General features: G+C 40.3%; 60 protein-coding genes, 1 other RNA gene, 2 pseudogenes and 1 riboswitch (1 of these 64 cut by a window edge). Of the genes and pseudogenes, 15 read left to right on the top strand and 48 right to left on the bottom strand.

Features of this window, described 5'->3' with window-relative positions:
• From AC4EHK_RS16880 to AC4EHK_RS16805, 16 genes are all read right to left on the bottom strand, one after another.
• Positions 1-722, bottom strand: the 5' portion of a protein-coding gene (locus AC4EHK_RS16880) for a cysteine desulfurase (protein ID WP_490979929.1). Its footprint begins 508 nt before the window's first position; 722 of the gene's 1,230 nt are visible here — the first part of the coding sequence; it begins with the start codon at positions 720-722; its stop codon lies beyond the left edge, outside the window.
• Positions 722-2,026, bottom strand: a complete 1,305-nt coding sequence (sufD, locus tag AC4EHK_RS16875; protein ID WP_490979928.1) for a Fe-S cluster assembly protein SufD — start codon at positions 2,024-2,026, stop codon at positions 722-724. Before sufD ends, AC4EHK_RS16880 begins: the two co-directional genes overlap by 1 nt.
• A gap of 18 nt (positions 2,027-2,044) precedes the next feature.
• Positions 2,045-2,827, bottom strand: coding sequence for a Fe-S cluster assembly ATPase SufC (gene sufC, locus AC4EHK_RS16870; protein ID WP_185960089.1), 783 nt, complete (start codon positions 2,825-2,827; stop codon positions 2,045-2,047).
• A 265-nt stretch (positions 2,828-3,092) separates the two neighbouring features.
• Positions 3,093-3,248: a YuzK family famiily protein gene (locus AC4EHK_RS16865; RefSeq protein ID WP_185960086.1), complete on the bottom strand. Its 156-nt coding sequence runs from the start codon at positions 3,246-3,248 to the stop codon at positions 3,093-3,095.
• 256 nt (positions 3,249-3,504) lie between these two features.
• A complete protein-coding gene (locus AC4EHK_RS16860; RefSeq protein ID WP_490979927.1) occupies positions 3,505-4,035 on the bottom strand; it encodes a hypothetical protein in 531 nt (176 codons plus the stop codon).
• A gap of 100 nt (positions 4,036-4,135) precedes the next feature.
• The gene (locus tag AC4EHK_RS16855) at positions 4,136-5,308 is read right to left on the bottom strand and encodes a dicarboxylate/amino acid:cation symporter (protein ID WP_490979926.1); all 1,173 of its coding nucleotides are present in this window, start codon (positions 5,306-5,308) and stop codon (positions 4,136-4,138) included.
• 155 nt (positions 5,309-5,463) lie between these two features.
• On the bottom strand, positions 5,464-6,279 hold the full coding sequence (locus tag AC4EHK_RS16850) for a MetQ/NlpA family ABC transporter substrate-binding protein (RefSeq protein WP_490979925.1): 816 nt from the start codon (positions 6,277-6,279) through the stop codon (positions 5,464-5,466).
• 50 nt (positions 6,280-6,329) lie between these two features.
• Complete coding sequence (locus AC4EHK_RS16845; RefSeq protein WP_490979924.1) at positions 6,330-6,998, bottom strand: methionine ABC transporter permease; 669 nt, start codon at positions 6,996-6,998, stop codon at positions 6,330-6,332.
• Positions 6,991-8,016 carry a methionine ABC transporter ATP-binding protein gene (locus AC4EHK_RS16840; protein WP_490979923.1) on the bottom strand — a complete coding sequence of 342 codons (1,026 nt, stop codon included), beginning with the start codon at positions 8,014-8,016 and terminating at the stop codon, positions 6,991-6,993. Before AC4EHK_RS16840 ends, AC4EHK_RS16845 begins: the two co-directional genes overlap by 8 nt.
• An 88-nt stretch (positions 8,017-8,104) precedes the next feature.
• Positions 8,105-8,209: riboswitch (SAM riboswitch) on the bottom strand.
• 34 nt (positions 8,210-8,243) lie between these two features.
• Positions 8,244-8,570: a thioredoxin family protein gene (locus AC4EHK_RS16835; RefSeq protein WP_490979922.1), complete on the bottom strand. Its 327-nt coding sequence runs from the start codon at positions 8,568-8,570 to the stop codon at positions 8,244-8,246.
• Positions 8,571-8,575: 5 nt separating this feature from the next.
• Positions 8,576-8,914 (bottom strand): toprim domain-containing protein, encoded by a 339-nt coding sequence (locus AC4EHK_RS16830; protein WP_490979921.1) that lies wholly within the window; start codon positions 8,912-8,914, stop codon positions 8,576-8,578.
• A 195-nt stretch (positions 8,915-9,109) separates the two neighbouring features.
• Entirely contained in the window at positions 9,110-9,490 is a 381-nt protein-coding gene (gene gcvH, locus AC4EHK_RS16825; protein WP_490979920.1) for a glycine cleavage system protein GcvH, read from the bottom strand.
• Between the two features lie 78 nt (positions 9,491-9,568).
• The gene (locus tag AC4EHK_RS16820) at positions 9,569-9,922 is read right to left on the bottom strand and encodes an arsenate reductase family protein (protein ID WP_490979919.1); all 354 of its coding nucleotides are present in this window, start codon (positions 9,920-9,922) and stop codon (positions 9,569-9,571) included.
• A 105-nt stretch (positions 9,923-10,027) separates the two neighbouring features.
• Entirely contained in the window at positions 10,028-11,809 is a 1,782-nt protein-coding gene (locus tag AC4EHK_RS16815) for an acyl-CoA dehydrogenase FadE (protein ID WP_490979918.1), read from the bottom strand.
• Positions 11,810-12,099: 290 nt separating this feature from the next.
• On the bottom strand, positions 12,100-13,275 hold the full coding sequence (locus AC4EHK_RS16810; RefSeq protein WP_490979917.1) for an acetyl-CoA C-acetyltransferase: 1,176 nt from the start codon (positions 13,273-13,275) through the stop codon (positions 12,100-12,102).
• A 28-nt stretch (positions 13,276-13,303) separates the two neighbouring features.
• Entirely contained in the window at positions 13,304-15,688 is a 2,385-nt protein-coding gene (locus AC4EHK_RS16805) for a 3-hydroxyacyl-CoA dehydrogenase/enoyl-CoA hydratase family protein (RefSeq protein WP_490979916.1), read from the bottom strand.
• Positions 15,689-15,898: 210 nt separating this feature from the next.
• Between AC4EHK_RS16805 and AC4EHK_RS16800 the strand changes: the two genes are divergently transcribed.
• The 3 genes from AC4EHK_RS16800 to AC4EHK_RS16790 all read left to right on the top strand — a co-directional run bounded on the left by AC4EHK_RS16800 (position 15,899) and on the right by AC4EHK_RS16790 (position 17,360).
• Positions 15,899-16,219 (top strand): thioredoxin family protein, encoded by a 321-nt coding sequence (locus AC4EHK_RS16800; RefSeq protein ID WP_490979915.1) that lies wholly within the window; start codon positions 15,899-15,901, stop codon positions 16,217-16,219.
• Positions 16,220-16,352: 133 nt separating this feature from the next.
• Positions 16,353-16,817 carry an STAS domain-containing protein gene (locus tag AC4EHK_RS16795; RefSeq protein ID WP_490979914.1) on the top strand — a complete coding sequence of 155 codons (465 nt, stop codon included), beginning with the start codon at positions 16,353-16,355 and terminating at the stop codon, positions 16,815-16,817.
• A gap of 27 nt (positions 16,818-16,844) precedes the next feature.
• The gene (locus AC4EHK_RS16790) at positions 16,845-17,360 is read left to right on the top strand and encodes a C39 family peptidase (RefSeq protein ID WP_490979913.1); all 516 of its coding nucleotides are present in this window, start codon (positions 16,845-16,847) and stop codon (positions 17,358-17,360) included.
• Here the strand turns inward: AC4EHK_RS16790 and AC4EHK_RS16785 are convergent.
• The 8 genes and pseudogenes from AC4EHK_RS16785 to AC4EHK_RS16750 all read right to left on the bottom strand — a co-directional run bounded on the left by AC4EHK_RS16785 (position 17,338) and on the right by AC4EHK_RS16750 (position 25,083).
• Entirely contained in the window at positions 17,338-18,237 is a 900-nt protein-coding gene (locus AC4EHK_RS16785; protein WP_490979912.1) for a 5'-3' exonuclease, read from the bottom strand. The genes AC4EHK_RS16790 and AC4EHK_RS16785 overlap by 23 nt on opposite strands.
• Positions 18,238-18,315: 78 nt before the next feature.
• Positions 18,316-19,812 (bottom strand): glycine betaine uptake BCCT transporter, encoded by a 1,497-nt coding sequence (locus tag AC4EHK_RS16780; RefSeq protein ID WP_490979911.1) that lies wholly within the window; start codon positions 19,810-19,812, stop codon positions 18,316-18,318.
• Positions 19,813-20,395: 583 nt separating this feature from the next.
• Entirely contained in the window at positions 20,396-21,178 is a 783-nt protein-coding gene (locus tag AC4EHK_RS16775) for a SurA N-terminal domain-containing protein (RefSeq protein ID WP_490979910.1), read from the bottom strand.
• 419 nt (positions 21,179-21,597) lie between these two features.
• Positions 21,598-22,074, bottom strand: a complete 477-nt coding sequence (locus AC4EHK_RS16770; protein WP_490979909.1) for a GNAT family N-acetyltransferase — start codon at positions 22,072-22,074, stop codon at positions 21,598-21,600.
• Positions 22,046-22,606 (bottom strand): annotated as a pseudogene (locus AC4EHK_RS16765) (GNAT family N-acetyltransferase). Before AC4EHK_RS16765 ends, AC4EHK_RS16770 begins: the two are co-directional and overlap by 29 nt.
• Positions 22,587-23,135 (bottom strand): nucleoside/nucleotide kinase family protein, encoded by a 549-nt coding sequence (locus tag AC4EHK_RS16760; RefSeq protein WP_490979908.1) that lies wholly within the window; start codon positions 23,133-23,135, stop codon positions 22,587-22,589. The pseudogene AC4EHK_RS16765 and the gene AC4EHK_RS16760 overlap by 20 nt, the downstream one beginning before the upstream one ends.
• A 58-nt stretch (positions 23,136-23,193) precedes the next feature.
• Positions 23,194-23,556: an NUDIX hydrolase gene (locus AC4EHK_RS16755; protein WP_490979907.1), complete on the bottom strand. Its 363-nt coding sequence runs from the start codon at positions 23,554-23,556 to the stop codon at positions 23,194-23,196.
• A 564-nt stretch (positions 23,557-24,120) separates the two neighbouring features.
• On the bottom strand, positions 24,121-25,083 hold the full coding sequence (locus AC4EHK_RS16750; protein ID WP_490979906.1) for an MBL fold metallo-hydrolase: 963 nt from the start codon (positions 25,081-25,083) through the stop codon (positions 24,121-24,123).
• A 297-nt stretch (positions 25,084-25,380) separates the two neighbouring features.
• Between AC4EHK_RS16750 and AC4EHK_RS16745 the strand changes: the two are divergent.
• Positions 25,381-25,845, top strand: a pseudogene (locus AC4EHK_RS16745) (VOC family protein).
• Between the two features lie 688 nt (positions 25,846-26,533).
• Here the strand turns inward: AC4EHK_RS16745 and AC4EHK_RS16740 are convergent.
• Both AC4EHK_RS16740 and AC4EHK_RS16735 read right to left on the bottom strand, forming a co-directional pair.
• The gene (locus tag AC4EHK_RS16740; RefSeq protein ID WP_490979905.1) at positions 26,534-26,710 is read right to left on the bottom strand and encodes a hypothetical protein; all 177 of its coding nucleotides are present in this window, start codon (positions 26,708-26,710) and stop codon (positions 26,534-26,536) included.
• 521 nt (positions 26,711-27,231) lie between these two features.
• Entirely contained in the window at positions 27,232-27,462 is a 231-nt protein-coding gene (locus AC4EHK_RS16735; protein WP_490979904.1) for a hypothetical protein, read from the bottom strand.
• A 328-nt stretch (positions 27,463-27,790) separates the two neighbouring features.
• Between AC4EHK_RS16735 and AC4EHK_RS16730 the strand changes: the two genes are divergently transcribed.
• Positions 27,791-28,375 (top strand): hypothetical protein, encoded by a 585-nt coding sequence (locus AC4EHK_RS16730; RefSeq protein ID WP_490979903.1) that lies wholly within the window; start codon positions 27,791-27,793, stop codon positions 28,373-28,375.
• Positions 28,376-28,481: 106 nt separating this feature from the next.
• Here the strand turns inward: AC4EHK_RS16730 and AC4EHK_RS16725 are convergent, their stop codons facing one another.
• The 3 genes from AC4EHK_RS16725 to AC4EHK_RS16715 form a co-directional block, all read right to left on the bottom strand.
• Positions 28,482-28,859, bottom strand: a complete 378-nt coding sequence (locus tag AC4EHK_RS16725; protein WP_490979902.1) for a hypothetical protein — start codon at positions 28,857-28,859, stop codon at positions 28,482-28,484.
• A 54-nt stretch (positions 28,860-28,913) separates the two neighbouring features.
• Positions 28,914-29,378, bottom strand: a complete 465-nt coding sequence (locus AC4EHK_RS16720) for a hypothetical protein (RefSeq protein WP_490979901.1) — start codon at positions 29,376-29,378, stop codon at positions 28,914-28,916.
• 276 nt (positions 29,379-29,654) lie between these two features.
• A complete protein-coding gene (locus AC4EHK_RS16715) occupies positions 29,655-30,017 on the bottom strand; it encodes a hypothetical protein (RefSeq protein ID WP_490979900.1) in 363 nt (120 codons plus the stop codon).
• A 387-nt stretch (positions 30,018-30,404) separates the two neighbouring features.
• On the opposite strand from AC4EHK_RS16715, the gene AC4EHK_RS16710 reads away from it, so the two are divergent.
• Positions 30,405-31,061 carry a Type 1 glutamine amidotransferase-like domain-containing protein gene (locus AC4EHK_RS16710; protein ID WP_490979899.1) on the top strand — a complete coding sequence of 219 codons (657 nt, stop codon included), beginning with the start codon at positions 30,405-30,407 and terminating at the stop codon, positions 31,059-31,061.
• A 98-nt stretch (positions 31,062-31,159) separates the two neighbouring features.
• Positions 31,160-31,447 carry a hypothetical protein gene (locus AC4EHK_RS16705; protein WP_490979898.1) on the top strand — a complete coding sequence of 96 codons (288 nt, stop codon included), beginning with the start codon at positions 31,160-31,162 and terminating at the stop codon, positions 31,445-31,447.
• A 311-nt stretch (positions 31,448-31,758) separates the two neighbouring features.
• Here the strand turns inward: AC4EHK_RS16705 and AC4EHK_RS16700 are convergent, their stop codons facing one another.
• Both AC4EHK_RS16700 and AC4EHK_RS16695 read right to left on the bottom strand, forming a co-directional pair.
• On the bottom strand, positions 31,759-31,908 hold the full coding sequence (locus tag AC4EHK_RS16700) for a hypothetical protein (RefSeq protein WP_490979897.1): 150 nt from the start codon (positions 31,906-31,908) through the stop codon (positions 31,759-31,761).
• Between the two features lie 391 nt (positions 31,909-32,299).
• Positions 32,300-32,818 (bottom strand): tubby C-terminal domain-like protein, encoded by a 519-nt coding sequence (locus tag AC4EHK_RS16695; RefSeq protein ID WP_490979896.1) that lies wholly within the window; start codon positions 32,816-32,818, stop codon positions 32,300-32,302.
• 320 nt (positions 32,819-33,138) lie between these two features.
• On the opposite strand from AC4EHK_RS16695, the gene AC4EHK_RS16690 reads away from it, so the two are divergent.
• Complete coding sequence (locus AC4EHK_RS16690) at positions 33,139-33,492, top strand: hypothetical protein (RefSeq protein ID WP_490979895.1); 354 nt, start codon at positions 33,139-33,141, stop codon at positions 33,490-33,492.
• A 155-nt stretch (positions 33,493-33,647) separates the two neighbouring features.
• On the opposite strand, the gene AC4EHK_RS16685 is transcribed toward AC4EHK_RS16690, so the two are convergent.
• The 5 genes from AC4EHK_RS16685 to AC4EHK_RS16665 form a co-directional block, all read right to left on the bottom strand.
• Positions 33,648-33,887, bottom strand: a complete 240-nt coding sequence (locus AC4EHK_RS16685) for a hypothetical protein (protein WP_490979894.1) — start codon at positions 33,885-33,887, stop codon at positions 33,648-33,650.
• Between the two features lie 140 nt (positions 33,888-34,027).
• Positions 34,028-34,384, bottom strand: a complete 357-nt coding sequence (locus AC4EHK_RS16680) for a DUF5412 family protein (RefSeq protein WP_490979893.1) — start codon at positions 34,382-34,384, stop codon at positions 34,028-34,030.
• Positions 34,385-34,688: 304 nt separating this feature from the next.
• Positions 34,689-34,847, bottom strand: a complete 159-nt coding sequence (locus AC4EHK_RS16675; protein ID WP_490979892.1) for a hypothetical protein — start codon at positions 34,845-34,847, stop codon at positions 34,689-34,691.
• Positions 34,848-35,427: 580 nt separating this feature from the next.
• Positions 35,428-36,465 carry a hypothetical protein gene (locus AC4EHK_RS16670; RefSeq protein ID WP_490979891.1) on the bottom strand — a complete coding sequence of 346 codons (1,038 nt, stop codon included), beginning with the start codon at positions 36,463-36,465 and terminating at the stop codon, positions 35,428-35,430.
• A 414-nt stretch (positions 36,466-36,879) separates the two neighbouring features.
• Positions 36,880-37,317 carry an NUDIX hydrolase gene (locus AC4EHK_RS16665; protein ID WP_490979890.1) on the bottom strand — a complete coding sequence of 146 codons (438 nt, stop codon included), beginning with the start codon at positions 37,315-37,317 and terminating at the stop codon, positions 36,880-36,882.
• 422 nt (positions 37,318-37,739) lie between these two features.
• On the opposite strand from AC4EHK_RS16665, the gene AC4EHK_RS16660 reads away from it, so the two are divergent.
• The 4 genes from AC4EHK_RS16660 (at position 37,740) to AC4EHK_RS16645 (ending at position 43,492) form a co-directional block, all read left to right on the top strand.
• Complete coding sequence (locus tag AC4EHK_RS16660; RefSeq protein ID WP_490979889.1) at positions 37,740-39,557, top strand: M3 family oligoendopeptidase; 1,818 nt, start codon at positions 37,740-37,742, stop codon at positions 39,555-39,557.
• Positions 39,558-39,848: 291 nt separating this feature from the next.
• The gene (locus AC4EHK_RS16655) at positions 39,849-40,892 is read left to right on the top strand and encodes an ArsR/SmtB family transcription factor (RefSeq protein WP_490979888.1); all 1,044 of its coding nucleotides are present in this window, start codon (positions 39,849-39,851) and stop codon (positions 40,890-40,892) included.
• Positions 40,889-42,106 (top strand): MFS transporter, encoded by a 1,218-nt coding sequence (locus AC4EHK_RS16650; protein WP_490979887.1) that lies wholly within the window; start codon positions 40,889-40,891, stop codon positions 42,104-42,106. Before AC4EHK_RS16655 ends, AC4EHK_RS16650 begins: the two co-directional genes overlap by 4 nt.
• A 540-nt stretch (positions 42,107-42,646) precedes the next feature.
• Positions 42,647-43,492, top strand: a complete 846-nt coding sequence (locus AC4EHK_RS16645) for an MBL fold metallo-hydrolase (RefSeq protein WP_490979886.1) — start codon at positions 42,647-42,649, stop codon at positions 43,490-43,492.
• A gap of 114 nt (positions 43,493-43,606) precedes the next feature.
• Here the strand turns inward: AC4EHK_RS16645 and AC4EHK_RS16640 are convergent, their stop codons facing one another.
• From AC4EHK_RS16640 to AC4EHK_RS16625, 4 genes are all read right to left on the bottom strand, one after another.
• Positions 43,607-44,719: an aminopeptidase gene (locus AC4EHK_RS16640; RefSeq protein WP_490979885.1), complete on the bottom strand. Its 1,113-nt coding sequence runs from the start codon at positions 44,717-44,719 to the stop codon at positions 43,607-43,609.
• A gap of 78 nt (positions 44,720-44,797) precedes the next feature.
• Positions 44,798-45,379, bottom strand: coding sequence for a GNAT family N-acetyltransferase (locus AC4EHK_RS16635; protein WP_490979884.1), 582 nt, complete (start codon positions 45,377-45,379; stop codon positions 44,798-44,800).
• Between the two features lie 31 nt (positions 45,380-45,410).
• Entirely contained in the window at positions 45,411-45,878 is a 468-nt protein-coding gene (locus AC4EHK_RS16630; RefSeq protein WP_490979883.1) for a GNAT family N-acetyltransferase, read from the bottom strand.
• A 268-nt stretch (positions 45,879-46,146) separates the two neighbouring features.
• Positions 46,147-46,983, bottom strand: coding sequence for an alpha/beta fold hydrolase (locus AC4EHK_RS16625; protein WP_490979882.1), 837 nt, complete (start codon positions 46,981-46,983; stop codon positions 46,147-46,149).
• Between the two features lie 236 nt (positions 46,984-47,219).
• On the opposite strand from AC4EHK_RS16625, the gene AC4EHK_RS16620 reads away from it, so the two are divergent.
• Positions 47,220-48,419 (top strand): MFS transporter, encoded by a 1,200-nt coding sequence (locus tag AC4EHK_RS16620; RefSeq protein WP_490979881.1) that lies wholly within the window; start codon positions 47,220-47,222, stop codon positions 48,417-48,419.
• Between the two features lie 138 nt (positions 48,420-48,557).
• On the opposite strand, the gene AC4EHK_RS16615 is transcribed toward AC4EHK_RS16620, so the two are convergent.
• Complete coding sequence (locus AC4EHK_RS16615; protein WP_490979880.1) at positions 48,558-49,121, bottom strand: SGNH/GDSL hydrolase family protein; 564 nt, start codon at positions 49,119-49,121, stop codon at positions 48,558-48,560.
• Between the two features lie 330 nt (positions 49,122-49,451).
• Positions 49,452-50,045, bottom strand: coding sequence for a kinase (locus AC4EHK_RS16610; protein WP_490979879.1), 594 nt, complete (start codon positions 50,043-50,045; stop codon positions 49,452-49,454).
• 237 nt (positions 50,046-50,282) lie between these two features.
• Between AC4EHK_RS16610 and AC4EHK_RS16605 the strand changes: the two genes are divergently transcribed.
• A complete protein-coding gene (locus tag AC4EHK_RS16605; protein WP_490979878.1) occupies positions 50,283-50,807 on the top strand; it encodes a P-loop nucleotide/nucleoside kinase family protein in 525 nt (174 codons plus the stop codon).
• 425 nt (positions 50,808-51,232) lie between these two features.
• Complete coding sequence (locus AC4EHK_RS16600) at positions 51,233-52,003, top strand: endonuclease/exonuclease/phosphatase family protein (RefSeq protein WP_490979877.1); 771 nt, start codon at positions 51,233-51,235, stop codon at positions 52,001-52,003.
• 147 nt (positions 52,004-52,150) lie between these two features.
• Here the strand turns inward: AC4EHK_RS16600 and AC4EHK_RS16595 are convergent, their stop codons facing one another.
• The 6 genes from AC4EHK_RS16595 to secG all read right to left on the bottom strand — a co-directional run bounded on the left by AC4EHK_RS16595 (position 52,151) and on the right by secG (position 57,416).
• Positions 52,151-52,759 (bottom strand): nucleotidyltransferase domain-containing protein, encoded by a 609-nt coding sequence (locus AC4EHK_RS16595; protein WP_490979876.1) that lies wholly within the window; start codon positions 52,757-52,759, stop codon positions 52,151-52,153.
• Positions 52,760-53,068: 309 nt separating this feature from the next.
• Positions 53,069-53,422, bottom strand: a transfer-messenger RNA (tmRNA) gene (gene ssrA, locus AC4EHK_RS16590).
• 85 nt (positions 53,423-53,507) lie between these two features.
• Entirely contained in the window at positions 53,508-53,972 is a 465-nt protein-coding gene (gene smpB, locus AC4EHK_RS16585) for an SsrA-binding protein SmpB (RefSeq protein ID WP_142828885.1), read from the bottom strand.
• Positions 53,973-54,021: 49 nt separating this feature from the next.
• Positions 54,022-56,346, bottom strand: coding sequence for a ribonuclease R (rnr, locus tag AC4EHK_RS16580; protein ID WP_490979875.1), 2,325 nt, complete (start codon positions 56,344-56,346; stop codon positions 54,022-54,024).
• Positions 56,347-56,370: 24 nt separating this feature from the next.
• Entirely contained in the window at positions 56,371-57,117 is a 747-nt protein-coding gene (locus AC4EHK_RS16575; RefSeq protein ID WP_490979874.1) for an alpha/beta hydrolase, read from the bottom strand.
• Positions 57,118-57,188: 71 nt separating this feature from the next.
• Positions 57,189-57,416: a preprotein translocase subunit SecG gene (secG, locus tag AC4EHK_RS16570; RefSeq protein ID WP_049694326.1), complete on the bottom strand. Its 228-nt coding sequence runs from the start codon at positions 57,414-57,416 to the stop codon at positions 57,189-57,191.
• Positions 57,417-57,671: the final 255 nt, after the last annotated feature.

The raw sequence follows: 57,671 nt of genomic DNA, 5'->3' as shown, positions 1-57,671 counted from the left end.
AGCAATTCTTTTTTGCCATAAAGCACGCCAATTCCAGTAGGACCACACATTTTATGCCCCGAAAAGGCAAAGAAATCACAGTCCAATTGTTGAACATCTATTTTCAAGTGAGGCGCTGCCTGAGCACCGTCCACCACCATCACCGCTCCATTTTCATGGGCGATCTGTGCAACTTCTTTGACCGGATTCATCGTGCCAAGAACGTTCGAGACATAAACCATTGAAACAATTTTTGTCCGTTCCGTTACGGCTGCGCGAACCTGCTCCAAAGAAATTGTGCCGTCTTTTTCCAGCTCGACATATTTCAAAATGGCACCGCGTTCTTTTGCTAATTGCTGCCATGGAATAATGTTGGAATGGTGTTCCATATAAGTAATAACAATTTCATCGCCTTCATCTACATTGGCTCTGCCGTAGCTTTGCGCAACCAGGTTGATGGCTGTTGTCGTTCCCCGCAGGAAGATGGTTTCTTCTGTTGAATTGGCATTAATGAATTTACGGACTTTTTCACGTGCGCCTTCGTATTTTTCAGTCGCACGATTGCCGAGCGTATGAACGCCGCGATGCACATTGGAATTATCCAGCTTGTAATAATTCGATAACGCTTCAATTACTTGAACGGGTTTTTGTGAAGTGGCAGCACTATCCAGATAAACAAGTGGATGGCCATTTATTTCTTGATCCAGGATCGGAAAATAGCTTTTTATCTCTTGGTTGATCATTAGCGGACTTTCCTTTCGATAACCTCCGTCAATTGCTTTTTAACGCCTTCGATTGGCAATACACGAACAACCGGTGCCAAGAAACCGTGAATAACAAGACGTTCAGCTTCCTGTTTTGTGATGCCGCGGCTCATCAAGTAATACAATTGCAGCGGATCTACGCGTCCGACTGATGCAGCATGTCCTGCTGTTACATCGTCTTCGTCAATTAGGAGAATCGGGTTGGCGTCTCCACGCGCTCTTTCGCTTAACATTAAGACACGTGATTCCTGTACAGCATTTGATCTTGTAGCACCGTGTTCAATTTTGCCGATGCCGTTGAAAATAGCTGAGGCTGAATCTTTCATCACGCCGTGCTTCAAAATGAAACCTTCAGAATCTTTGCCCCAATGAACAACTTGAGTCGTAAAGTTTTGTTTTTGCGATCCGCGTCCAACTACTACACTCTTCGTATCGCCGTATGAATTATCGCCGATTAGGTTAGTGGTGTTTTCGGAAATCGTGTCGCTGTCGTTCATCATACCTAAGGCCCATTCAATGCGTGCATCACGAGCAGCTACACCGCGACGGTTTACATACGTAATGAAGCCTTCTGCTAATGTATCTACTGCGCCGTACGTAATTTGTGCATTATCTTCAGCAAACACTTCAGAAACAATATTCGCTAATCCATTTGCATGCGGTACAGTTGAGAAGTAGTTTTCGACATACGTTACTTTACTGCTTGTGTCTGCAACCACGATGACATGGTTGAACAAAGAAGCTTCGGCATCATCATGATAAAACACTACTTGTACAGGTTCTTCCACGACAACATTTTTAGGAACATATAAGAATGCTCCGCCGTTCATCAATGCTGCATTTAAGGCTGTCAATTTATGCTCATTTGTTTTCACGCCGTTGGTCATAAAGTATTTTTTGACCAAATCGCCATGTTCACGAAGCGCTGTGAAAATATCTGTCAAAATAACGCCTTGAGCTGCAAGTTCATCAGAAATCCGTGAAAATGCTGGCGTATTATTATGCTGGATATAAAGATTTTTTTGTTCTAAATCTACAATAGACTTAACATCTTCCGTCAAATCTTCAATAGAATCAAAAACTGAACTTTGTACTGTATGTGCTGGGAACTCCGTGAAGTTCCAGCTAAGAATTTTGGTTTTGTCTGGTTTTGGCAGCGGCAAAGTTTGCGCTTCACCAAACGAACGAAGACGAAGCTCAGTAAACCATGAAGGTTCACCATTCATTTCTGAAAAAGAGCGCACGTCCTGCTCGGTCATTTTTAAATTTGTTTCAACCGTCATGCTAGTCTCTCCCTTCAATTATGCTTGTCCTACCGTCTCGTCTTCAATGCCAAGTTCTACTTTGATCCAGTCATAGCCTTCAGATTCAAGTTTATGGGAAAGTTCTTCCCCGCCTGATTTCACAACGCGTCCTTGCATCATGACATGTACATGATCCGGTGTGATGTAGTTCAGCAAACGCTGGTAGTGAGTAATAATCAAGCAGCCAAAGTTTTCGCTTCTCATTTGGTTGATGCCTTCTGAAACAACTTTCAATGCATCAATATCCAACCCGGAGTCAATTTCATCCAAGATGGCGATTTTTGGTTGAATCATCATCAACTGAAGAATTTCATTGCGTTTCTTTTCCCCGCCTGAGAAACCTTCGTTCAAATAGCGCTGTGCCATTTCTTGTTCCATATCCAGAACTTCCATTTTTTTATCCAATTCGCGGATGAATTTCATCAATGAAATTTCGTCGCCTTCTTCACGTCGTGCGTTCATTGCAGAACGCATAAAGTCAGCATTGGTTACACCAGAAATTTCGCTTGGGTATTGCATGCCAAGGAAAAGGCCAGCGCGTGCGCGTTCGTCAACTTCCATTTCCAGAACGTCTTCGCCGTCCAATGTGATAGAACCTTGAGTGACTTCATATTTAGGATGGCCCATGATAGCTGATGCTAATGTAGATTTCCCAGTACCGTTAGGCCCCATGATTGCATGTATTTCACCTGTATTAATTGTTAAGTCTACACCCTTTAAAATCTCTTTGTCTTCGATTTTAACGTGTAAATCTTTAATGACTAAAGTTGACATGTAAATACCTCCATAAAGTTAATTGTTGAATGGCAAACCATTCTTAATTAGTATCATTCTAATCTTAACCGATATCCACCCTACTGGCAAATCATTAAACTGTCTGCAAAGCTGTGGGAAATCATTTCAGAATACTGGATTTCTCACTTGTTTATTAAAATGCGGTATGATAACTGTCATATATTTTTATTTTCAATAAAAGAAGCCTAATTGAGAATTTATATCAATAAAAAAACCAACATCTATAGATGCTGGTTTGCTTTTTATATGATTAGTCTCGGTGAATCTGCCGTTCGATTTGGCTGGCTACTTTTTGGCCTAGCTGATAATCCTGCTCACGGCGCTGTTCGACTTCCAGTATTTTGTCAGGGTCATTTTGATACTCGTCAATTCCGAAACCATGTGCGTTTCTGAATGCCTGTTCCATTTTCTCCGTCTTTTCAATACCTTGCGAATCGATAATGAACCATTCCTTTCAATCTGTTGGTTTTAAGAATACCTTTATTAGTATACCCCGAAAAATATCAAATAAACACTCCAATAGTCTAATTAATCTGAAAACAGAACTTTTGTCTTATATTCTGTCTTCATCGAAATTTCCTTTTTGCATGCTTCTACTAAACTTTTAAAAGTATAGTAAAAATTGAAAGCCCTGGCGATTTCTCGCCAGGGCTCCGCTTTATTTATTGTGAGACTTCATTGTAAATGCTTGATGCCGCTAAGTCTTGCTCAACAAGCAATTCATTTAACATATCGTCTGCTTCTAGGAATTTTTCGTTAGCTGCTTCAAATGATGCATCTTTCGTCAATTCTTCCGCTTTCATTTCGTAAGATTCATGCATTGCAGTAAATGCGGATTCGATCGATTCTTTGTGCTCCTCTAATGCTGCAGGAATTTCAATTGTTTCTACTGCACTAGCTGCTTCTTCAGCAGAAGCGATGGCTGCGTCTTTCATGGTCTGCAATTCGTCGCCTTCTGGCAATGTTTCTTCTGCCTGGCTCATTTCGAATGCATTCAAGTCACCATCTACAGCATTGATCGTATTCGGAATGGACATGTAAAATTTCATCAATTCCTGCTTTACATCTTGGTTGCCTTCCGAAGTTTCAGCACCTGCTGTTTCTTCTGCCGGTTCTGTTGTCGTCGCTTCTTCTTCTCCGCAAGCCGTCAATAAAACTGCTGCTGATAAACCAATTGCCCATAATTTCTTCATGATGTTTTCCCCCTACTGTGTAATATCTTTGCTATAGTAGCACAGAAATTACCAATAGAATAGACCTTTTGAAATAGTTGTAATTGGTCGAATCAATCAATTATTCCAAACTTTTCCGGCCATTTGTGAAACGGTCGACAATATGCGCTAAAGCTCCGTCACCCGTGACGTTTGCTGCAGTACCGAAGCTGTCCTGTGCCATGTAAAGGGCAATCATCAAGGCAACCATTGTGGCATCAAACCCAAGCATAACTTCCAGTAAACCAATCGCTGCCATAACCGCACCGCCTGGAACTCCGGGTGCAGCGATCATTGTTACACCCAGCATTAAAATGAACGGGAAGAAATCGCCAAAGGTCGGGACTCCGCCTGTCAACAATACTACACCTATCGCACATGATACCAGGGTGATGGTACTGCCGGATAGATGAATGGTTGCAAACAAAGGAACGGTAAAGTCTGCCACCCGTTCATTAACTCCCGATTTACGGGATTGGCGCAAAGTGACCGGAATGGTTGCTGCAGAAGACTGCGTACCAAGTGCCGTGAAATATGCCGGCATCATCGTTTTTAAGATTCCAAAAGGATTTTTCCCTTTTAATGCGCCAGCTGATGAATACTGAAGCAACAGCATGGTCCAGTGAAGGATCAAAATCATTAAAAAGACAATTGCGAACAACGATAAGATTTCAAATACTGCCCCGCCATAGGCCATATTGGCAAAAATACCAAAGATGTGGAACGGCAACAAAGGAATAATCACGTAAGAAATCGTCTTCTCAATAATTGCTTGGAATTCATCAAAAAATGAGGTCATGGTCTTGCTTCCTGTCGATGCCATGCCGATGCCGAGCAAGAACGCCAGGATCAATGCTGACATAACGCCAAAAACAGGTGGCATATCAAGGGCAATAAATGTCGCTGCTAATGCATGCTCCGGATCTTCCAAGCTGCTTAAAGAGCCTTCCCGCATAACATTGGGCAAAACCGTGGTTGCTGCAAAAAACGCTAAAATCCCCGCTGTTACGGTAGATGCATAGGCAACCCCGGTGGCTACACCCAAAAGCTTGCCTGAACCTTTGCCCAATTTTGCAATTCCCGGAGCAATAAAGCCGAGAATAATCAACGGTACAATAAAGTTTAGAAAGTTACCAAAAATCGTGGTAAACGTTGCGAATACCCGCACCATCCATTCTGGCGCAACCAATCCAATGAGAACCCCCAACACAATTGCCACGACAATACGTGGCAGCAAACTAAAATTGAATTTCATCAAAATGTCCTCCTCATATGAACAAATGCTTATTTTATATTATTCAAAAGTAGCACAGACCTTTTAAGAATGACAGCCATATAGGAAAACGCGAAATATTGTTATTATTTAAACAAAATAAAAAAGCATCCGCTGAAGGATGCTTTTTTACAGGATTATTCGACTGGTACGACTGAGCCGCCCCATTCTTCCAAAATGAAATCTTTAATTTCTTGTGAAGTTAACACTTCCACTAATGCTTCAATGTTTTCGTTTTCTTCATCGCCAGCGCGCACTGCAATAATGTTGGCATATGGAGAATCTGAAGACTCAAGTGCAATGGAATCTTCCATTGGGCTAATGCCTGCATCAATTGCATAGTTCGAGTTGATTAGAACTGCATCGCCTTCACCTGCTTCATACATTTGAACCAACAATGCCGCTTCGTAGTTGGCATCAAATTGAAGATCTTTCGGGTTTTCAACAACGTCGCTTACTTCAGCAGCTGTTTTTTCTACACCTTCAGCCAATGTAATCAAGCCTTCAGCTTCAAGCATAGAAAGAATGCGGCCGTGATCAGCAACCGAGTTGCTCATCAAAATCGTTCCACCTTCAGGCAGTTCATCAAGTGAAGCGTGATCCTGAGAGTAAACACCGATTGGCTCGATGTGAATGCTGCCTGCGTTTTCAAATTCGTAGCCATGATCCGCTACTTGCGACTCTAGGTAAGGAATGTGTTGGAAATAGTTGGCGTCGATTTCACCAGACTCTAAATCTTCATTTGGCAGGATGTAATCCTGGTATGTTTCAATTTCAAGTTCAATGCCCTGCTCTTCTAGAATCGGTTGTGCCTGTTCTAAAATTTCAGCGTGGGGCACGTTCGAAGCGCCAACGCGCAATGTGCTCGATTCTTCTTCTTCGCTTGCCCCGCCATTTCCGCATCCTGCGAGTACTAAAGCTGTTAGTGCTGTTCCTGCTACAAATTTCTTCATCTGACTCTCTCCCTTTTCATGTGTTTTTATATAGTACGGAAAATCCGCTGCTATCGTTTGTCTGACTTAGTTGTCACCCAATCACCTATAAATTGAATAACGAAGACGATGATCAAAATTAAGATCGTTGCCATTAACGTGACATCTTCCCGGCTGCGCTGGAACCCGTCCAAGAAAGCCAAAGTCCCAAGGCCGCCTGCGCCAATGATGCCAGCCATTGCCGTGTAACCGACTAATGCAATGGCCGTCACCGTGATTCCGGAAATTAAAGCCGGTTTCGATTCAGGCAACAGGACTTTCCAAATGATGGTGCCGGTTGTCGCGCCCATAGAACGGGCAGCTTCGATGACCCCTTTATCAATTTCTTTCAAGGCAATCAGCACCATGCGTGCATAAAATGGAGCTGATCCGATGATCAATGCCGGCAATGCAGCGTTGGGTCCACGAATAGAGCCCATCAAGAATAACGTAAACGGAATCAATAAGATAATCAGGATGATAAAGGGAATCGAGCGGAAAATATTCACGAATGCCCCTGTCAGCCAGTTGACGACTTTGTTTGCCCATAATTGCTTTGGCGCTGTCAAAAACAGCAAAATACCAAGAGCCAATCCAATAACAAATGTAAATACTGTGGACAATGCCGTCATGTAAAGTGTTTCAATAGTGGCTTCCCACATATTGTCCCAATCGACGTTCGGGAATAATGATTCAATCATTGTGCATCACCTCCGCTTGGACATCTTCTAACCGAAGGAATGCCAGTGCTTCTTCAATTTCTGCTGCTGAACCTTTCAATTGCAGGATCAACGTTCCATATGCCCCGCGCTGTGTGTGCGAGATATTGCCTTGAACAATGTTGACTTCCACTGCATGGCTGCGGATCAACTTTGTCAGAATCGGCTGTTCAGTTTGGTCTCCAACAAAGACCAATTTTACCAACTCGCCTGTCGGATACAATTCCCGAAGATTTTTGATGGTTTCGTGCGAATCACCGGAATCGGTAACCTGTGCCACAAAACGTTTCGTGATTTCTTCTTTCGGCGATTGGAAAACATTCAGAACATCGCCAAGTTCAACCACCCGGCCGCCTTCCATGACCGCCACACGATGGCAAATCTTGCGGATTACATGCATTTCATGAGTGATTAACACAATGGTCAAACCCAATCGTTTGTTGATGTCCACCAGCAGATCCAGGATGGCATCGGTTGTTTCTGGATCGAGTGCAGATGTTGCTTCGTCACACAACAAGACTTCCGGATCATTCGCCAGTGCCCGGGCAATGCCGACGCGCTGTTTCTGTCCGCCTGAAAGTTCCGATGGATACGCGTTTTCACGGCCAGTCAATCCAACCAGTTCGATCAACTCTTGAACTCGGTTGCCCCGCTGTGCTTTTGCCACTCCGGCAATCTCGAGCGGGAACTCGATATTCTCTCTTACTGTTCGAGACCATAACAAGTTGAAATGCTGGAAAATCATGCTGACTTTTTGGCGGGCCTTGCGCAATTCTCCACCTTTAATCGCTGTGATCGTCTGCCCGTTAATTTCGACTGTTCCTGAAGTTGGTTTTTCCAAACCGTTCAACAACCGGATCAACGTACTTTTACCAGCTCCGCTGTACCCGATAATGCCGAAGATTTCACCATCGGAAATGGATAAATCGACTCCGTCAACAGCTGTAAGAACTGCTTTGCCTGTATCGAATTTTTTCGTTACTTTTTTTAACTCAATCATCTCTTGAACACCCCTAGATTCTAAAAATAAAAAACCCTTCCGCGCAGAACTGAGCAGAAGGGCAAACGTATATTATACGGAAACCAATCTCTCATCTTCCAAAGCTTTCGCTTCGTGTGATTTGGCACCATTTCATTTTCATGACGGTTGCCGGGCTTCATAGGGCACTTCCCTCCACCACTCTTAATAAGAGTTTTGATATGAAATTATTTTATCAGAATCTCAATTTACCATGACGTGCTAAATTCGTCAACAGATTTCAACTTATCATATAAATATGGGACCGAATGGAAAGCATAAATCTTTTCCTCAATTTTGCCATTCTCCGTAATTAGCAGGCACGGCACACTTTCCACTTGGTATAAGCCTGCAATTTCTTGGACATAATTCAAGTTGGCTTTGCCGATTTCAAGATCCGGCAGCAGTTCTGTGACGACTGTCAACATCTTTGAAGCGACCTGGCAAGTCCCGCACATCGGCGTATATAAATAAAACGCAGTGGTCCGTTTTGTGTTTTTTTCTTTGATCCATTCTTTATGTGTCCATTCTTTCATCTTCTTCATCCCTCTATCAATAGCTTGTTGACCCGGACATTCGCTGCAATCAGCACATCCATCAAAATGCGAAGCGGTGTCGTTGAAACTTCCTTGTAGCTGCGATTCACATAGAAATGGCGGGCTTCCGGGAATTCACGTTTGACTAACTTCCGCAACTTTTCTCCTGAAGAATCGGCATCCACCAATATGATAATATCCTGATCTTCGTAAGGCAATAATAATTCTTCAAGCCGCGATGCACTTACTGTACCATTTGTGCAAAGAATCGTCACGGGTTCTGCAATGAGCGGCGCAATCCTCGACTTGTCGCTGATTCCCTCCACCACAATCACCTTTCCCATAAACATTCACCCCATCGAATATAGAATAAGAAAAGTCCTATTACTCAACTATACTAATTAATTCAATAGTTTCAAGAATATCACCTTGACGCCATAGAACCCTATTTCTTTCCTTGGGCCGTTTCAGCATTTTTTCCAATTCTATTCGGGGAGAAAAAAACAAAAAAGCGCCTAGGCATAGGCGCTTTCCAAAGTTTACTCGTTTGTCATTTCTTTGTATTGGTCTGCAGTCATCAGTTCGTTGACTTCTTCTTCAGAAGGGGCTTCGATAACCACCATCCAAGCTTGCTCGTAAGGAGATTCGTTGACGAATTCCGGGCTGTCTTCAAGCTCAGAGTTGACCTCAACTACTTTTCCGCTGATAGGTGCGTATAGTTCCGAAACCGTTTTAACAGATTCTACGCTGCCGAAGGGCTGATCTTTTTTCAGTTCTTCGCCAACTTGCGGAAGCTCAACAAAAACGATATCTCCCAATTCAGCCTGTGCGAAATGAGTAATTCCGATACGCGCATTGCCATCTTCGATTTTGACCCATTCGTGTTCTTTTGAATAACGAAGTTCTGCTGGTGTGCTCATCTTGACCCCTCCAAATTATGTAGTTCATTCATGTTCAGTTTGACATAAACAGCCGTGAAACACAAGATGACGCAGCCTTTATAACCAGCTCGTCCGGTAGTCCTCTTCTTTAAAGCCCAGTGTCACCTGTTTGCCGTCCCAAGCAAGCGGACGCTTGATCAGCATCCCGTCTGAAGCCAATAATTCCAGCTGCTGTTCTTCGGTCATGTCTGACAGCTTGTCTTTCAAGCTCAGTGAACGATAGACCAAGCCGCTCGTGTTGAAAAATTTCTTCAACTCCACCCCGCTTGCCTGGTAAATCTCTGTCAATTGTTCTTTTGTTGGCGGATTTTCTGCAATGTGAATTTCGTTATATTCGACACCGTTTTTTTCCAGCCAGCTTTTCGCTTTTCGGCACGTTGTGCATTTTGGATAAGCATAATAGGTAATCAAGTTAGAACCCCCTTTTTTCAAGCTTACCAAAAAGAACCCAAACGGTCGACGACAAAAAAACAGGCCAACCCAGATTTACTGAGTTAGCCTGTATTGAGAAAGCTATTACACAACGTATTTTTCGACATCGATCAGCTTGACAGCCGCTTCGCGTTTTTTCGCAATGACATTGTAAGGCGTTGAACGAGTCAATTTACGCAATGCAGAAAGCATCATACGTTGGTTGTCGCCTTCGATGGCTGCGATCAATGTTTCTTTCGCATCTCTTTCGATCTGGTCGAATGCTTCTTGGCAATAAATCTGCGTATACAATAGTTTCTGCTTGGCCTTTTCTTCGCCTGAAGCAGCGATTGCTTTTTCTGTACGCAATACGACCGACTCCATCGCAAAGACGCTGCTGACAATATCTGCGATGTTGACTAAAACTTCCTGCTCCGCTTCCAGTTTTGTCCCGTAAGTCTGAGCGGCAAGACCGGCCGCCAGCAAAGCGATCTTCTTAGCATTTTTCACCAAGTATTTTTCTTGGGCCAGCGCTTCTGTGCCGACTTCTTCTGGCATCATCATCAACAGCTCTTCTTGAAGCTGCTGTGCGTGCTGCAACAACGGCAATTCGCCTTTCATCGCTTTACGAAGCAATGTTCCTGGTACTAGCAAGCGGTTGATTTCATTGGTGCCTTCAAAAATACGGTTGATGCGTGAATCGCGGTAAATGCGCTCGATTTCGTATTCCTGCATAAAGCCGTATCCTCCGTGTAATTGAACACCTTCATCGACGATGTAATCCAAGGTTTCCGTGCCAAAGAATTTATTCAGTGAGCACTCCACTGCAAATTCAGCGATCGAGTCAGCCACTAATTTTCCGTCTGCCTGCTGCTCATCCGTAAATCCGCTCATGCGGTCTTCGAACAACCCAACTGTGCGGTACACAGAACTTTCAACAGCATACAATTTAGAAGCCATCGTTGCCAATTTCTCGCGCGTCAAATTGAAGGAAGAAATCGGCGTCTTGAACTGCTGACGCTGGTTTGTATAAGGAATTGTCAATTCCATGGCGCGTTTCGATGCACCAATTGTGCCGACACCCAATTTGTAACGACCAATGTTCAAGATGTTAAACGCAATAATGTGTCCGCGTCCCGCTTCGCCCAATAGGTTTTCCACAGGAACTTCTGCGTCCTGCAAAACCAAGGTGCGTGTAGAAGACGACTTAATGCCCATTTTCTTTTCTTCCGGTCCAACAGAAACACCTGGATATTCGCGTTCTACAATAAAGGCCGAGAATTTGTCGCCGTCAATTTTTGCATAAACTACGAAGACATCTGCAAACCCAGCATTGGTGATCCATTGCTTTTCGCCGTTCAAGACGTAATGCGTGCCTGCTTCGTTCAGTTTGGCTACCGTTTTCGCACCAAGTGCATCTGATCCTGAGCTTGGCTCAGTCAATGCATAAGCTGCGATCATTTCACCTGTTGCTAAGCGAGGCAAGTAGCTTTGCTTTTGTTCTTCGTTGCCGAACAGAACGATTGGCAATGATCCAATGCCGACATGTGCGCCGTGAGTGATTGAGAAGCCGCCTGCTTTAGACATTTTCTCAGCAATCAACGCTGAAGCGATTTTGTCCAAGCCTAAGCCGCCGTATTGTTCCGGTACATCTGCACCCAAAAGGCCAAGTTCTCCAGCTGTTTTCAATAGACGAACTGAGTGTTCAAACTCATGGTTCTCCAAGTTTTCAACGACTGGCATGACTTCGGTATTCACGTAGTCTTCCGTAGATTTTGCGATCATTTTTTGTTCTTCCGTGAAATCTTCCGGTGTGAACACACGTGACAGATCCGCGTCTTCGATTAAAAAACTACCGCCTTTTATCAATGTTTTTGATTGTTCCATTTTGTATTCCTCCTATTTTTTAATTGCTTTATGAATGTGTTTAAGTTGAGCTTAAATGATCACTTCTAATCCGCTTCGGTCGCTTTGGGCATGACTCCCGCAAGAAGCCAGGTAAAGTACACCTATCTCCTTGCTTCGCCTACCTGGACGCGCCGACGCTAATAAAACACATCTCTAACTAATTTCTATTTCTTCACTCTCTACTAGAGTGCAGTTCGAAACTAACAAGAATGTATAGAAAGCTGCGACTTTTCCAGATCTGACTTAAAATTTAATTATCAAATTCATTTCTACAACATTTCAAAGACGCCTGCTGCACCCATTCCGCCACCGATACACATCGTGACCACGCCGAACTGTTTGCCTTGGCGTTTTAATTCACTCATCATGCGGATTGTCAGGATGGAGCCTGTCGCACCCAGCGGATGGCCCAGTGCAATGGCTCCTCCGTTAAAGTTGACTTTGTCGATATCCAAGCCCAGTTCTCGGATGACACCCAGCGATTGCGAGGCGAAGGCTTCGTTTAATTCCCAGACATCAATGTCTTCAATTGTTAATCCAGCCAGTTTTAAGGCTTTTGGAATAGCGACGACAGGACCAATTCCCATAACTTCCGGCGGTACGCCGCCTGTTGCGAATGAACGGAATTTAGCGATGGGCTTTAACCCGAGTGCTTCCGCTTTTTCACGGTCCATCACCAGCAACGCACCGGCACCATCTGAAGTCTGCGAAGAGTTTCCGGCTGTAACTGTTCCGCGTGCTGAGAAGGCCGAGCGCAATTTATTCAAAGTTTGAATGCTGGTGCCGTGGCGGACGCCTTCATCCATTTCGAACATAAAGGATTTCTCCTGGTATTTATTGTGGTCGTCTACATATCGTTTGGTTACTTCGACTGGAACGACTTCTTCGTCAAAGTTGCCGGCTGCAATAGCCGCTGCCGCTTTTTCGTGCGAACGGACTGAAAATGCATCCTGGTCTTCACGGCTGATGCCGTATTGTGTCGCCACCTGCTCTGCCGTGTGACCCATGCTCATATAGTATTGAGGTGCTGTTTCCGCTAATTTTGCATTGGGGCGAATGACGTTGCCCATCATCGGCACCATGCTCATTGATTCCACACCGCCTGCAATGATCGCTTCGGCTGAACCAACCATGATGCGTTCTGCTGCATAAGCGATCGACTGCAATCCTGAAGAACAAAAGCGGTTGACGGTAACGGCTGATACCGTATCCGGCAATCCTGCAAGTGCTCCGATATTGCGGGCGATGTTCATGCCTTGCTCTGCTTCCGGCATGGCACAGCCCATAATTAAATCATCTATTGGCCCATCGTATCCGCCTGCCCGCTGTAGCGTTTCTCTGACAACCAATGCGCCGAAATCATCCGGACGTACAGTCGCCAACGAACCTCTTGTCGCTTTTCCGACCGGTGTTCGAGCACTGGCCACGATTACTGCTTCACGCATGTAAATTTCCTCCTTTTATCATCAACGATTAATTGCGTAACGGTTTTCCTTTGACCAGCATATGCTGCATGCGCTGCTGTGTTTTCGGTTCAGCCACAAGGCTTAAGAATGCCTGGCGCTCCAGGTCCAGTAGGTATTGCTCATCCACTTTCGTGCCGTACGGAACTTTTCCTCCAGACAAAACAAATGCCAACTTTTTAGCGATTTTTAAATCGTATTCGCTGATATAGCCGGAACTGAACATGCCTTCTGCTCCCAGTAATAAAGTCGCGTAGCCCGGTTCTCCGGTAACGGGAACTTTTTCACGCAAAGGCGCTTGGTAGCCATTTTCATAAAGTGACAAAGCTGCCTGTTTGGCGTCGTAAATCAAGTGATCGCTGTTGACGCTGATGCCGTCCACAAAATTCAGGAAGTTGTTTTCACGCGCTTCTTCAGCTGAAGTGGATACTTTGGCCATCGCAATCGATTCGAACACTTTGCTGGCGATGTTTTGGTAGTCAACGGTTACACCGTGCGGCAAGCCTTTCAGCTGTTTCATGTACAATTCTTTGTTTCCGCCGCCGCCAGGAATCAGCCCAACACCTGCTTCTACAAGTCCCATATACGTTTCCATCGAAGCTTGAATATGCGCTGCCGGCAGCGCGACTTCTGCGCCGCCGCCAAGAGACATGCCAAATGGCGCTGCGACAACTGGTTTGTTGCTGTATTTGATCTTCATCATGGCATTTTGGAAAGTCTTGATCGTGAAATCCAGTTCAAAAATATTGTCGTCTTGTGCTTCCATCAAAATCATGCCCAGGTTTGCGCCCACGCAGAAGTTCTTGCCTTGGTTGCCGATGACAAGCCCTTTGAAGTTTTTCTCGACTTCGTCGACTGCAAAATTGATCATTTGCATGATGTCCAAGCCAATTGCATTGGAGCGGGAATGAAATTCCAGCAAAGCAATGCCATCGCCCAAATCAATCAGGCTTGCACCGGAATTTGATTTGATCACGCCGTGTTTTTTCTTATAGCGCTTTAAGTCGATAACTTTTTCATTCACCGGAACGGGCTGGTAGCTCGTCCCATCAAAGAAATGCAAATCGCCATTTTCTTCTTTATAGAAGGTTTCGTTTCCGCTGTCGAGCAAAGCCTGTACAAATGCTGGAACCGAATGGCCTTCCTGCTTCATTTTTTCGACTGATTTGGCTACGCCGATGGCATCCCATGTTTCAAATGGCCCTTGTTCCCAGCCAAAGCCCCATTTCATGGCGTTGTCGATTGCCACAATGTCGTCTGCGATTTCTCCAGTCAGTTCGGCTGAATAGCGCAATGTCGGAGCAAGGATGCTCCAAAGCAGCTCGCCTGTCCGGTCTTCTGCATAGACAAGCGTTTTCATTTTAGCAGCCAAACCTTTTTGCTGCTTGGCCATTTCCTGTGAAGGCGTTTTCAATTTACCAGCAGCACGGTATTCCAGGGTATCTGGATCAAGTTCTAAAATCTCTTTGTCTTTTTTCAAGAAGAATCCTTGTCCTGATTTGGCTCCGAGCCAACCATTTTGAACCATTTTCGCCATGAATTCCGGTGTTTTAAACACTTGCTGTTCTTCACCTGAAGTTTGGTCATAGACATTTTTCGCTACGTGCATAAACGTATCCAGCCCAACCACGTCCAAAGTACGGAAAGTTGCTGATTTTGGACGCCCAATCAATGGACCAGTTACCGAGTCTACTTCTCCGATTGAATAGCCGCGTCCGATCATTTCACGCAATGTCACCAATAATCCATACGTGCCGATTCGGTTAGCAATAAAGTTCGGTGTATCTTTCGCAATAACGACCCCTTTGCCCAACCGGTCTTCTCCAAATGCCGTCATAAACTCTACTACTTCTGGAGCTGTTGTATTTGCAGGAATTACTTCCAGCAGTTTCAAATAGCGTGGCGGATTGAAAAAATGAGTTCCCAGGAAATGCTTGCCAAAATCTTCTGAGCGCCCTTCCACCATTGCGTTTATGCTGATGCCTGATGTATTGGAAGAAACGATGGAGCCGTCTTTTCTGACGCCATCAATTTTATCGTATAGCGATTTCTTTATATCAAGATTTTCAACAATTACTTCAATAATCCAGTCGACGTCTTTTAATTTTTCCAGATCGTCTTCCAGATTTCCTGGAGTGATTAACTGAAGGTTCTTTTTCGCTGTTAATGGAGCTGGTTTTTGTTTGAGCAGTTTTTGGATAGATCCACTTGAAATTCGATTGCGCACTGCTTTGTCTTCAAGAGACAAGCCTTTTGCCTGTTCTTCTTTTGACAACTCGCGCGGAACAATATCAAGCAATAATACAGGAATTCCTATATTTGCAAGGTGCGCTGCAATTCCAGAACCCATAACACCTGAACCGATTACAGCCGCTTTTCTTATTTGGTAAGCCACTAGCAAACCCTCCTTGAATTTTTGAATGAATCCTCATTCATTTTTTAATTAAAAAAATAGAACGTTCTCTATGTCTTTTAGTGTAAGGTATTTTTTCTTTTTTCGCAATATTTAATCGCTAAAATTCTCCCAAATTTTTCAGGAACAAATTCTTTGCGATTTTGCCAAAGCACGGTAAACTGAAAGAGAACCTATAAGGAGGCAATACAAATGAAATCAATCGTTACAAACGAACAATTCAATGAAATGATAAATGGTACACAACCGGTCATCGTAAAATTCCAGGCTGGCTGGTGCCCAGATTGTACGCGCATGGACATGTTCATCGATCCAATCGTTGAAGAATACAACCAATATCAGTGGGTCGACGTCAACCGCGACGAACTGCCGGACCTTGCTGAGAAATATGACGTTATGGGCATTCCGAGCTTGCTGATCTTTAAAAACGGCGAAAAAACAGCTCATCTGCACAGCGCAAATGCCAAGTCACCCGAATCCGTTACTGAGTTTTTGAACAACCAAAACGAGTAGGCTCCTGCCTACTCCTTTTTTTCGCTATAAGTGAATTGAGTTTTTCTGGTTAAGCTGTTGAAATTTTGAAATGTGCATCTTTATCCTCACTCAACGCAGCTAACCAATTATTAACTACCCCGGAGGTATATGAATGGATTCTCAAGAGGAAATAAAAGAGTTAAAAGAACAAGTGGTGTATTACGAAAAACTGATCAAAAATATGTCAGCACCTATTATTCCATCAATTGTTCCAAGAACCATTTTGGTGCCAATCGCCGGTTTTATTTTTCAGGACCGCTTTGATATGATCCGCAGCAAAGTTTTGAACTATGCGGAAAAACACCGCGACACCGAACGGGTTGTTTTTGATTTTACGGGCGTGACAACTGACGACATTGCCGAATTTGATTACAACGGGTTGGCAAGTGAATTGAGCCAATTAAATTCTGCACTCGGATTAATGGGGCTGCGTGCGATATACGCTGGATTCAATCCGCTGTTTGTACGCGAAATCGTTCATGCAGGAATTCAAGTAGACTTGGAAGTGTATACCACTTTCCGAATTGCCTTATCGCAATTGCTTACTGAAAATGATCAATTGCTGTCGAAACGTTGATGCTCTTTAATCCAGGAGGTGGCCGCAGTGAAAAAACTGATCGCTTTTCAAGGTCTGTCCCAGCATGATGAGGCTATCTATAAAAAATACCGGGCATCTGCCTGTGGGCCGGTAACTGCCGCTGCCATTCTCCAGTTTCACGAAGAATTGAATGTTGGCGTCAACCAGCTTTACCGGCTTCTTGGTGCAACTCCCATCGGTTTGTTTACTTGGCGGCTGCTCAGCAATTTTTATAAAGTTGCGGGAACCCGCTACGAAGCAAAGAAAGTTCGGAACATCGAAGAAGTAAAAGAAGAACTGCTGGCAGGACGGCCGCTTGCGATGAAATTTGATCGGTATTTTACCTTTCATTGGTTTTCAACATTCGCTTACAGCTATCATTGGGTGCCGCTAATTGGCTTCAAACAAGAAACGGATGACCTTCTCCTTTATATTCACGACAACGGACAAAAAAACCGCCCCAGCAAAATGCGGACGGTTTCGTATAAAGAAAATCAAAAGGTGCTGACTTTTGTAAAAATCAAGCCCATGGGTCGGCAATGATGCCAACATCCTTTTCCAATTGCTTGGCAAGCAGCAGCAATTGCTGGTCGCGGCATAATTGAATATGTTCTTGGGTGTAGGCAGAAACCTCCAGTTTCTCCAAAGGCACCTCCAACTGGATGTCGCATTTAATGACAGCCAGTTTTTTTGATAGCAATAACATCTCTTTATGCTCATCAATTTTCTTTTTCTGTGCCGGCTTTAATTCGTCAAGTGCGTCCAGTACGCCATCAGTGGAACCGTAATTCTGGATCAGTTGAAGTGCAGTCTTCGGTCCAATCCCCTTCACTCCAGGGTAGCCGTCGCTTGGGTCGCCCATAAACGCTTTCACATCTGCAAACTGGGCAGGCTGTATGCCGTATTCTTCGACAAAGCGCGCTTCCGTGTAAACATCGTATACATGAAATCCTTTTTTCATGAACGCGATATTAACCGAAGGCGTCAGCAGCTGAAGCATGTCTTTATCGCCTGTAATAATGGTAAAGTCTACCTGGTCTTGCCATTGCTTAGTGAACGAACCGATAAAATCATCGGCTTCAATCCCTGCTTCTCCGTAATTTTTCCATCCAAGCTGCTCCGAAATCGACTGGGCCAAATCAAACTGATGCACCATGTCCTCCGGTGGCGCCGGACGGTTCGCTTTATAACCATCGAACAAGTCGGTTCGGAACGTCCGTGCTCCCATGTCCCAGCAAACTGCCATATGAGTCGGCTTCATCATTGTTTTGGCCGCCAGTACGTGTCTCGCAAATCCTTGCACGCCATTCGTCGCCAAGCCTTCGGTCGTCCGGAAATATTGGCCGACTGCCGATGTCGCGAAAAACGAACGGAACAGGAGCGCCATCCCATCGACTAATAATACATGTGGTTTTTCCATGCTAAAATCTCCCATCTTGTTGTTGCCTGGTATTCATTATACCGTTTTTCCAATGAAAAAACCGCCGAAGCGGCGGTTTTAACGTTTGCGTTTTATGGCTTTGTATTCGAGATTCAACGCTTTGTAGAAGGAAGCCATCATCAGCAGCATAATGATCGAGAACGGGAATGCCGCAATGATCAGCACGGTCTGCAATGTGCCGAGTCCTCCTGTTGACAACAAGATAACAGCAATTGACGATTGGGCAATACCCCACGTCAACTTCACAGCATTTTGCGGATACAACGACCCGCCTGTTGTCTGCATACCAAGAACGAATGTTGCAGAATCGGCAGAAGTGACGAAGAATGTTGTAATCAGGAAAATCGCAATGACTGACAACAAGACACCCAACGGCAATTCATTAAATACTGCAAACAGCGTTTCTTCTGTCAGCAATCCTGTCAGATCCACACCGCTGTTTTGTACGTCAATAGCTGTCGTACCAAAAGCAGCGAACCACAGGAAACTGATAAACGTCGGAATCAACAAGACGCCTAGTAAAAATTGGCGAATCGTCCGCCCTTTTGAAACACGGGCAATGAATATACCAACGAATGGAGACCATGAAATCCACCATGCCCAGTAGAAAATCGTCCAGCCGTCGATCCAGGCGCGATTTTCGCCATCAATAGGACCTGCACGGAAACTCATTTGCACCAAGTTCTGGAAATACGTCCCGATTGTATCGGTAAACATGTTCATGATTAACAAGGTTGGTCCTAAGATGATGATTGCAATAAGCAATAGGACGGCCAGTACCATATTGGTATTGGAAAGATACTTGATCCCTTTGCTTAATCCAGTCCAAGCTGAGAACATGAACAAGACCGTTACAATTGCAATAATAACCAATTGAACAGCAAAGTTGTCTCCTGGAATTCCATCAAATAAGAACGCCAAACCTCCGTTGATTTGAATAGCGCCAAACCCTAGAGTCGTTGCAACACCCACAACTGTCGCAAAAACAGCGATAACGTCTACAAGCGTTCCCCAAGGTCCTTTCATTTTGTCTCCGAACAACGGTTTTAATGTCGCGGATACCAATCCAGGTTCCCCTTTTCGGAACTGGGAGTAAGCGAGTGCCAACGCTACTACAGCGTAAATTGCCCACGCATGAATTCCCCAGTGGAAAAAGCTGAAACGCATTGATTCGCGCATTGCTTCAGCGCTTCCAGGTTCAGCAGTTGCCGGATCAATCGCAAAATGCGACAGCGGCTCTGCGGCTCCCCAGAACACAAGACCAATCCCCATTCCTGCTGAAAACAGCATAGCGATCCATGTCCCGAATGTAAACTCGGGCTTGTCTGTGTCTTTGCCCAATTTGATCTGTCCCATCGGACTGATGACAAAAAACAGGCAGAATAAAACCATGATGGAAACAATCAATAAATAATACCATCCGAACGAAGTTGTCAGGAATGATTCTATATTCCCGGTAACTTCTGCAAAATTATCAGGTGCAAATGCGCCGTAGCCAATGGCTAATAATACGAGTGCAAGAGCAATCCAAAAAACATTGGTTACTTTTTTCATATAGTACCTCTCCTTTTTCTGTTTTTTATTCCGCTCGAACGGTCAGTAAGGCCCCCGCTTTTGCAGCGGGAGCCCCCTGACCGTTAAAGACCGAATTTGATCAACTAAAAACCAGCGGCAGATGAAGAACTCCACTGACTGAAGTTTCTCCTTATCACAAGTGTAAAGGATACGCAATATTTCCTATCCTGTCAAACCCACTGACCGTAGAAACTAGCTCTAAATATACAAATATAATTTTATTGAAAACTCTAAAATTTTATATGATTTTTGTTTAAAATGAATGAATCTGTCATTCTTCGAAAAAGCTTGTGCAATAAGATCGCTTCATATAGGCACTCCTCAATTTTTTACTGAATATTTACCAAACTTCAATTATATCTAGTTTAAGACTCTCAAATTACTATTAATATAAACAAAGTTGCACTTTTATGCTTTTATTTTTTATTTGTAAATGAACGTCTTCAGAAGTTGATAAGAGGATTTTTACATAGTTTTATGACTCAAACTCGGGAATAGAGCGGTTCTTTTGCTTTGGAGTCGCATAAAAAAACCAGACCCTTGAAGGATCTGGTTTTTTATATTACAGGTTAATTGTAACATCTGCTTCTTCACGGAGTTGCGCCACTAATGCTTGGACAGCTTCGTTTTCATTTTGCAACCTAACTTGTTCTTCCAGTTCAGGTTTTACTTCTTCGAATGCTGGAAGTTCCTCGCCGCCAGCTTCTTCTTGTTCAGCCTGTGCTTCATCGTAAAAGGTTTGCAGTTCTTCGTCCGTTGGATTAATGTCGCCGGCTTCTTCTGCAATCAATTGGTCAACTTTCACTTGAGCAGCTACTTGCTCCATAACTTCATCTTCAGAAATCCCCTGCTCTTCAAGAGCTGCTAAAAACTCTTCAGAAGACTCAAGTCCATTTTGCTCAGACAGTTCTTGCAACGCAGTCGTTACTTGCTCTTCTGATGCTTCAATTTCCCGGTTTTCAGTTTCCTGCACGAGCAGTTCCTGAGCTACCATGCTTTCCACAAGCTGCTCTTTCAACTGAGCCTGGTCAACTTCCTGTCCGGTCATTTGTGCTTGCATGGCCATCTGTTGGAATTGTCCTGTATATGCGGATTCAAATTCCGCTTTCTCAATTTCTTCGCCATTTACTTCTGCAACTACATCAGGAACGCCTTCCAAATCAGGTTCCGGCATTTCCGGCTGTTCTGCAGTTTCGCCTTCTTCACCTGCTGCTTCCTCATCTGTTGCAACTTCCTCTTGCGGTGTCTCTTCACCAGTCGTTTCTTCTGCCGTATCATCACCACAAGCAGCAAGTGCTAACATGGATCCTCCAAGTGCTATTGTCAAAAACCATTTTTTAATCATATGTGTGTTCTCCCTTCGAACATAATGTCCGTAATTGTAGCATATCCAGGCGGACTGTAAAAACATAAACCATCGAAGGACCTTTCGAAGCAAAGGAAAATAGCAACTTAGTTGATCTGCAGGAAGGTTTTAACTGGTCAACCTTAGTAGAGGATTAATGGTTATGGCAATGCTAATCTAAATAAATACTATTGTGTTCCTCCAAAAATAAAGATTCTTTTTCTGTTAGGTTTTTGCAGTTTAGACTTAAATAATCTTCTAAACGCTCATTTACGAAGCTGCTCAACCATAAATTTGAATCCATTGGCTTAAGCAGTCGCTATGCAAAGAATTAAGCTAATTGGATTCACGCTATTCTCGTACGAACGATAGATTGCTTAATTCCCTAAGCACAGCACATGGCAACTAACTTATCTTAACTAATACTTTTTCACCATAGTAATAAATTCGACATTAGCCGTGCTGCTAAAGCGTTTGTCTAAAACAAATCCCAGCTTTTTATACAGGTGAATGGCACGCTTGTTGAAGATGGCCACAGTCAGACGAACCGGTAAGTTGGGGTGAGTTTCTACTATAGAATGGAGTACAAACAAACCAAATTTCTTCCCATGTCCTTTGCCTAACAACTTTGGGACCATTCCTAACCCCATATCAATACATTCTTCATCATAGACACCACAGAGCTTTCCGGAAGGTACTTGTGCACTGTCAGCCACACAGAAAAAACCGACCGTTTCTTCTTTTTCATCTACTACGGCGAAGTAAGTTCCATTTAACAGCTCTGCCAACTCTTGGGCAGAAGGCTCATTGTTATAAAAGTGATAAGGCGCATCATATCGCCAATTCAAAATTTCTTGTGCTATCTCTTTATCCATTTCCGCTTTTAGCAGCTTCATTTACGACGCTCCTCGTATTTAGTTCCATTAACCAGCTCGTTCCGTCATTCACTTTTTTCACTTTAACAAATCCGCATTTTTCATAGCACCGAATGGCTCTCTCATTGGAAACAGCAGGATCTAAAACGATGGCATCAATTTTAGTCTGTTGATTTAAGTTCGTTAGAAATTTGGTAACCATAAGCGTACCGATGCCTTGGTTATGGTATTGTACAGCTCCGATAAACAGATCGATGCCGTAAACTTGTAGAGCGTCTTAATAACCAAATTCTTTTTGCACTTCTCTAGTTAATCGATAGTATTGAATAAACCCTATCGGTGTCTCAGCCAGTTCTACTATATATGGATAAACCGGAACATCCCCAGTTATTCTCGGTTCGTATTTGCATTGCACTTGTTCCAAGGTAAAAGGAGCATTTACGTCTCCATAGAATTCCAAAACTTCTGGTGTGCTTAACCACTGGGCCATAATTTTGTAATCGTTATGGGACATTTTTCGAATTGTTAGGTGATCAGTTGTTATTGCATTCACCTACCCACTTGAGTAGTTGGTTTGTGATAGCTTTAATTGACAATGATCCATCTAACACTACATCAGAATCTGGTTTTACCGTGTGGAGCATTTCTAGATAAGCACGTCTCCCGTTATCCGTATAATGCTCCAGTTGAAGCAGAATTTCAGCAACTGAACTTTCTGTAAAGTCTCTTTGTATCCGGCGTGCTAATGCAATGTCCAAAGGAGTATCAATAAATACAGCTAGATCGATGAAACTACTCATCTCGTCATGCTGATAGGCGAAAGGAAAATCCAAAATAATATAATCAAGGGGTTCCTTCAAGAAATTCCGAAGATCATTTAGGAGTGGTGTTAAATTCCACTCATTGGAATCAGCTCCATCATCGACCCATTTCAAAATATCTTCTGGACCTTCAAAGGTATAATCATCAAAATGAAGGGCTTTAGCATTGTTAAAGAGCTTTGTCAGTTGGGAAGTGATCGTTGTTTTCCCTCCACCTGATACACCCGCTACTGAAATGACAAAAGGCAAATTTCTTTTCATTGGAACACTCCAAACTGTGATTTTTTTAGGCAATATACAACTTTTTTTGTATATTTCTTTATTGACTAAGCAATAACTCTAATAGCGGAGCGGTGATTTTATCAAACTTCCTTTGTTCGTCTATCGATATCCAAGCGACTTCAAAAATATCACTATTCGCCTGAAGAGTAGAATCTAAGTTGAGATTGCCGCCTACAATGTTAGCAACGAAAGTATATTTGTTAGATTTCTCAAATAACAACTTCTTAACTACTACATCATATCCCGTTTCTTCTTTTACTTCCCTAATACACGCCTGTTCTGGAGTTTCTCCATCTTCAATTCCTCCACCCGGAAAATTCCAAACAACATCGCCTCTTTGTACATATTGACGGACCATTAAAATTTTACTTCCTTGTGACACCAAAGCTTGCGAAATCATGAGCTCACCTCCAGTTAATTTTCAGATTAGTTATCTGTATATCTTAAAACATATTTAGGATTGCTCTATTACTGATTTGATTGTAACGATATGTAAATAGTATTTAATACCATTTCTATTATTAGCCCACTTTAAAGTTCAATTTCTTTAAAGTGTTAGTAAACACCCATTAAGAAAACTATTAAGCCAAATAAAAATAGCAGGAAATAAAGTAGCAGATAAAACTACTGCTACTCAACCACTTTCTTCATACTCCATAGAGTTAAGAATCCCTCAATCTAAATAAGAGATATTTTGAGAATTTTATGTAAAGTAGCATCCAAAGTAAAAATAGAACTTTGATTTACTACTTTAATAAATAGGTCCTTTAATTTCTTAGAAGAACTCCTCAAGTTTTTATCGCTAATTTTTTCAACGATACCTTCTACTAGACTAAAGGACTTCAATTTCGCTATTATCTTATCAAAATAAATGCTTCTTTCCTTTGAGGTGTATATTTTTATTCCCCCCAACAATTAAGGATTAAATACTTGTTTTAAGTTTCACAGTTTATTACTGAAGAAGTTAAGACTTGCTCTCCACTTTGTTTGTTACATAGAAATTGTAAATTTCCACCAGGTTACGTTCGATTCCTTTGCTGCCTTTCCAGTCTTTGTACTTCTGAGGCAGTATAAAGGATGAAACAAAATCTTCTATAGAAATGTTAGTCTCATGCGCGTCTTTTGCTGAATTTGTTAACATAGATATGTATTGGATCATGGTGTCAATTTGTTTAGTATTCCCAACTTCTCCATGCCCAGGCATGAGGGCCTGTATATTCATTTTCTTGGCAGATTGCAATATACTCAAAAACTCTTCCGGTTGTACAATGGGCAGATGTAACTCTTCGGTTACTATATCCCCCATAAAAGCCGCTTTTTCTTGTGGAACATATAAAAATGTATCGCTCGGCGAATGCCCTCCACCTAGGCAATATAATTCTACATGCCGCTCGGTTCCATAAATAATTAACTTTTTTTCAAAAGTAAAATTAGGTAGTTCAATCTGTAAAGTAGGCAGTTCAGCTAACAACTTCTCCATTTCCAAAAATTGATTGGTTAAGCTTCGCTTGATTACTTCGTTTTCCTCTGCTAAAATCTGCAATTTTAGATTTTCTAGAAATTTTTGAGTCTCCTTAAGTTCGGTATCTACATCCCCTATGGCGCTCTTTTCTCTGATCCAGTCTTTAGTTATCTCAGTAGAAATAATAATCTCATCTTTAAAAACTTGATTTCCCAAAATATGATCGCCATGGTAATGACTATTAACAAGGTATTTCACTTTTTTTCCAGTCAGTTCTTCAGCTTGTTTCTTTAGTTCCCGAGCTGCAGATGGAGTATTGAACGAATCGAACACAAGCAAATCCGATCCTAAATCAACAAATCCTGCGTTGCTCAAGGCGCCGGTTCCTGCTTTCGCCATTGCTGCAAATACACCATTAGCTATCTTACTCAAAGTAAAATATTCTGTATGAATTAGGGTTTCCATTTTATAAAATACCTCCATTATGAAGTCTTTAATACTACTTCTTTTATATTTCAATCTATCGAATTCGTTCTTAAACAAAATACTTGCAAATCCACTTTTTCATATAGTTAAAAGAAAATTCTTTCTTTTAACTACTATATCCAATTACTCTATTTAAATCCAATTAATTTCCATAAAACTATTGTATAATGAAAACACTTATAGATTTATCGGAAAATGAAAATCATTTCTCACAATTTGATAAAGTAGTATATTTTGAAAGGGAATGAACTAGATGAAAAGGAGAGATGAGCGACTATGATTAAAGGACTTTACGAAGCACATTTGCCTGTCAGCGATTTGGAATGTTCCATTCGTTTTTACGAAGGTCTCAGACTTGAATTTGATCATCGTGTCGGGGACCGCGTGGCATTTCTATGGATTGAAAAAGAAAAAAGCTGGTTGGGGTTGTGGCAAACGGAAAAAGTCCAATTGGACTAACATCCTTCCATTCGCCACCTCGCTTTTGAAGTTGAACTGGAGGACTTAAAAATTTCAATTGATTGGCTTAGGAAAAAAGGCATCTTTGCAAGAAAAGCTTTCGGTTTTGAACCAACTGAACCTTTTGTAATGCCAAATGACAAATTCGGACATGCAAAAGTACATTTTGATGATCCTGATGGAAACAGTCTGGAATTTATCTGCAAAGTGGAGAAAAATAATCCTAACTTAAATGAAGCCATGTATTGGAGTGAGTGGGAAAAATCCAACCAATCTTTTTAGAGGAGTTCATAGAATCTATATGTGAGGGAAGACGAGAAGAATGCAAAATTTTAAGATTGCAGTGTAAGGAAGGATAATAATCCACAATGAATAACGATTCATTTTACTTGACGGCGAGGTTACTTTTCCACAAAATCAACCAGAAATGACGTTTTGATATACCTACTCTAGCTGGAATAATTGCATAGAACAATCGATGTATACTGATGAAAAAGAAATTTTTAGAGAATATTAGACACATTCAGGCCACTAGAGACATTCTCCAGTTACAAGAAAACATTAAAAATGTAACAGCAATCGCAATTCCAGATTCTTTGTATCTGCTTTAATGGTATAAGCCTAAACAAACTGCCTCACTCGTGATGAACTGGATAAATGAAAAAATATAATTTAAAAATGCTAAAACATCCATTTTATTTCAGACAAAGTTCACTTACCTATTTCATCATGATCCTTCTATTCCTGAAAAAACTATGCAGCGCCATTGCGAGCAGGGACATGGCTATCAAGATAAAGGCTACCCCACTCGCTATTTCCTGTTCCATATAACTCCGATAAGCGTATAACGCCATAGTGATGGAAGAAATTACTAATAGGCATATTATTAATGGATAAATTTTAACTTTCCCAATAAACTTCGCCCTTTTCTCAATACTTTTGAATTCCAAGATGATAGTCGTTTCCAGTATTAAAATACTTCTTCTTTCGTAGTATTAGCTTTTTTATAAATTACCATCGCACTAAAGTAAAAAATAGGTGCAGTAAATTTTATATCGATAATTTCTAAAGTGGAGTCTTCGAGAAATTCATTTATTTTTCGGTCTATACTTTTTTCGCTGTACCCATAGAAAGTTTTAACGTTCACTCAAAACATCCCCTTTTAATTTATTTATACTAACTATACGGTTGTGGCTCCTTGAAGTTTCATCCTTACTTTATTGGCTGTACCGTTGGCTTTTAAGTGGCAGCTTAAGAACCATTCTCTAAGCAAGTATTTCTATCACGGAAACCATAAGAAAGTCCTTGTATGAAACCGAAAACCGCTTATAGTTAATTGATCGAAACTTCATTATTGCCGTAAACGATGTTGGCCACCATGTTCTTGCTAAGATAGTGGCAGAAACTATAGAACGACTGAAAAATTTTGAAGATAAAAACGCTACAATATAGATCGGAAGACGTTGAATTTGCCTTAATTCTTACTGACACAACCGAAGTAAAGACATTTGGCAAAGTCAGGGTGCAGAAAAAAAACACCTCCGTGTTGAATCACTGGTATTTTCATACCCGTTTTCAACATAAGGTGTTTTTTCTGTGTCTCAAATCGCTTTGGCAGCCTCTAGACAGCTTCTTGTTATCTCGCATAAATCGTATAATGCTCCCCTGTCATTCGACCAACCCCCACATATTTGAAGTGGATCCCACAAAGACCGCTACCAACATGATGATTGAAAAAATGACGAACCCAACTTGCAGCGGCACGTATTGCTTGACGATAGGCTCAATTAAGCCATCTCTGTGATCGATGTAGTGAACATGCGGCACTGGTTCGACAGGTTCAGCAGAGTCTTGAGCAATTTGGAAGTCTTCTTTTTCCAGTGGTTCTTGCTGATTCATGATGAGCATCTCCTTTTGTTAGTATTTTCGCTGTAATATTAACACAATAATCAGATAATTAATAATGAAAAGTCTTTAAGCATAACTTTCTTTTAACATAATCCATAATACCTTTGTTCTAAGCATCCTATTTTTCAACGCCAAATAATTGAATAGGTTTCTATATTAATCCTGCTATTCCATTTTCCCAGCATACGAATCCATCAATTTACGTTAACCTCCTAAAAATTAGGGTAATTTATCAATAGCGACTTTGAAAATTTTTTTCTACATTGCAGCAGACTAGATCAACTACTTAGGTAAAAAACACCGAATGGAGGTTCTGCAAATGGTAAAATCATCTACCGCTAGCATCATACTCTCTTCCCTGCTTTTGATGACAATGGGCTGCAGTCCACTGACGGAAGAATCCATCGAAGAAATTGAGAAGTCAGGGAACCGGCACCAGCAACAAGAATATTTAGGACGAAATCTCGAAATAGGGGTTTTAGGCACACCGCCGGAAGCAGCATCTGAGAAAATTACGTTCAGCCGGGTGGAAATCGAAGAGTTGACCACCCAAACAGTTGAACAGTACGATAGTTTTTTTGTGATGGAAGAGTATCTGGAAAGAGCTGCGGATGGTCCATATACAGAAGTCTTCGCAAATTCAGATGTCTTGTTTTTCTTTATCGGAACGGAAGCTTATTACTTCCCCTTTGTAGATGATGAAATAAGTTATGCGGATTATTCCAAGAGAGTCCAGGATGAGGAGATCTTTTCCTTTGGCTATTACCCGCTAGCCGACAACGGCGCTTCAGGCTGGCACTTTAATATTTTGAAAAAAGATCTAACGGAAGAGGAGCACGAGGAAATTGCAAAAGGGCTTTATTACGAGATGTTTGAGGTTATTAGAGATTTAAATACATCATAAAACCTTTAACCTCCACTGGATACTCAGGTGGAGGTTAGATTCTGTTCTTTATTTCCTTTTAAGAACCGTGCGAAGAAACGAGCGTATCTTTGCACACCGATTTTTTTTATTTGTCAGTGGTCAGAATTAAACTTTCTGTCTGCCCGTCCCATTTAATTTCCACTTTTATTTCTTCATCCTCTTGTATGACAGAACAACCTTCACACACACCGCTTCCGGTATTTGCTGTTCCATCATCTAAAGTTGTGCCTGTTCCTTCAGAGCCTCCTGAATTGGCTTCTATTTTGTAATCAATTGTTTCGGGAGCCGGTTCTTCACCCGTGTAATTAATCGTGCCAGTAGTTCCCTGCTCATTGCCATTAGAAATATCTACTGCATAAAAAACATCCCAACTTTCACTGCTTCCTGAAAAGTTGTATCTGTCTCCATTTGCGCAACCACTTAATACCATCAGCATCATCACTAATAAAATTGTTTTCTTCATTATATTCCTCCTCTATTCATCGTTGAATACTAAAAATACACTTTGTTATTGCTGCTATAGTGACAGCAATAGCTTTAAGTTTTCTTCGATACTGCTCAAGACTCGCATATAACCAATTGCTAAGAAAATCAGTACCGAGAAAAAAATCAACAAAAGAACTAAAAACTTTAATCGCTTATTAAAATTTAAAAACTGGTAGGTATCTCTTTCTATGATGAAACATAAACCTAAAGGAATAAAGACACTAAACAAAACTAAGAAGTTCTGCATCGTCCCAATCTCCATTTTCAAGATGCTTAATACCAATAGTTCACTTGTATCCAGATCAGATTTTTGGAAGATGTATGTCTCACTCTCAGTATTGCGTTCTACTGTAATAGTTTCTTCCGTTTCCAGATAATCTACTGCACCTGGGAATACATTTAGGTAATAAATGAAATAAAGCAGCGCAATCATCAAACCCATGTAAATTAGAAACTTAGATAGAATATTGGGATTTGCTTTATTGGCTTTGGCCATATCAGTCCTCCTAGTAAAGATTTTAACAACTCACGTTCTCTGTCACTTTTCCTCAATCTGCTTTGAATATCCCCATAAAAATTAAGCTATAGTCAGCTTTTTACTCATTGTTAAACTCTCAAAATTTCAATCTGCTTCTAAATCCTTTCTTCTACCTTACCATATTGAGAGAATAATGGAATTACTTACAGATTGTCTTATATCTTCTATTTTATTTCCATCGATCTAAAATAGATGTTGACGAATAGCGATGCCTTAATGTAGAACAAAGTAAACTCAGCTTTTAACTTCACGTTGAAATAACCGGTTTCTAACTATGTTATGGTAGATAAATGGGAATATTAATAAATGAAAGAGGTCTAAACTCTGTCCAAAAAATTTCATTTGGGAGGTTTTTAAAATACTTAAAGGCGATTCCACTTCAAATGCATTGCCATATTCTTTACTGGCAATCGCAGTGTTTTTAATTTTTATAGACAGTGCTCTTGCAACTTGGGCAATCCTTGCCTTTGCAATAGCTGCAGTTAATTCAATTGATAAAAAAGAAACGAAACCAAATGAAAAAGAACTCTTTTCTGCCAAAAAGAAATTGGATATAGTAGTTAGAATTTCTTTGACCGTGGGCATTGTACTTCTCATCACTCACAACTTCTTTGTTGAACTAGATTCATCCATTATTTTATATGCTCTCATTTTGATTCCATTGACTTCCCTGCTCATTCTAAATACTAAAGGAGTTTTCTTACTTGAATGAATTGCTTTTATCAAAAAAATTCATACCTGTTTATTTTATTGTAGGTCTACTAGCTGTCGCACTTTTTAGATCTCTGGATTTCTCGTGGATAGAAGTTTTTACATCCACATTTCTTGTTTTTGTCGTTGGCATTATCTCTTTCTTACAAAATTATGTTTTGTAAAAACTAAGTATCGTTAAAAATGATTGCTGGAAGTTAATCAGTAAGAACAACAATTTAGTTCATTAGCCGCCTTATAAACTAACGAAGATGGAATACCATGGAGGTACTTATGAAAAATCACTATTATTTAGGATGGTTTAGCGAATTTTTTCCGGAGAATTTAAGTAAGGCATTACAAGAAGATATAACACAGAGAAAATCGCTTGTTATGATTAGTGCAAACCCGTTGTCCAATGAAGAAATTGGAGCTACAGAGCTTTCATGGCTTGAACAAGCCAACATTCTGTTTGATGAATATCATTTAATTGACTATCGCTCTAAAAAAGAAGAGGCCCGAGCTTTGCTTCGAGATGCTTCTGTTATTTTCTTATTGGGCGGAAACACGCTTGAACAAAACAAGTTTTTGATGGACTACGAATTGGCGGATTGGATTCAAAAAAGCAACGCCGTTGTATTAGGGGCCAGTGCTGGGGCAATTAATATGTCAGCGAAATGGCTATGCTCTAAAAACTTTGGGTATCAAGTCAAGAAAAGCTCTGTTTACTCCGGCATTGGCCTTGATCATTTTTCTGTCCTGTCTCACTTTGATCTTGAAAATAATATGCTGCTGGTTCAAGAGGAACTGTCTCTCTTATCGGAAAGAATAGATATTTATGCATCGAATAAAGATTGCGCTCTACGTGTAAAAGGAGACAAAATCGATATTTTAGGCGATATCTATTTAATATCTCACTCAAAAGTTCAAAAATTGGAGGAAACGTTCTAGCCAGGATAAAACTGAAGCATATGGAACCAAATTCATCAATTTTAATCATGTTTAAGAAATGCATAACCAATAAGAGAAAAAACTTAGAGGTGGATTTAATGAATGTAGAAGAGAAAGAACCTTTTATTAGTGGCCATGTACTGGCTGTAATCATTTGTTCCATCTTAATGGTGGTGTTATTATTCGCATTTCAACTTGTAGGATTTATCTATTCGACTTTTTTCTTTATCCTTGCGTTAGTTCTTATGTGGTATTTGCCAAATGACCGTTTTAAATTACTTGCGGTTAGTATTTTTGGAATCTGTATGATTGTTTACGGTCCCTATCTTTATTACGCTCTATTATTTATCTACGCGATCCTGTTTGATGGAGGATTACAACATTAGCTGCTTTGAAGCGATTGCGCAGGTAAATTACCCTATTAAGCAAGAAGGGGGGAATGACAATGGGTAAGAACAAGAAACTACGTAAATTAGGTGGCACAAATAGAAACCACAGGAGACATATATACTGAAGCTTTTAGCGACAGAGGAAACTAACATATTACAACACAACAAAAAAACGCCTAAAACCAGTAAAGGTTTTAGGCGTTTCTAGACAAAATCGAGTGTCGATAACCCTTTGTCCTCGATTGAAAAAAGTGTTTCCAATAAGAAAAACATAGGGAGATTTTAGTCTTCCTATGTTTTCATTCACATTATTTATCTGTTTGTTTTTGCTTATTTTTCAAATACTCAGCACGTATTTTTTCAAGTTGTTGCTTTTTATCAAATTTAGCAGGCTTGTGCTTTTCATGATACTTTGTCACAGCTGCCTGTCCTTTGCTATCCAATCCGAATTTCCCCATCTTTTCCACCTACTTTTCTTGTCTCTAAAGAGAATCTATTCAACAAATATAACATACTTTAATTACCCTATTGAAATTTTCTATAGAACATAGCAGAGTGCGATATTGGCTATTTTCGCATTCTAAATTAGTAAAATTAATTTTACTTGAAGCTCTGATTACAACTGAAAGAATGAATCAACATCAGTTTGAGGAATAACAAAGTTCATTCCGCATGAAGGATGGTTATTGTTTATACACATTTCTTAAAATACCTTATGGAAATCCTCGCGAAATTCATCGCTATTCTCTGCTACCAATAAGCTGTCATATGTAAACTTTCTTAGAATCGAAGGCATAACTACTTTTTGCTTCGAAGACTTAGCAGTCGGTCGTTTTGTGACATTCTTCTCTACGCATTATAAAAATAAAAAGTATGAAACAGTACCGCAGAAAGCGCAGCTACTTGTTCAGTTTCTGCAGCAACATGAATGCTGTCAACCACTGAAATATAAAGGGAAGAAGGAATTGAAACGATGGCGACTGTTGTATTTTCACAGTTTAGATAGCCTGTACCTGTGTGATCTTTCTTAAAGTAGTACTCCCGGTTCATTAGTCTGAAAGAATAAGCTATTTCCAACAATTGCACTCTTTGCTGTGTAATTGAAACAAACTTGGCAGACAAATGATCAATTAGTTCATAGCGAAATCCTGGGAACCAACAATCGATACTGTACAAGGCTTCTCCACTTGCATTTGAAACTTTATAAGTATAAGGTACGCCAGTCCGTAATGATGCATTTAAAATAGCTGCGAGAAATTTATGAGGACGTTTTTGCAATATAAATACGGTTTTTCCCTGTTTATCTAAGATGGACAGTTTTGTTGATCGATGAACCGATTTTGGCACTTGATATGTAAAATGCTGCACATTGCACCTCTCTTCCACTAAGTCTTGGCATATAAACTTACTTCGCACTTTTGCAGCTATAAAATTCTCACTTTAGAGCCTTGTGGAACTATCATATGAATGTATTATTTCTTCTAATGAAATTAGTTTGGTTAGGTTTTCTGGTGAAGCTAGTAGAATGCTTGATCTGAATATAACTTACTTATCATTATGTTACATTCAAATTCTGTCGAAAGAGTTCTTAAGACTTTAACTTTTTTCTAGTCTATGTTCTGTTATTGAAACCTGCCAAGCACTTCGTGCGTACTAATATAAAATTTAGACATCGAGGAGGGACTTCGTTGAAAAGAAACCGATTAGCTGTATTTATGTCCTTTTTATGCATTTTAGGCATTTTAACAGGCTGTTCACTAGGAAATGCACAAACATCATGGGTCTATTCGTTCGTCGTATGGGATGACTATGTTTATCAGATAAGCAGCGAATATGTAAAAGAAATAGGTGAAGAAATTGGAGAAGTTACGATTTATTCCGATAGAGAAGATACGTATACAGGGAACTTCTCCAATGAATATGAAAAAGGGGCGAAATATTATTCAATAGCGGGAGTAAGTACAGACGAAGCGATTGCCATTAAAGAAGACGATGGTAAGTATCGAAAAGCTATTAGAGATGGCAAGTATAATAGCAACTAATTTCAAAGGAGGAACTTCTTAAATTTGAAGTTCTTTTTTTAAAAATAAAAGTTGATTTTAGCTTCAATAAATGTAACTTACTTGCTAATACGTTCCATTTACATTAGATATTTTTAATTGAGTTAAAGCCCATAAATAAGTCTGTTTTAGGAAATTTATGAATTCGAAGTATCAAACACAGCATATACTTTATATCTATTTTCTTCGGTCTCGGCATAAACTCTACAATTTTCAATGGCAGCTAATCTAAAAGCTAAAGCACAGGCTATTTTATAGTCAGGAGTGTTATAACGATCATAAAGCCTTCCGTACATTTCATTTGCTATTGAATCAGCCCATACATCAGCTTCATGCATCGTATCGAAAATGATTTCTTCTTCTTTGCCTCTACTCATCACATTTTCATCTCCAGTATGAAAGTTTATCTTACTGTACACCTCTTTTGGTTACTTGCCTAAAATTGAATATAACTTAATTCACATTAAGTTACATTCAAAATGACTATTTCAAATTAATCATTAAAAACCCAAATTTACTAGTGAATTCCTTTTCTGAAATCATAGGATTCGTTGGGTAAATTAATTCTAATATCATTAATCTCTACTGTGTTTTCATCTATCCATTGAATATCTGCTTTTTCAGCTTTATCCCAATAAATTTCCTTGGATCTCTTATTTGAATTATTGAAAATTAACTCGCCTAATACAGTATAAGGGGTAGTAGCGTGTGTATTGTTAAGATAGGCATTAATAGTATAAGTTCCATCAGGAGAAGTTGATTCAGTAATTAATTCCTGCTTAAACCTACTCAAATCAAAAAATGCCCAATAAATTCCATATGACAGAATTCCAACTACTATTAATAAAATGATGACTGATTTCTTTTTTTTCATTAGCGTCTCCTCTTACACTTACTTCACGATTCTCTACGTTAGTTTCACAAGCAAACGACAATTTATTTGGTAAACTCAGATGATCTTAGCGTATCCTATATTTCCACATTTGGTATTAAATTTCCTGCTGCAATAAACCGAATGTAACTTAACTGCACTTAAGTTACATTCAAATCTTTAATAATCCTGATGTATCATACTCTTCAATTGCTTTGAATTTTTAGTTGCATAAAGGAAGTTTCTTCTTACTTGGTAAACGAGTATTCATAAATTTTTATCTTTATAATTTCTAGTTGATTATAGTTCATGCCGTTTCACCCACCACTACTTTGTATCCGTATGCTTCTACATTCTCTTTCGCTTTCAACAAGAGAATGTGCAGAGACTCATATGCGCCACTAGAAGGCGCTGTTACACCGATTGCATCTCCTCTTTTTAACCGTTTAGGATAATTCAATTTCATACTAAACACCCCTTTTAAAATTGGCTATTAGATAGATCATTTCATCAATTCCTACCCTATTTTGACTTTCACTTAAGACCAATCTTTAGTTTGTAGATATATTTTCTTTCGATCAGTTCACACCCATTAGCTTGAAATATTCGCTGCATGGGAAGGTTACTTTGTCCGGTGGCACCAATATAGTAAGTGCACCCATTTTTTTGAGAAGATGCAGTGAAAGTTTATGAATATATTCACCCCAGCCTTGGTTACGGAAGGACGAGTGTATGCCAAAATAAAACAGTCTGCCTTCATCAATCGTTCCTTGTTCAATTAGAGGTATTGTCACGTCTATTGGCTGATTTTCGTAAAAAATAACCAAACAATTTTTTTATAATCTGAGCCAAGTTCAGATTTCATTCCTTCGAATTCTTTTTCGACTGAAAGAGACGAAAAGGAGAGTGGATGCGATCCAATCGCATCTTCTCTCTTATATTAATAAAGCTTCTGATAACTGCTGATATATTAACTTATTTCTATGAAGTTCTAGCTGCAGTTCCTCAATAGATAAAGACGATTACCTCCCGTTATCTATTGTCTATCATAAATGTTCCTTTCTTACACTGTTTGAATTAGATAATTGTATGCCTTCAATAGCTTCCACAAGTCGCTTCGAGTCATCCGCTCTAAATACGACTGAATTGACATAGGTTTTCTTTCCATAGGAACCTTCCATCAATGCAGGTTCTTTTAAACTAATTTCATAGTGGGGGGAATCTATTTTTAATAAGGAATAATAGATACCTTTAGCTGCTTTATCCGTGATACTGTGTACTTCTGCCACTTGGGTCCGTTCAATATTAAGAATGTCCACCTTGATACTGCTCTGGTACCCGAGGCGAATGATCAAATAGTTCTCACCAACAACATGTGGCAAACACTTTACCGAATTGTATAACCCGACGATATAGAGCAAACCGTAAGTATTTAGAACCGTAAAGATCCACGCAATAACATCACTCCATCTTTGAAGCAAAAAATGAAATAATACGCCTTCTCCAACAATTAGAACCGAAAATAAAATAACAATCGTCTTTATCTGCGAATCTTTATGATACGTAAAAGTATTTTCTTCCATGGCACTTGGTTTTTTAAACCATACAAATACCGAATAATAAAAAACAGTTAGTTCTGTCAGAACGGCATGTAAAATAAACCCGTTTCCTAACTTGGGTTTAAGTGCATTCTCCACTACTTCTAGAAAACCGAGTTTTCCATCTAACTGCGCTGAGCGATAGGTCCGAATACTCTTAACGATTCCATAAATCACAATTAATATAACACTTGCTTCTATTACAGGCAGAAGCCAGAATAAGATTGTGTTTAAGGAGCCTTTTTGCGAGGATGGAATGATCAGGTAAGCAACCCCTAAACAGGCTAGAAACGAGAGGTAAACCCATAATTTGAGCATCGATCTTGGTCTGATTATTAACAAATAAATTAACGTTGGTCCAATTGTAATCATTGCTACTGTGAAGTTAAGGGCCACCCAATCTTTCATCGGTTCAAGTCGTAATGCATAGTAACTTACACTCATGAGCGCTGTTGACAATACAAACAAGATGGCTATTCGGTTCAACCCTGTTCCCCCCCACTCCATCTTATTTTTTCAATTTCTTACTAGTACAAGCTATTTTCTAAATAGAAGATGTAATAGATTATTTTTCATCTAATAATTCTCTCACCGTTCTATATACTAATTTTACCATTTTAAAAACATAGGAGTATATTCAATAATTTGTAATTAAAATTGTACTTATAAGTACGTTTTTTTAATCTAAAAAGGTTAGAAACTAATACTTGATCTTACCTTCTGTAACACACTGATGTGTAAACTATGGATAAATGCAATAATATAAATTTTAAATCAAAGCATCTGGTAGCTTATTCAATTGAAGCACCCGATTGCGGATATCGTACTACTCGTCTTATTCGAATAATATCCATAAGTTACTTGGAAAGCCAAAACCGTTATTACTATTTTCTACTGAACTTAAAATTCTACACAAAATGGTTGTTTTGTGCTATCAAGACAGTACTCTATTCTTTGTCTGAAATTTTCAATGGTTATCATTTTCAAAGCCTGCTCGATAGGGAAAAACCCTACTTCTAAACTTTCTAAAGAAGTTGTTAATCTTCCACCAGTTGGCTTGGCTAAAAAGAGCGTATTACAAATTGACTTATTTACATTTTGAAAGACCCCACAGAATTTAAGAACTTCAATCTCAATTCCTGACTCCTCTTTCGTTTCTCTGATTGCAGCATCTTTCAGAGACTCACCTTCTTCAACTATTCCACCTGGCATTTCCCAACCTCTCATAGGACCTTTAATCAGCAAAATTTCCTTTTTGTCATTGAGTACAATTGTTGCAGCTGAAACAAAGTGTTTAGAAACTGTGTACCTATGCGATGTATGTTGTCTCAAAGTCATTCCCCCTTTTTGTGTAGAACATACTGCATCCATTAATTAAGTCAGTTGATGAATTTAAGTTAAATGGCACTTTTCAATTGAACTATACTTTAAATAAATTGCATCTAAATCCATATTTTAACATAAAATCCCAAGGTTTTTCTTTTTATTAATTGAAAATTACATTTTTAAAAATGGAATAAGCTAAATACATTTAGAACCAAAATAGTTAGTGTATAATTCCAGAAATTAAAGCTTTATAAAAGTACACTTTTACAAACATGAAAGAGTGAAAACTTTATATGAAGCCTTACTCTTTCAGTAAGCGTTCATATATAAGCTTAAAAATACAGCTTAAAATCATTTCGACTTCTTCCAATTATTGTTATACACTGAATCAGAACGTACGTTTCTTGCTTGTGCGAATCTAAGGAGGAATTTTAGTGAAGGAAGAAGTCTATCTGGAAGAATGGAACCTGGATATTATATTTAAAGGAGGAAGCGATTCCCCACAATTAGTTAACTTGATGAAACAGATGCAAACCGAAATACAAGAACTCACCGAAGAAATAAACTCCTTGTCTAAATCCAAGAGCCGCCCTACCGAGAAAACAATCGAACATTTTTTGAGGAATTTGGGCCGTATCCAATTATTCCTTTCCCAAGTGACCTCATTTATTACCTGTTTACTCGCAGAGAACCCTAAAAATAAGAAAGCGGTGGCTCTTAAAGTAAAAACAGCCTCCATTAAAGCCACGTATAACATTGTTCTCCACCATTTTCAGCAGTTCCTATCCAGTATAGAAAAGACGAGCTGGAACGAGCTGTTGAAAACCGAAAACCTAAAGAATCACCGTTTTATTCTATCCAAATGGCGCGAAAACGCCGATTCCCCTCTCTCCACCGAAACCGAAAATGTCATTGCTGATTTAATGACCGATGGCTATCATGCTTGGAGCGATTTATACCGTTCCATCGTGAATAATTTACGGGTACCAATCGAACTAAATGGAACCAAAAAAGAATATTCGGTTGGCCAAGCCACTAACTTGCGTTCCGCCCCTGACAAAGAGATTCGAGAAAAAGCATTTCACGCACTCGAAAATGCTTGGACTGGCCAAGAAGAAACCATATCCCGAATCCTCAATCACATAACAGGGTTCCGGTTGCAGACAGATAAACACCGAGGGACACTGACCGGATTGGAAACGCCGTTAAAAGACAACCGGATAAAAGAAGAAACGTTACAAGCGATGTGGCAAGTCGTCACTCGGCACAAGCAGCCGTTTGTTGATTATTTGGACCTTAAAGCGAAACTGGCCGGGAATGATCAAATGCCTTCTTATGATTTTTGGGCGCCATTTAAGGAAAACAGTACCTCAATCGGCTACAAAGAAGCTGTAGAATTTATTCTGCAGCAATTCCATCATTTTGGTCCGGAATTGGAAAGCTTTGCCCGTTCCGCTTTTGAAAAGGGATGGATCGAAGCGGCAAACCGGTCAGGGAAGGCTGCTGTTGCTTTTTGTGCCGGATTTCCTCTTACAGACGAGTCCAGAATTTTCCTGACATACGATGGTTCCATGGCCAGTATATTGACCCTAGCTCATGAGTTAGGACATGCTTTTCACAATGAAGCCATGCGATCGGTTGATCCGCTCAACCGACAATATGGCATGACCACTGCCGAAACGGCTTCTACCTTCACTGAAATGATTGTGCTGGATGCAGCGATCAAACAGACAGAGAGTGCAGATGAGAAAATTTCACTGCTTGATGAAAAGATTAAACGCAGCGTTATGAATTTTATGAACTTGCACTCCCGATTCCTTTTTGAAGAAAGACTCTATGAGGCGCGAAAAGAGGGAATGGTAACGGCAGATCGATTGAATGACATGATGCAAGATGCGCTTACGGAAGGCTACGCTGGTTCCATGAGCCACCTGCCTATTCATTCCTGGATCTCCACGCCGCATTTCTATATCACCACTTCTCCTTTCTACAATTTCCCGTATACATTCGGCTACCTGTTTTCAGTCAGCCTGTATGCCAAAGCCCTGGAAGAAGGAAAAGAATTCGAACAGCGGTACCTGGCGCTACTTCGAGACACCGGGAAAATGTCTGTTGAAGAGTTGGCCAGCAAACATTTAGGGGAAGACATTACACAAGAGAACTTTTGGGAAAAAGGAATGGCTGTATGCATCAAAGATGCAGAAGATTTTATCAGGCTCTCGTCAGTAAATTTAGTCACTAAAACCAATTAACCGTTTCACAGAATCGCAACATTTCAAATGTATAATTAAAAAATCAAATCAGTAAAAAGAAGTGAAGAAGCTGACGGTGAGCTTCTTCACTTCTTTTGTTTATAAACCACGTCTTGAATCTAAACAACTTTTGATTACCACTCATAGATAGACTAATTAGCTAATGATAGTAAAATCTATTATTATTCTTCCTCTTTAAAAGATCTCTAATGATCAATAATTCCATTTTCATTGAATATTAAATTCAAATAATATAGAATAAATAAAAAGAGAACTCTTGGAGGGATCCTGTTGGAAATTTTAAATTCAGCTTCACCTACCGAAACCATTCAGCTGAAAGTGGAACAGTCACCAGTGTGGGAATTGATTTTAGGAATTGCCGGTTATACGCACACTCAGCTGCGGCACACCTTTGAATTGGATGAAGAATGGTCAACTGGCGAAAGTGTTATGCCCCCCTCGCTGACTCAGCTGTTAAAAGAGATTCAAGATACGAATCTCTGGTACGGCATGCTTCTGTTACAGAATCAGTTTGCTGCGGCTTCCGTTCAAGAATTTTCAAATTCACTTTCTACTGCTTCAACAACTGCCTTTTATGACTGCCTCCTTCCTTACCACGACCGGCAATCGGAATCGCACAGAAACGAAGCTGCCGGAAAACCCGACCAAGCGGAAATATGGGAAAGGTATGCCGATTTGTTTAAAGGACACGACTATTTAGAGGGGTATGTTCACCAGCTTTACCAACGATCACCATCAGAAATAGGTGACCTTATGACTCAGGTCTTAACGGAATGGGAAAATTGGGTGTCGAAGAAAAAGGAATGGGAGAAATGGCTACAGGCAGTGGCATTTGAGCAGAAACAGCATCGCCAAGTGGATGCACGAAATCCAGTAGCCGAAATAGAACGGGTAACGGGCGGTGTCGAGTACCTGCCTGAACCTTCAATTTGGTCGGTCAAGCTCATGCCGCAGGTTTCTTATCGCCCCTGGGTGCTGACTATCCGTACAGCTGACACCAAACTCTTCTTCTATCCAGTCAAAGAAGAACATCTGTTGGAACCGGGCGTTCCTTCGAATGAGTTGATTCGCGGACATAAAGCGTTAGGGGATGAACTGCGATTGAAATTGCTCTTTCAGCTTCAGAAAAAGCCTTTGTCTCTTCAAGAATTGAGTGGTCAATTCAACACATCAAAAACAACGCTTCATCATCAGCTGGCCATATTGAAAGCCGCCAAATTCATTCAGGTGGAAAAAGGGATTTATTCGATCAATACGGATAAACTCGAAACGTTTTCTAGTCAATTGACACGATACATGGGAGCCGAATATTGAAAAAGTATTCCAAGTCCTTTAAATCACTGTGGATTGGTGAAATCGTCTCGGAGTTCGGCGGTGCTGCCGGCGCTATTATCAATGGCTTACTGTTGTACGAACTGACCGGTTCACGGGAGTGGATGGGCATCCTTTGGCTTGTCTATTTCATTCCTTCATTGGTGCTGCAGGGCATTAGTTCGCCATTTCTCAATCACGTCATCAAAGAGAAAGTACTGAAAAATATCCAACTGATCCGAGCTGGTGCTTACTTGCTGCCATTAGTTGGCTTCTGGATAGGAACAGACACCGGAATCATCATCGGTTTGGTGGTGTTGCAATGTATCTTGGGGCTGCTCCAGCCCATTTTTGCCAGCCTGTCGTTTTCCCTGTTGCCGGAAATCTGCACTGACGAAGAACTGACCGATGCCAACGGCTTGCTAGATGGAACACTGCGACTGATGGGTTTTCTTGCGCCCGGTGTCACATCGCTTCTGTTGTTGCTCGTACCCATGCAGTGGATTTATAGCATCTCAGCACTCTTATTCTTTATCAGTTTCTTAGCACTTTCCCGCATCCCGCAATCCAGTAAACAAAAAGCGGCAGTTTGGACCAAGAAGTTCTGGTGGTCCGAAATGAAAGAAGGTTACCGGAGTTTTTTCAGTTACCCGCAGCTCATGCGGTTAACGCTTCTATCCTCGACCGTCCAGTTTGCCATAGGTGCAACGCTGGTCTTAAGTGTTCCGTTCATTCGGGGCGAACTGGGAGGCGAAACCTGGGAGTACGGCATTTTCAAAGGGGCTTTTCCCATCGGCTATGTGATGGGTATGCTTCTGCTGACGAAACTGCCAAAAAGCCCCCAACTGATGTACTTCGGTTTGATTGGCGGCGGATTTTCCTTTGTGCTGCTATTCTTTGTCCCTTCGGTTCCTTTCGCGTGGATGTGTGAACTGATGGGCGGACTCCTGTTCCCTCTGTTCAATGCCCAAAGTGCCGCCATTTTCCAACGGGAAGCCCCAAGGGATCGACTGGCCCAATTGAGTGCTGTCCGATTGTTCTTTCTTCGGGTTACCATGCCACTCGGCATTCTATTCGCTTCGTTGCCTTTCCTAGCCTTGAATATTCGGCATGTCTACATCGGAATCGGGTCTCTCATTATCTTGCCCGGATTATATTATTTGATATCGTCCTATCAACCTAAAAAGCACCTGATATCAGAGAAACATAAGAGTTAAAAATCTAAAAGTATATCATTTCTTATCTGAATTACCCCTCCCAGCTAAAAAGGAGCAAAGGCAGATTGTTTCTGCTTTTGTTTCTTTTTCTCTGTTTAGATAAGTGTTTGTAAAAGTACACTTTTCCAAAAAACAAGAAAAAAATTCTTGCTATTTTTATTCAGATAACTCTGTCATCTGTAAACTTAGTAAAGTAGATAGTGATACTAAAATTCAGTACTATAAGTTTTAAAAATATACAAACGTTACATTGTAATTCGCTTTTCATAATGGTACTTGTTTGTTAATATGCCCGACTTCGTTAATATTGAGTTTCTCAAAATATTTGAAAAATAGTTTAAAGAATTACGTATAATCAATAAACAAAACTCAAAACAGTTAGGATATGGTACACTTTTCCATATATTGCACAGGAGGTACAATCCAATGGTGAAAAAATAATCGGGGAAAATCTTAATTTATTTTATTCGTTTCTAAAATATAAATATGGATTTTCTCCTTCATAAAGTTAATAGCTAAAATAGAGGAGAGATATATACCATGTTAACTAAATTAAGTGAGTCCATTTATTATTTACCGAATCAGGATGAGTTAGAACGACCAGCTCTAGGCTTAGTATGCGGAGAAAAATACAGCCTAATCATAGACGCTGGTAATTCCAGTAAGCACGCCACAGAATTTCTAGCAGAAATAATAAAGCTAAATGTACCACCAATTAAATACGTCGTCATTACACACGCGCACTGGGATCATTTTTTGGGAATGAATGAGTTCGATGCGTCAGTAATAGTTAACAGTCAAACAAATGAATTACTAAAAGAATGGCAAAGTTTTTCGTATAATGACAGCTCACTTCAAAAATACGTAAAGAATAATCAAATGAGTGCCGAGTGTATGGAGATTATAAAAGACGACATCCCAAACAGAAATGATTTCAAGTTGAACTCCCCAGATATAATCTTTGAAAAGACGTTAACGATCGATTTGGGAAATAAGGTCTGCCAGGTCGAGCAAATCAAAAGTACACATACAAACGATTCAACAATCGTTTATGTTCCTGATGAGAAAGTTGTTTTTTTAGGGGATTGTGCATATGGAAAAACCACCAATTCATTGTTTCATTTCAATCAGTCTTTATTATTGCCAATGATCAAAGATATCCAAAAATACGATGCTAGTATGTCCCTGCTTGGTCATGAGTCGATTTGTGATTTGGATGAAATGAATCTTTATTGGCAAGAGTTAACGTCTGCAAGTCAAGCTGTGAAATCTACTTCATTGGAAGCTTCTAAAGAAAAGTTTGCAGCAGAAAATAAAAGGGAACCAAATGAGAATGAGTTGTTTTTTATCCAAGCATTTGTAAATGACCAAATCATAAATGCGTAAGAATATTAGCGCATATAAAAGCCACCTCGTTTGAAAGTGAGATGGCTTTGCTATTTTTTAACGCTTTTAATACTTCCTAAGATGTAAACTAACCATTCAGATGTGTTTCTATTCTTACAAAAGGTTTTCTGGGTTTAGTCCAATTAAAGTTGGAAGAACAAATCGACCGTCCTTGCGGATTAAAGTTCCATCAAAATAAATTTCCCCTCCACCAAAATCAGGACGTTGGATCGAAATCAGGTCCCAATGGATCGCTGATTGATTGCCATTATCCGCTTTATCAAAACAGCTGCCTAAAGCAAGGTGGAAGCTTCCGTCAATTTTCTCGTCAAACAATGTATTGTTCATGGGAACTTGCACTTTCGGATTGAAAGCCAAGGCAAATTCACCGACATAGCGTGCGCCTTCGTCTGTATTCAGGATGTCATTCAATTTTTCAGTATGATTGGCCGTCGCTTTTACGACTTTTCCCTTTTCAAACGTTAAGGAAATATTCTCGAATACGACTCCATGCAAGGTAGATGGCGTATTAAAGGTAATCCTGCCATTTATAGAATCCCGAATCGGGGCCGTATAGAGTTCCCCATCGGGTATGTTATCAATTCCATCGCCTTTGATTACGCCGATTCCCTCGATGGAAAAAGAAAGGTCCGTTTCCGGTCCCTTGATTTCTACCAGTTTGGTTTTTTCCATGTATTCTTTCAATGGGTTCATGGCTTCCGAAAGCTTTTTATAATCGACAGTGCAAATATCGAAGTAAAAATTCTCAAAAGCTTCCGTACTCATTTTGGCTTCCTGCGCCATTGCTGCATTGGGCAGTCGTGTCGTCACCCACTTTTTCTTATAGATGGCTTCTGATTGCAGTTTGCCATAGGTCTTTCCGTAAAGCGCCATTTGCTCGCTCGGAATATCTGATAGCTCGGAGGAATTCAACGGGCTTCTTAAATTGATATAACCATCCATTTTCTGCAGGCGATCTACCTCCCATTTGGCCAAAACTTCAAATTGTTCTTGCGTTCCCCCCAGAACCAGCTGTCTTGTCACCTCTGCGTTCCGCAGATCGGTATGGGCAAACCCACCAGCTTTGTGGATTTCAATGATCAGGGCTTTCACAATCCCAATCTCGATTTCTGTGACGGCTTGTATCAGTATATGTTCGTTAGATTGCACCTTAATGGAGTGGTTCACCAATAAGTCAGCTAGCTTTTGTATCCGAGGGTCTTTCATACATTCACTCCTTTCCTGTTATTATTAATTAGACATAGAAGAATAAGAAAAGACTTTTTAACATTTCTTTTTCTATTTTCACTTCAGCCATTCTGACTTTCTCAATATGTAGTGATTGTAGGGTTCATTTTCAATCAGGCGCTGACTTTGTAGGGTGAATCCACATTTTTCAATAACTTTATTCGATGAAACATTGTTGAGTAAAGCTACTGCATTGAGGACTTCTAAATTTGTCTGAGTAAACAAGTAGTCGATTAGCCCTTTAGCTGCTTTAGTCGCGTATCCACACTTTTGATGAACACCTGAAATGGCATACATAATTTCTCTATTCGGCAAAGGCAATTCATCCATAATGCCTGTACAGCACCATCCAATAAATTCATCGGTTTTCTTAAGGAACACTCCTAATTTTAAAAAGTGGTTATCGATTTCTGATGTAGAGGCAACAGCTTCTAAAAATGCTTTATTTGCTGGTATTTCGTAGTTGGTTACCCAGTCAAGCCTCTGTTCTTTTGTTGATTGCCAATCTGGCAGAAAATTAACTACCTCAGGCTGGTTGGAAATAAGATAGATATCATCAACATCTTCAATGGAAAACTCTTGAAGGTAGACATCGTCACAATCAAGTCTAAATAACTCTCCTTTTTTTGTATGGCTCATTTTTCTTCTCCTTAATCTGTGAACTTCTGTACTAAATTTTTTTACCCATTGACGTTGATGCTGTTTGATAACCTAGTTTTTCATAAAGTTTAAACGCTTTAGGATTTGTGCCGAAAACATGCAGTCCCATAGAAGTGATGTCCAAACTTTTCATGTTTTTTTCTAATTCTTGCAATACTAGGGTACCGAATCCTTTGTTCCTGAATTCTTCTTTAATTAAGATATGATAGACAAACGCTTTGTTGCTCTCGGATTGAATATTGTACCAGATTACACCGATTGTTTTATCCTCTTCCATTGAGTAAATATTGTAAACTAGCTGACCTTCTGAATTTTGCTTATCTGGAAGTAATTGTTTCATTAATTCTTTTGATTCTTTCATCGCTTTTTCCAACGGAATCATATAGTTTTCCGATAAGTCTTTAGCATAATGAGGAATAAAATACGCCAAGTAGTGGTCGAATTCTTCTTCTGTCATTTGTTGTAGTTTTGTCTTCATAAATGTGTACTCCTTAGATTCTGTTGAAATTTAAGAATATTCCTTCTTTAATGTTCTCTTTGAAATTGTACCATTATTTCCCTCTTGTTTGTTTCTCTGTTTCTTTAGCTATTTGGTGACAAAAATAAGCGTTCTTAAAAGGACACTTATCCAGACAACAAGAAAGGAAAGAAGCCAGTATGCTCCTTTCCTATGATAAGCCGTCATATGTATACTAGAGATAAAAAATTAATAAGATTTCAATTACTAATTAATACTCTTCATGCTTTTAAAGAGACCAGTTTTCTCTTATTTCATTTATTACTACTTCTGGATTATCCCAATGCAGCATATGAGTAGTACGAGGAATGACCTTCACATTTCCCTTAGCCTTTTGCTCAAATAGTTTTGAGGTTTTCGCTCTGTAATCTTCTTGTTCTTCAGGCAACGCTGCTCTAAGCAATAATATGTCGGCCGGTAATTTACCAAAGATCTCGGTTATTTCGTGTTTGTGCATCCCTTTAATTATATGGCTCCCTGTTATTCCTCTTGCATGCCAATAAAATTTGTTGTTCCTTTCTAGAACAAGATCCTTGGCTGCGAGTTCTAATAAAGGGGATCTCCTGGAAACCTCTCCATAAACGGCATCCCTCAAAAAGCTCTCCCAAGTCTCAAAGTAGCTTTCAAAGTCCTCTTCATAATACGCTGCTTCTTCTTCCATACGTTGTCCTTTTACTCTTTTCGACTGATATCCACCATCGAGTAGAATCGTCCCAACTACTTTCTGTGGAAAATTTGCCAGATAAAACAAGGAGACAAAGCTCCCCCAAGAATGAGATAGGAGGAAGAATTTCTCGATTTGAAGCCTCTCAATAACCTGATCCAGCCACTCTGCAAGCGAAGGCAGTTCGTAATCTTCTGCTGTTGGAAAAGGATCCGTTTTGCCGTGGCCTGGTTCATCGATAGCAATAATTCTAAATTCATCTTTTAGCTGCTCGGCTATTTCAATAAAACTGAGGCTTGTACTCCCTAATCCATGCAAACAAAAAATGACTGGTGTATTTGGTTTCCCCCATTCGGTTACACGGATAGTAATCTGTTCATCATTTATAAAATAACGTCTCAAATTTTTTCCTCCTGAGCTTGTTGATTAAAATTTTAACCACATTGAGATTAATCTTTACGAGCCATTTATTTCCTGTTTAGTTAGAGTATAATGGAAATAATCAAAACTTTCGATAAATCACTCCCCCAAGATTTATCTTTATCCGGGAAGGAACGCATGACATGATCACTAGTCCAATTTGATAAATTCCCTTTAGTAGAAATCATTTACGAATCGATTCTTGGGGGAACTTACTAATGAAACTGAATAGAAATTTTAACATACTGCTAACCGGGCAATCGCTTGCCAATATGGGCGATGTCTTATATATTGTCAGCCTGATTTATATTATCTTTGAACTGACAGGATCGGCTACAGCAGCGGCTTTTGTGCCGTTTACCATCACCACTTCGCTGTTCATCTCGAACAGCTTGACGCCTTTGCTGATGCAGCGTTTCAATTTGAAATGGCTATTAGCTGGCTCGCAGATGTGGAAAACCGTACTGTTGATTGTTTTGGCTTTTTTGCTGCCGCAACTTTCGCTGTCCAATTTTTATGGGTTGTTTCTCATCATCAGCCTGATTGCATTATTGGATGGTTGCGCTAATCCAGTGACCCAGTCGCTCATTCCGAATTATGTGAAGAGCGAACAGTTGTTGAAAGCGAATGGCATTACTGAAACTGTGACCCAGACCATCCAGACTGCTATGTGGTTTGTCGGCAGCTCGCTGTTGATTTGGTTCTCTGTAAATGAATTGATCTGGTTGACAGCTGGCTTGTTTTTGTTGTCTAGTCTGCTGTTAAGCATTTTGGAAAAAGTCGAATTTACACCAGCGATTCGACAAAGCAAATGGCAGCAAATCAGTCAAGGGTGGCATACTGTTTCTACTACGCCAGTGTTAAAGCGAATTGTCTGGATGGATGTGCTGGCTAGAATTGCCGACACCGCGTGGATTTCTGCGATTTTGTATATCTTTGTCATTGAAGTCTTATTGGCGGAGGAGAAATGGTGGGGATTCATCAACGGCTCCTTTTTCCTGGGATTGATTGGGGGCAGCCTATTTTGTCTGCGATATGCTGATTGGATTGAACAAAGACTCAGTCCGCTTATTTTCTGGGGAGCTGTTTCTTGCAGTCTGCTGACGATTTGCTTCGGATTGAACAGTGTACCGATAGTGGCACTGGTTCTTATGTTCGTTGTCGGGGTTGTTACCCAGATTAAGAATATTCCGCAACAGACTGTGGTTCAGACGAGTGTTTCGCTAGACCGATTGCCTACGGTGTTTACCACTCTAGGAGCAATCGGCACTGGAACCTTCGGTGTTGCTTCACTGTTAATGGGAATTTTGGCAGATGCATTTGGCATTCGTAGCGTCTTTATGTTTTCGGGAATTTTATTGGCAGCAGTCAGTTTGATTGCTTACAAAGGCAGACTCCTGCTGTGGCGAACAGTATAAACTCTTACTATAAGAAGGAGACATTCGGAATACTGCCGAATATCTTCTTCTTTTGTATTCTTCATTCTGTCATGAACTTACTTCTGAAAACCTCATGATACATAAAACAACTTTTTAAATAAACGTTTTGTCGTTTTATTACCGAGTCTCTTCAATTTTCTTTTTTATTAGTTCAACTAAAAAATCATAGCCATCTTCACCGAAATGTAATCCATCGTTTTCTAGCCCTTTAAGTTTTTGCAAGTAATTCTCCACTGAAATCAGTTCAGAAAAGAGATCGATGAAACGAGTGTCTGTTTCATCCGCTACTTCTTTAACTACTTCAGCATAGGCAAATAAAACTTCATTTGTCCTTGCAAACTGAACACGTTCATCTACTGGAGAAGGAGAAATTAAAATAGTTCTCTCGGGTTTCAGTACTTGGACAATTTTGTAGAGATTTTCTTTAAAGTTTTTTAAATCGATTTGTTTATGAGATGCTGCGTCATTTGCCCCGAACAACACCGTTACTATATCGGGATTATGTTTGATAACATCCCTCTCAATTCTGAGTAAAGCGTCACAAGTATTATCGCCGGAAACACCTGCGTTGATCACTTCAAAGCTATTCAAGATTGAAGACAATTTACTGGTCAACATAGGTTGATCAAAGCCTTCTTTTCTGGCCGTAAGGCTGTCTCCAAAACAAACCATCCTAAGCATCTAATTCCCCCTGTGACCTGTTTAATTTATCATACTTTATTTAACCTTCATATCATCTGTCGTCTTACCAATCATTTAGTTGAAGATTTTAACTATCTAAGTTAAGATTTTTTTATTTCACCAAAATTTACATTTAATGAAATAAAATTAATAGAGTTATTAACAATAATACCGTTCGAAAAAGTACACTTTATAGACAGAAAGGGCGAGAAGAGATGCTCTGCCTACATCTTCTCTACTTTCGTATTCAAGCAGAATCCTTCAGGTAACTTATGATATATACTATAATTCTAGATTTTCCAAACTTTAATTATACTTCATACCAAATTATTAATTTTTAAAAACAAAATCTGAGTGTTTCATCGGTTCTTCGGTTTCTAAATAATAATCCTCAGCTTTCCAATAACGATTTTTAAATTTTTCAATATTTTTTCGTGTAATTGCATTCTCCCGTTTAAATCTTTTTTCTCTTGAACTATCTATAAAAAATACATAATCATAGAAACTCTTCCACTCTTTCCGTTGCAGAAAAACACCCTCAATTATAATTAGACATGTTTCAGGAATTTTAACTTTCTTCATTTTTTGTTTGTCAGCTTCATCATCATAGGTTAGCAAATATAACTCATCAGATTGCTTTAATTTTTCAAAAAAGTTTACTTTTAACCACTTGGTATCCCACTGCAGTTGATAATATTCGTACCATTCTGCCTGGCCGGTGTTATAACGCTTTTTTCTTTCGACAATATAGTTATCTATATGAAAAATACACAAGGGAACTTTTTCATCCAATAATTGCTGTTTTATCTTATTTCCAATTGTTGTTTTTCCCGATCGACTTAGTCCATCTATTCCTAACACAAGCCTTTTTCCACTTCTATGTTTTGGAATCTTTGAAACTATTTCCAGAATATCATCTTCCATATTCGCCACCCCTTACCTTCTTACTATATTATCTTCTTCTCTAGTTTAACTTCTTATTCGTATAGTAAACATTGCAACTATAACCTTTCCGATAAAACAAATATTTTCGTCCGTTCATTCTGTAGTGGAAGTATAAAAATGGGTAATACATGCTAAATTTTAATGATATATTATGGTTTCGTTACTTTATTTTATTTCAGAACTATTTATCAAAGTAACAGGAAATGAGGTCTGTACATGTTCTTTGTTCAAATGTCTGGTTTTCCTGGTTCGGGGAAGTCGACACTTTCACGTGAAATTGCCAAGCAACTTAAAGCAGTTATTGTTGATCATGATATCGTCAAATCATCTTTAATGGAGTCCCTTTTGGAAGTTACAATTGATCCTAAACTTACTGGCAAAGCTTCTTACAATATCGACTGGTCACTCGTTGAATTTTACCTATCCCAAGGACATAATGTCATTTTAGATAGCCCCTGTCTCTATGATGAACTTATCGAAAAAGGAATTTCATTAAGCGAAAAGTACCCCATTAAGTATAAATATGTAGAATGTTACCTAAATGACATGGACGAAATCAATCGAAGATTAAGAGAACGCGAAAAAATGATTAGCCAAATAAAAGAAGTGCCCTCCTTAGAAGCCTTCCAGTATACAATCACTAACAGCAAGAAACCCTTAGAAAGGGAAATATTGACCGTTGATACAAGCAAGCCTATAGAAGCTTATTTACAAGAAGTAATCGACTACATAAAGGCTTAGATTTTATTTAACGCGGTAAATAAAACCCCAGTATTCTTTCCAAGATACACCAGTTTTTTCTAGTTTGCCAAATCGTTTTTAAAATTACGCTTTTACAGACCGATCTTCTTGTAGTTTTTCAAACTAGAAATAAATATCATCCCAGTATTTAAATTCAAGTACATAAAAATATTGATGGTTTTTAAGCCTGGAAGAAAATGCGAGGGAGAGTGTACATTGTTCCTGAACCAGCTGGTATAGGAAAATCAATAACAGCTCGAAAATTGGTATAAGATCTCAATAAGAGTGCATATATCTTCAGAGATATAATCAGTCACATCCCAGTTTTTGATCGTAAAAAAATCCTGAGAATCAAACAAAGATATTCATTTGAATTGGAACAGTCAAAGATCTGCTCACTTTCAAATAGGAGATGGGGGGAAATCATGAGAATAGCAACCTTTAATGTTTGGAACAACCAAACTATGTGGGCAGATAGGTTAAAGGCGATCTGTGAGGAAGTAAAAAAAGTGAATTCTGATATTATCGCTTTACAGGAAGTAAGGACTTTTAGCAGTGAAGATGGAAGTATAAATGTGGCACAATATATAGCCGATCATACAGGATATCCCTATTGCATTTTTAAAGAATACCCTGATTCACCAGATGAGGGTCTTGCTTTTCTAAGTAAAATTCCCATTTCAAATATAGACGCAATCTGGCACGCATATACAAAGGAATCGAACTACTGTGCTATTAGAATGACTTTTAACTACGATAGCTTTGAGTATGGAATCACCAATGTCCATTTGAATTGGAGAACCTCTGAAATAAGAAAAGAGCAAATACAATCAGTGAACACTTGGATTGCTGAAAATGCTAAACCATTTGAAATTCTTTGTGGTGATTTTAATGATGCGCCTGACTCAAATATTCATAACTATCTACAAGAAAATAGGTGGTTGGATCTGGCAGTGTTGAATGAAGAAAAAAACGGTGTTAAAGCTCAGGCAACTTTGGACCAGATTAACAACTCCCACTTAAAAAATGTGACCAATTTGAGTGAACAGTCTAGGTATGATTGGATTTTAATGAAAAAACTTGAGAGTTTAAATCTCCCTTTGTTAAATAGTGTTGAAGTGTTTGGAAAACTACCTGTGACGAAAGTAAATATACTGCCCAGTGACCACTATGGTGTCATAGTAGATATTACTTAGCTTAATTGTTCTTAAAAGTCTACTTATACAGAAAAAAAAAGGGAAGCAGTGCTGATTTGCACTCCTTCCCTTTTGAGTTTATGCAATTAGAATTACCACTACTAGCGATGAGGTGATGATATGAAAACGGATATTTGATTTGTACAATCAGTCTCCTAAACTCTTCATCCAACTATGTTCTAAAGGAAATTTCCTTTTTAGTGCTTCTTTCAACCAATCTTTGTCTATTGATGACAATGAAGACAACACAGACTGGAAGTCCTTGAAATCTTTTTTTCTTATTTGTGAAGAGCCTCCTTTATATAAAAGTTGAATGGCAGTCTTCAAATAAGGAACTTTATTTGTATCATATGAGAATAATTCTTCTTTTGATCCTTTAATCGTCTTTTCTCGCCGATAAATCCAGTTATCTTGTTCATAATCCCGCAACATAATCTGGAATGCCCATGGAGTATGGTTCCCTCTGCTAACCCATACATCGTTAATAACATCGAGATATTCTTTTTCTCGCCAGAGTGATAACTGTTCATCTTTTGCTTTGTATAACATCCAGTCATTTTTCAAGTGTTGATAAACGACTTGTTGATCTTCCCGAAAAATGACAATGTCTATGTCGTTATGTTCTCGCGTTTTTCTGCCTAAATGCATATCCAATGCCCGGCCTCCAGCAATTCCCCAGGAAATCGGAATGCTGCTGAACAGGTTGCTCACTTCTGTTACAGTAAGTGGTTTCCAATTACTAAAATCCGTTCGCATTCTCTCCCACTTCCTTTTTCCCTCCAGCATCCATTTGGATGACCGTTCTAACTCCCGCTACTGCAATCTCGCCAACCTTACTTCGGATGGAATCCACGAGACTATACTCACGTCACAGAAAAAGCAAAAGCAGGAACCATCGAGAAGTTTGAAAACTATTTAATGAGTTAAGGTAAACGTGACGAGTTTTTTGACTAGGTTTTTGACTAGGTTTATTTGATATCATATGAAACTCAATGACATCAAAAAACGTCAAAGTCCTTGGTATATCAAGGATTTTGACGTTCAATGACACTCTGTGATATCTCACTATGGAGACGGCGGGAGTCGAACCCGCGTCCAGAAACTCCGCTACTTGAGCGTCTACGCGTGTAGCTTATTCATTAGCGTTTCGTGCACCATTCTGCCAATAAGCAGGCGTCCTGGGCACTAATCTGTGAATCTCTCCCGTTTGCCTCAGATGGCAGCAAACGTTGTATCCCACTAAAGTTGAGCTTTACCCAGCCACATGGGCGATGGATAGATAAAGCAGATCCGAGCTTACGCTGCGAATGCTAGGTTTTGGTTTGTTTTGCCAGTTGTTATAAATACGTTGATGACGGAGCCGATCCTCCGACGCGCGACCCAAGCCCAGATCATCCCTGTCGAATCCGTAACGTCCCCTTATTAAAAAGAGACACGGAAGATGAATAAACAGCTTCATGTGCTATATCCCTATTATAAGGCAACAATGGTCAGACTTCAAGTTCTAGCGGTTGTATTCTTTTATGGCACGGTCGATTTGCCGTTTCGCGTCTTTTTTCTTCAAATCTTCCCGCTTGTCGTAGTTTTTCTTCCCTTTACCGACACCGAGCAGAATTTTGGCAAAGCCGTCCTTCAAATACATCTTCAGCGGAATGATTGCAGAGCCCTGCACTTTTGAATGAGCCTCTAAATCCGTGATCTGTTTTTTGTGCAGCAGCAGTTTGCGTGACCGGGTTGGGTCATGGTTAAACTGATTGCCCTGGTCATAAGGGCTGATGTGCATATTGGATATCCAAGCTTCGCCGTTGCGGATTCGCACAAACGATTCCTTCAACTGAACCTTGCCATTTCGTGCCGATTTTATTTCTGTACCCTGCAAGACAATCCCTGCTTCGATCGTTTCCTCAATGAAAAAATCGAAACCGGCTTTCTTGTTTTGGGCAATTACTTTGCCTTCTCCTTTGGCCATGCGGTTTCACCTCAACTAGATTCAAAAAAGCGGCCCTCGAGCCGCGATTTTATTTTTTCTTGTTGCGCCCTTGCTTTGCTGCGCCTTCATAAAACTTTTTCTTCTGGCTTTTCGGCTTGCGCCCAGGTCCGCCGCCTTCTGGCTTTTTGCCACCGCGTCCAGGTTTTCCGCCGCCGTCTTTTTTCCCGGCACGAATCACTTTCGGCTGTTCTCTTCTCGACTGGCGTGTGTTTTGGACCATACCGACGATTTCAAAGTCAATTGATGATTCTTCCGGTTTTACGCCGATGACTTTGATTTCGATTTCGTCACCAATCCGGAATTGACGTTTGCTGCGCTCGCCGATCATCATCATGCTGCGATCGTCAAAGCGGTAGTAGTCATCCGTCATATTGGAAACGTGAACCAACCCTTCAATGGTGTTTGCCAGTTCAATAAACAAACCAAAGTTCGTTACTGAAGAAATGATCCCAGTAAACTGCTCTCCAATTTTATCAGCCATGAACTGCGATTTCTTCAAAGCATCTGTATCGCGTTCTGCTTCAACTGCACGGCGTTCGCGTTCTGATGTATGTGTAGCAATATCGTCCATATTGGCATCCCAATACGCGATTGTTTTCTGCGATAAATCTTTTTCGATCAAGTATGTGCGGATTAAGCGGTGCACAATCAAATCCGGATAACGGCGAATCGGTGAAGTAAAGTGCGTATAAAACTCAGTCGATAACCCAAAATGCCCTAAGCTCTCAGCCGAGTATTTCGCCTGTTGCATGGAACGAAGCATCATCGTGGAAATAACCGGCTCTTCCGGAGTTCCTGCAATAGATTCAACAATTTCCTGCAAAGCTTTTGGATGAATCTGCGTGCCAGACCCTTTTACCATAATCCCAAAATTGGTTACAAATTCGAAAAAGCGCTGCAGTTTTTCCGGCTTCGGATCTTCGTGAATCCGGTAGATTGCGGGTACTTCCATGCGGTGGAAATGTTCAGCCACTGTTTCGTTGGCAGCCAGCATAAACTCTTCAATCAGACGCTCGGAAACAGTACGCTCACGAACAACTACATCTGTTGGATAGCCGTTTTCATCTACCAGTACTTTGGATTCTTTGAAATCAAAATCGATAGCACCGCGGCGCATACGCTTCGTACGAAGTACTTCAGCAAGCTCTTTCATCAATTCGAACATCGGCACCAATTCGCTGTATTTCTCTTTCAGCTCTTGGTTGTCCTGTTCCAAAATTTCATAAACGTCCGTATACGTCATACGTGCTGACGTATTGATCACGCTTTGGAAAATGTCGTGAGAAACCACTTCGCCTTGGTCGTTGAAAATCATCTCGCAAGACAAAGTCAAACGGTCAACTTGTGGATTTAATGAACAAATTCCGTTAGACAAGCGATGCGGAATCATCGGAATCACGCGATCCGTTAAATAGATGCTCGTAGCGCGGTCATATGCTTCACGGTCGATTGCAGACCCTTCTGTCACATAATGGCTGACATCGGCAATATGAACCCCTAATTTATACGTACCATCTTCATATTTAACCACTTGTACAGCATCATCCAAATCTTTGGCGTCGGCGCCATCAATCGTGACAATGTGTTCGCCCCGCAAGTCGCGGCGATCAGTGAGGTCTGCCGGGTCAATTTCATCCGGCACATTGTTTGCCTGTTCCAGTACATCCGGCGGAAATTCAGTTTCAATTCCGTATTTATGAATGATGGACAGAATATCGACGCCTGGATCGTTTTTATGGCCAAGAATTTGCGTCACCATGCCCGTCGCAGACTTTCTGCCTTCCGGCCATCCTGTAATCTCTACAACCACTTTATGGCCATCTACTGCACCTAATGTGTCGTCTTTCGCAATAAAAATATCCATGTTCATTTTCTTATCGTCTGTCACAACAAAGCCAAAGCCTTTGTTTTCCTGGAACGTTCCAACCGCTTTTGTTGTGCCGCGTTCGATAATTCGGATGATCGCGCCTTCGCGGCGGTCTCCTGAGGATCCTTCAGAAACGCGGATTATTACTTTATCGCCGTTTACTGCGCCATTTGTTTCCGTCGGCGGAATAAAGACATCATCCAAACCGGCTTCTTCAGGTGCCACAAAGCCGAATCCTTTTGGATGCCCAATAAATTTTCCGCGCATCAAGTTCATCCGCTCCGGTACGCCGTAGCGATTGGATCTTGAACGGACAAGCGTGCCTGATTCTTCCAAACGTACCAATGTTTTGACCAATTCTTTAAACTCTTCGGCATCTTCAAAACCGAATTGTTCTTCTATTTCTTGTACTGTCAGCGGCTTATATGCTTCTTCACGCATGAAGACCAGTAAGCGCTGTTCCAATGAACCTTCGTTATTTCCCAAATCGAACTCCTCCTTTATGACCGTTCACACACTCCAATCAAGTGATTCAAGAAATGCGAAAATGTCTTCGTGCAATTGTTTTTTCTCTTTATCCAGCGTAATGACATGGCCCGAGTTTTCATACCACTTGATGTGTTTATCGGTCGATTCGGCATTTTCGTAAATTACATTGGCCGAATCCGGATTGATGACGTTATCCAGTCTGCCTTGGACGACGAACAATGGCGCATAGACATGGTCCACTTGTTCTTTGACTTCTGCAATTAAAGCACGCAGATCAGCCAGTGATTCCATCGGCCGTTCCTGGAAAGCCTTCATTTCTTTTTCGATAAGCTCATCGCTTTTTCCTTCATAATTCTTATATTCCCGTGCATATTTCAACACACCTTCGTACATCAAGTCAGTGGTTTTCATATACATCGGTGCACACATGGTGACAATTCCCTTGATAGGTTTTGTATACCCTAATTTCAGGCTGAATACGCCGCCAAGCGATAGACCGGCTACTGCAATTTCGGTATAGCCCTCTTCCAGCAATGTCTCATATGCCTGTTCAACGTCTTTCCACCAGTCTGCAGGACCCGTGCCAACCAGTTCTTCAGGTGCTACCCCATGGCCCGCGTAATGCGGTGCAATGCTGGTGTATCCATTGGTTTCCAAAAAGCGGCCCAACATCCGGACATCCGCCGAGTTTCCAGTAAATCCATGCAGCAAGAGAACTGCCCGCTTGCCTGCTTTGAAGAAAAATGGTTTTGGCTGCGCAATTCGCATGAAAATCCCTCCATTCTAATACTAAAAGAAAACGCCCAACCATGTATGGTCAGGCGATTTAATCATCTACATTAAACTTTCGTTACGGCAACAGCCAGAATAAAGAATAAGGCAGCAAGTACGATCGTTACACGGTGAAGGACCAAGTCCAAACCACGAGCTTTTTGCTTGCCGAAAAGTTGCTCTGCTCCACCGGAGATGGCTCCTGAAAGACCTGCACTTTTTCCAGATTGCAATAAAACGACTACGATTAATGCGAGCGATACGATGACGAGTAATGTCATTAACAACGTATGCATAAATTCCACCTCCTGAAAAGAACGTTCACAACAAATCTAAGTTTACCAAAAATTGTGACCGGTGACAATAGCAATAGAAAATAGAGGCATTTGCCTCTATTTTCTCAGCTTGTAGAAAAACTTCTAATATGGCTTGGTTTTACGAAGCTTTCCGCGGGCTCTCGTCGCTAACGCTGCTCTGCAGGAGTCGAGCGGACGCTTCTCCAAACCACTTAGTAAGTTCTTTCTTTTTTTAATGAAGCGGAAGGCGGCGAC

The sequence above is a fragment of the Planococcus sp. TJ-307 genome, assembly GCF_058268435.1.
The sequence above is the reverse complement of the archived record's forward strand: the minus strand, read 5'-3'. Positions and strand labels throughout refer to the sequence as shown.

Bases quoted from the DNA above. Each gene is read 5' to 3' on its own strand.
- AC4EHK_RS16730 (WP_490979903.1), top strand. From the start codon at position 27,791: ATGGTAAAATCATCTACCGCTAGCATCATACTCTCTTCCCTGCTTTTG.
- AC4EHK_RS16685 (WP_490979894.1), bottom strand. From the start codon at position 33,887: ATGAGTAGAGGCAAAGAAGAAGAAATCATTTTCGATACGATGCATGAA.
- AC4EHK_RS16865 (WP_185960086.1), bottom strand. From the start codon at position 3,248: ATGGAACAGGCATTCAGAAACGCACATGGTTTCGGAATTGACGAGTAT.
- AC4EHK_RS16725 (WP_490979902.1), bottom strand. From the start codon at position 28,859: ATGAAGAAAACAATTTTATTAGTGATGATGCTGATGGTATTAAGTGGT.
- AC4EHK_RS16665 (WP_490979890.1), bottom strand. From the start codon at position 37,317: ATGACTTTGAGACAACATACATCGCATAGGTACACAGTTTCTAAACAC.
- AC4EHK_RS16715 (WP_490979900.1), bottom strand. From the start codon at position 30,017: ATGAGAAGTACAATGCCCACGGTCAAAGAAATTCTAACTACTATATCC.
- AC4EHK_RS16700 (WP_490979897.1), bottom strand. From the start codon at position 31,908: ATGGGGAAATTCGGATTGGATAGCAAAGGACAGGCAGCTGTGACAAAG.
- AC4EHK_RS16750 (WP_490979906.1), bottom strand. From the start codon at position 25,083: ATGGAAACCCTAATTCATACAGAATATTTTACTTTGAGTAAGATAGCT.
- AC4EHK_RS16795 (WP_490979914.1), top strand. From the start codon at position 16,353: ATGGATTCTCAAGAGGAAATAAAAGAGTTAAAAGAACAAGTGGTGTAT.
- AC4EHK_RS16675 (WP_490979892.1), bottom strand. From the start codon at position 34,847: ATGAAATTGAATTATCCTAAACGGTTAAAAAGAGGAGATGCAATCGGT.
- AC4EHK_RS16630 (WP_490979883.1), bottom strand. From the start codon at position 45,878: ATGAAGACAAAACTACAACAAATGACAGAAGAAGAATTCGACCACTAC.
- AC4EHK_RS16615 (WP_490979880.1), bottom strand. From the start codon at position 49,121: ATGCTTAGGATGGTTTGTTTTGGAGACAGCCTTACGGCCAGAAAAGAA.
- AC4EHK_RS16640 (WP_490979885.1), bottom strand. From the start codon at position 44,719: ATGAAAGACCCTCGGATACAAAAGCTAGCTGACTTATTGGTGAACCAC.
- AC4EHK_RS16710 (WP_490979899.1), top strand. From the start codon at position 30,405: ATGAAAAATCACTATTATTTAGGATGGTTTAGCGAATTTTTTCCGGAG.
- AC4EHK_RS16735 (WP_490979904.1), bottom strand. From the start codon at position 27,462: ATGAATCAGCAAGAACCACTGGAAAAAGAAGACTTCCAAATTGCTCAA.
- AC4EHK_RS16830 (WP_490979921.1), bottom strand. From the start codon at position 8,914: ATGGGAAAGGTGATTGTGGTGGAGGGAATCAGCGACAAGTCGAGGATT.
- AC4EHK_RS16775 (WP_490979910.1), bottom strand. From the start codon at position 21,178: ATGATTAAAAAATGGTTTTTGACAATAGCACTTGGAGGATCCATGTTA.
- gcvH (WP_490979920.1), bottom strand. From the start codon at position 9,490: ATGAGCACACCAGCAGAACTTCGTTATTCAAAAGAACACGAATGGGTC.
- AC4EHK_RS16785 (WP_490979912.1), bottom strand. From the start codon at position 18,237: ATGGAAAAACCACATGTATTATTAGTCGATGGGATGGCGCTCCTGTTC.
- AC4EHK_RS16620 (WP_490979881.1), top strand. From the start codon at position 47,220: ATGAAACTGAATAGAAATTTTAACATACTGCTAACCGGGCAATCGCTT.
- AC4EHK_RS16860 (WP_490979927.1), bottom strand. From the start codon at position 4,035: ATGAAGAAATTATGGGCAATTGGTTTATCAGCAGCAGTTTTATTGACG.
- AC4EHK_RS16845 (WP_490979924.1), bottom strand. From the start codon at position 6,998: ATGATTGAATCATTATTCCCGAACGTCGATTGGGACAATATGTGGGAA.
- AC4EHK_RS16810 (WP_490979917.1), bottom strand. From the start codon at position 13,275: ATGCGTGAAGCAGTAATCGTGGCCAGTGCTCGAACACCGGTCGGAAAA.
- AC4EHK_RS16850 (WP_490979925.1), bottom strand. From the start codon at position 6,279: ATGAAGAAATTTGTAGCAGGAACAGCACTAACAGCTTTAGTACTCGCA.
- AC4EHK_RS16800 (WP_490979915.1), top strand. From the start codon at position 15,899: ATGAAATCAATCGTTACAAACGAACAATTCAATGAAATGATAAATGGT.
- AC4EHK_RS16720 (WP_490979901.1), bottom strand. From the start codon at position 29,378: ATGGCCAAAGCCAATAAAGCAAATCCCAATATTCTATCTAAGTTTCTA.
- AC4EHK_RS16705 (WP_490979898.1), top strand. From the start codon at position 31,160: ATGAATGTAGAAGAGAAAGAACCTTTTATTAGTGGCCATGTACTGGCT.
- AC4EHK_RS16635 (WP_490979884.1), bottom strand. From the start codon at position 45,379: ATGAGCCATACAAAAAAAGGAGAGTTATTTAGACTTGATTGTGACGAT.
- AC4EHK_RS16855 (WP_490979926.1), bottom strand. From the start codon at position 5,308: ATGAAATTCAATTTTAGTTTGCTGCCACGTATTGTCGTGGCAATTGTG.
- smpB (WP_142828885.1), bottom strand. From the start codon at position 53,972: ATGGCCAAAGGAGAAGGCAAAGTAATTGCCCAAAACAAGAAAGCCGGT.
- AC4EHK_RS16645 (WP_490979886.1), top strand. From the start codon at position 42,647: ATGTTAACTAAATTAAGTGAGTCCATTTATTATTTACCGAATCAGGAT.
- sufD (WP_490979928.1), bottom strand. From the start codon at position 2,026: ATGACGGTTGAAACAAATTTAAAAATGACCGAGCAGGACGTGCGCTCT.
- AC4EHK_RS16760 (WP_490979908.1), bottom strand. From the start codon at position 23,135: ATGAAAAGAAATTTGCCTTTTGTCATTTCAGTAGCGGGTGTATCAGGT.
- secG (WP_049694326.1), bottom strand. From the start codon at position 57,416: ATGCATACGTTGTTAATGACATTACTCGTCATCGTATCGCTCGCATTA.
- AC4EHK_RS16840 (WP_490979923.1), bottom strand. From the start codon at position 8,016: ATGATTGAGTTAAAAAAAGTAACGAAAAAATTCGATACAGGCAAAGCA.
- AC4EHK_RS16595 (WP_490979876.1), bottom strand. From the start codon at position 52,759: ATGCGAACGGATTTTAGTAATTGGAAACCACTTACTGTAACAGAAGTG.
- AC4EHK_RS16605 (WP_490979878.1), top strand. From the start codon at position 50,283: ATGTTCTTTGTTCAAATGTCTGGTTTTCCTGGTTCGGGGAAGTCGACA.
- AC4EHK_RS16610 (WP_490979879.1), bottom strand. From the start codon at position 50,045: ATGGAAGATGATATTCTGGAAATAGTTTCAAAGATTCCAAAACATAGA.
- AC4EHK_RS16755 (WP_490979907.1), bottom strand. From the start codon at position 23,556: ATGATTTCGCAAGCTTTGGTGTCACAAGGAAGTAAAATTTTAATGGTC.
- AC4EHK_RS16680 (WP_490979893.1), bottom strand. From the start codon at position 34,384: ATGAAAAAAAAGAAATCAGTCATCATTTTATTAATAGTAGTTGGAATT.
- AC4EHK_RS16770 (WP_490979909.1), bottom strand. From the start codon at position 22,074: ATGAAGCTGCTAAAAGCGGAAATGGATAAAGAGATAGCACAAGAAATT.
- AC4EHK_RS16815 (WP_490979918.1), bottom strand. From the start codon at position 11,809: ATGGAACAATCAAAAACATTGATAAAAGGCGGTAGTTTTTTAATCGAA.
- AC4EHK_RS16600 (WP_490979877.1), top strand. From the start codon at position 51,233: ATGAGAATAGCAACCTTTAATGTTTGGAACAACCAAACTATGTGGGCA.
- AC4EHK_RS16835 (WP_490979922.1), bottom strand. From the start codon at position 8,570: ATGAAAGAATGGACACATAAAGAATGGATCAAAGAAAAAAACACAAAA.
- AC4EHK_RS16780 (WP_490979911.1), bottom strand. From the start codon at position 19,812: ATGAAAAAAGTAACCAATGTTTTTTGGATTGCTCTTGCACTCGTATTA.
- AC4EHK_RS16575 (WP_490979874.1), bottom strand. From the start codon at position 57,117: ATGCGAATTGCGCAGCCAAAACCATTTTTCTTCAAAGCAGGCAAGCGG.